Genomic DNA, 57,671 nt, shown 5'->3' on the forward strand with positions numbered 1-57,671 from the left:
GAATAAGTATGTGTCAATCAACTGCCTGTAAAGGTCCGATTCTGTTCAACTAACATTCAGCGGGAAAGACGCTCGCTGAATGAAGTTTCACTTTACTGGTTCTCTTTCGGTACTCCTGGTTTAGCGTCATAACCTGCTGTAAAGCAAGAAACTATAAAGGTCACAGCAACGCCTAAGATCAGAGCAAGTTTCATGATATTTCCTCCTTGTATCGTATATGTATACCTTGTTAATTTTATTATACCACTATTATACCGAATAATGACCCCGATGTGAACTGTGGTTTCATTACCCCTTGTATTACACGAATTATTTTATTTTTCGAACAGTGCGATCCTTTATTGTATCGATTGACAAAATAGAGTATATTAGTTGATGAAGTGAATGCTAAAGCTCTATAATGAAAACAGAGTGTGAAAAGCCGTTATCGTACATGTCAAAAAGAGGCGAATTCACGAACGACCTCTTGTATAACGGGATATAGTTAACGACTAATGGGGGTATAAGACGTGGCACAAAATGAAGAATCTCACGAAAGATTCTGGGGCAGTTTTCATGGACCAAACATGGGGTATATTGAAGAGCAATACGAATTATACAAGAAAAACCATGAAGCAGTTGATCCTTCTTTAAAAGAACTGTTTGATCAGCATGGAGCCCCCGACTGGTTCCGTCCTTCAAAAGGCACCCGCCAGGAACCGGCATCTTCCATAGGTGATGTTAAAAAATTAACCTCAGCAATGAAACTTGTTGAGGCTATTCGTCGTTTTGGTCATCTTGAGGCAGACATTTATCCGGTTGGGCATGGTAAACGCAATACAAATCTTGTCGACCCGGAAACATATGATTTGTCTGAACAGGATTTGAGAAATATACCTGCCTCATGGTTGTGGGAGCAGGCACCTAGTGGTGTGGATGATGGACTTGACGTGATCAGTGAATTGAAAAAGTTATATTCCGGAACGATTACGTTTGAATATGACCATGTCAATAATGAAGATGAACGGGAATGGTTACTGGAATATATTGAATCCGGCAAGTATGATGCAGCATGTTCTAATGAAAATAAAAAGAATCTGCTTGAACGTCTTGCTCAAGTCGAGGGGTTTGAAGAGTTCCTCCAAAAAACATTTGTCGGGCAAAAACGATTTTCCATTGAAGGTTTGGAATCGATGGTCCCCATGCTCGACCGCATTGTTAAAAATTCCATTGAGGACCGGATTGAACATATTATGATGGGAATGGCTCACCGCGGGCGTCTCAGTGTACTGGCACATGTTCTGGGGAAACCATTTGATAAAATATTCTCCGAGTTTCATCACTCGCCTGATAAAGAATTGATTCCTTCTGAAGGATCAACAGGCATTAACTATGGATGGACTGGGGATGTGAAGTATCACTTTGGTGCAACGAAAGATGTTCGAGAAGGCGATGAAACGGCAACACGTATTACACTTGCCAACAACCCATCTCACCTGGAATTTGTTAATCCGGTTGTAGAAGGATTTGCGCGTGCAGGGCAGGATGATCGCTCGCAAAAAGGCTATCCTGAGCAGGATTTCAGTAAGGCACTGCCTGTGCTCATTCATGGTGATGCAGCATTTATTGGAGAAGGTGTTGTTGCGGAAACATTGAATTTTAAAGGGCTGCCCGGCTATCAGACAGGTGGGACACTCCACATAATCGCCAATAATCTGCTCGGTTATACGACCAACCAGGAAGACGGAAGATCAACACGCTATGCCAGTGATCTGGCAAAAGGTTTCGAAATTCCAATCATTCATGTGAACGCAGATGACCCTGTCGCATGTGTCGTTGCGATCAAAATGGCTTATGAATATCGCCAAAAATTCCATAAGGACTTTTTGATTGATATGGTTGGTTATCGTCGCTACGGTCATAATGAAATGGATGAACCACGGGCAACACAGCCTTATTTGTACAAAGATATTGACAATCATCCTACAATTGCAAGTGTTTATGCTAAACGTTTGCAAAAAGAAGGTATTGTAGAACAGGATGAGTTGGAAAATTTAAAGAAGCAAACTGAGTCCAGCTTGCGGGAAATTTATGAAAACATGAAAGAGAATGAATCCGGTGAAGTGGAAGCCAGACAAATGCCTAAAGCTTTAACAAACGGCCTTGATAATTTTGAAACCGCAGTACCGTTTGAAACACTGGAAACTTTGAATAGAGGTCTGCAATCACGTCCGGAAGGGTTTACCGTTTTCCGGAAATTACAGCGAATTCTCAGTCGCCGTGAGAATGTTCTGGAAGAAGGAAATAAAGCTGACTGGGGTGCAGGCGAGGCTCTGACATATGCATCTATTTTAAATGATGGTATCCCTATTCGTTTAACAGGTCAGGACACAGAGCGCGGAACGTTTGCACACCGGCATTTGGTTTTGCATGATGCAGAAACTGGTGAAACGTATTGTCCAATGCACGGTCTTGATGGCGTGGAAGCATCTTTTGACATCCGGAACAGCCCACTTTCAGAGGCTGGTGTATTAGGTTTTGAATATGGTTATAGTGTGCAGGCACCGAATACACTTGTTATCTGGGAAGCTCAATTTGGTGATTTTGCCAATGCGGCGCAAGTTATTTTTGATCAATTCATTTCGGCGGCACGCGCAAAATGGGGCGATAAGTCGAACATGGTATTCCTCTTGCCGCATGGCTATGAAGGTCAGGGTCCGGAACATTCCAGTGCCCGTCTTGAACGCTTTTTGCAATTGGCAGCGGAAAATAATTGGATTGTTGCCAATGTCACGTCGTCAGCGCAATATTTCCATCTGATGCGACGGCAGGCTGCGATGCGCAATAAAGAAGAAGCACGGCCATTGATTCTGATGTCACCAAAAAGTTTATTGCGAAATCAGCGGGTTGCCTCAAGTGCGGAAGAATTTACAGATGGTAAATTCGAGCCATTAAGACAGCAGCCTAATTTGAAAGTGAGCAAAAAGAACGCAACAAGGTTATTGATTGGAAGCGGTAAGATAATGGTAGACATTGAAGAAGCCATTGTGGATTCAGATGAAAAGTTTGATTGGCTGCGAGCTTTCAGACTGGAACAAATTTACCCATTCCCTGCAAAACAACTGGAAAAAGAATTAAGAGATTTACCGAACCTGAAAGAAATTGTCTGGGTACAGGAAGAACCGCAGAATATGGGTAGCTGGGACTTCGTAGATGATTACTTAAGAGAATTATTAACAGAGAATCAGGCATTGAGGTATATAGGACGTCCACATCGTGCGTCACCAGCTGTAGGAGAACCAAACGTAGACAAAACAGAACAGCGGCAAATCATTGAGCAAGCGATAAACCCGTCAGAAGGAGGAGATTCCAGTGAGTGAAATTAAAATTCCGGAACTTGCAGAATCGATTACAGAAGGCACCATTTCCGAATGGCTTGTCAAAAAAGGTGACAAAGTTGAAAAAGGCGATCCGGTTGTTGAATTGGAAACCGATAAGGTCAATGTCGAAGTAAACACTGATTATGCAGGGGTTATTACCGAGATTATACATGGGGAAGGCGACGATGTTGAAGTCGGTGATGTTATTGCCAAAGTTGATGAAAGTGGTGAAGCAGGAGGCAGTGACTCCGAGGAAGGGAGTAAAGAGAAACCTGCCGGCGATGCTGCTGCAAAAGAAGAAAAAACACCGGATCCTTCCACAGAAGAAGTAAAAGATCATCAGCAAGAATCACAGGATGATTCCTCCGACAGCAGTCAGGACGTTATAGCATCTCCTGCCGCCCGTAAGCGTGCCCGTGAACTAGGCATTGACTTGAGCGATGTGCAGACACGTGATCCATTGGGCCGTGTACGTCCGGAAGATGTTGAGTCAACTGCAAAAGGCGGCAGTAAGAATGCAGAATCGAAGCCAACTAAGCAAGAAGAAACGAAGCAGTCAGAAGAAACGGAATTCGATAAGCCTGTTGAGCGTATTAAAATGTCCCGACGCCGTCAGACGATTGCTAACCGCCTTGTTGATGTTCAACAGGAATCGGCCATGTTAACGACATTTAATGAAGTCGATATGTCAGCCATCATGAAACTCCGCAGTGAACGGAAAGAGACCTTTTTGGAAAAACATGATGTAAAGTTAGGATTTATGTCCTTCTTTACAAAAGCTGTCATCGGTGCATTAAAAGACTTCCCGCTCTTGAATGCAGAAATCCAGGGTAAAGAACTTGTCGTGAAAAAGTTCTATGATATCGGCATTGCCGTATCGACTGATGAAGGGCTGGTCGTACCGGTCGTTCGTGATGCAGACAAATTGGATTTTGCCGGTGTTGAAAAAGAAATTGCCAACCTCGGAAAGAAAGCAATGAATAAGGAATTGTCATTGAAAGACTTGCAGGGCGGAACATTCACCATTACCAACGGTGGTACTTTTGGATCGATGTTGTCTACACCTATCCTGAATGCTCCTCAGGTAGGGATCCTTGGTATGCATAACATTCAAAAACGTCCAGTGGTCATGCCTGACGATTCGATAGAAGTACGTCCAATGATGTATCTGGCTGTATCGTATGACCATCGGATTGTCGACGGTAAAGAAGCCGTACAGTTCCTTGTCCGGATTAAAGAATTGCTGGAAGATCCATATGACTTATTACTGGAAGGCTGAGGGATAGAGTGAAGCTCCATTCAGCGGGGCTATTCCCGCTGACGATAAGGAACTCAGGCGTCCACGAAAAAGAAAAGCACTTTTTCTTCATGTGATGCATTGCTGCCGAAAGTTTTCCTTATCCTGTGCTTGCGATGACTTGGCACAAAATTGTAGGGAAACAAATTCAAGTAGATATCTTGTTGCAATGCCTTTATGACCTGCATCTTGCAGGCCCTGACAAAATCGGTCATTTACTGCCCGTTAAATGCGGGATAAGCTAAAAACCCTCGCTTTGGTGTGTTTACGTGGCGGGGGTTTTTTGGGAAATAATATGGAAAGAAGTTATTAACTGCGCGTTTCAACGTGTTGTTCAATTGATAACTGCTCTCTTTAACAGTTTGATATCCGACTCCATTTCTACAATCTTGTCGTTGAATGTAGAATTCATGATCGTCTGAAACTCATAATTTTTAGCGGTTTGTTCTCTTACAATACTCGACATTTGCGAGTCTGCCATTCATTTCAGTGAACCTGTCATCAAGCTTATCAAATCTGTTGTCAATGGCCGAGAATCTGGTACCAATGTCATTAAATCTGTCGTTAACGGCGGTGAATCTGTCATCAATTTGGTCGAATCTGTCATTAAAGTCAGTGAATCTGTCTTCAATCTCATCGAATCTGTTGTCAATGGCCGAGAATCTGGTACCAACGTCATTAAATCTGTCGTCAACGGCGGTGAATCTGTCATTAATCTGATCGAACCTGTCATTAAATTCAGTGAATCTGTCTTCAATCTCATCGAATCTGTTGTCAATGGTTGAGAATCTGGTACCAATGTCATTAAATTTGTCGTCAACGGCGGTGAATCTGTCATTAATCTGATCGAACCTGTCATTAAAATCTTCCCGTATTGTGTCGAACTGACTGTTTAGTTTTTGCATTTCCGTTAATATAAGTTTCATATCATCACTCATCTTTTAAAACCCCCTCCCCCTTATAAAAAGTATATCATGTTTCAAAAAAAAGCATCTGTTGAAAAAGTAAAATTGATGTAAAAAAGATGTCCAAAATTTAAAAAAATCCCTGTCTAAAGGCTTGATTTACCGCATATTTTGATTTCCCATATTCATTTTTGACAAATATTAGATTCATTAGTGCGCTGGATTTTCATGTTAAAACTTGTGTCTCCAGGGAATGAATATAATAGCTGAATAAAAAAGTATTTGCCAGACGTCTGACAACCTGTTACAATCACATTTGGAAAAAGCGATTGTGTAAGCGGTTATTCGTTTATGAATTCGCTTTAACATTATAAGGGAGGCTTCATCAGTGGACATTCTGCTTGGGATTTTGGCTATTATAATTGTACTTGGTCTGGCATATTTCATGTCAAATGATAAGAAAAATATTAACTATAAAGGTATCGGTATTATGCTGATTGCCCAACTTATCATTACATGGTTCATGTTTAATACGGGTGTTGGGCGCACCGTTATTAATGGCATTTCAGCCGCTTTTAATAAATTGATTGAGTTTGGCAAAGAAGGCGTTAATTTTGTTGTCGGTGGTATAGAAGTAGCAGAAGGTGGAGATGTTTTCTTCTTTAATGTACTGCTGTTGATTATCTTTTTCTCGACGTTGCTTTCTGTCCTGACGTATTTGCGAATTTTGCCGCCGATTATTAAATATATGGGCGGTCTTTTGTCGAAAATTACCGGGCTGCCAAAAGTAGAATCTTTTAATGCCGTGAACAGTATTTTCTTTGGACAGTCGGAAGCGTTACTGGCAATCAAAACTCAATTCCATCATTTGAACAATAACCGATTATATATTGTCAGCGCATCGGCTATGGGGTCGGTATCAGCGTCCATTGTGGGTGCATACCTGCAAATTTTGCCGCCTGAATATGTATTGGCAGCATTACCGCTCAACATGTTCAGTGCACTGACACTTGCTTCTGTCATTGCACCGGTAAATGTGCCCAAGGAAGCAGATAAAGTAGATGTGAAAGAGGTTTCGCAGGATAAAAGTATTTTCGAAGCGATGAGTAATGGTGCATTGGACGGTGGGAAAATTGCCCTTATTGTTGCTGCCATGCTGATTGCATTCATTGCTGCGCTGGAATTGGTTAATTGGCTGATTCAGTTCGTCTTTGCAGGTGTCACCCTGCAGCAAATACTGGGTTATATCATAGCACCAATTGGCATTCTGATGGGTATTTCACCGGGCGAAGTAATTGAAGCTGGCGGTGTGATGGGAACGAAAATTGTAACCAACGAATTTGTAGCGATGCTGGAATTTGAGCAAATGCTTGGGTCTATATCCGAGAAAACGATTGGTATTGTTTCGGTATTCCTGACAAGCTTTGCCAATTTCTCATCGATTGGTATTATTGCAGGAACTGTACAGGGGATTGACAGCAAAAAAGCTGTACAAGTTTCCGGATTTGGTATGAAACTGCTTGTCGGGGCAACACTGGCGTCTATTTTGTCCGCAACGATTGCAGGCCTGTTTTTATAGTGAAAAAAGAAAAACCGCCTTTAGGGGCGGCTTTTCTCGCTTAATGAGACCTGGCCAGTTTTGAATATTTTTTCTGCAGACAGAGTAATCGCAATGACAAAGTAAAAGCACCGGCGCTTAATCCGATAATAATACCAACCCAATAGCCGAATGGTTCCAGTGCCGTAAAATTAGCTAAAAGCCAGCCGCTTGGCAGTCCGATAACCCAATAGGAGATAAGGGCCATCACCAGTGTCATATTAACGTCCTTGTAGCCGCGTAATGCTCCCTGAACTGGCGCACCAAATCCGTCGGCGAACTGATAGACAATCGCAAAATAGATAAATTGTTTCGTCAGCTCAACGACTTGCGGGTTGGAATTATAAAGTTGTGCAACGGGATCATTGAATACATAAAGCACTATCCCTGCAAAAAGAGCGATGATCAATCCTCCGCTGATTCCAATGAAACTATATGTCTTGGCGTGATCAAACCGTTTAGCACCTGATTCAAAGCCGATTGCAATCGTAAGCGCCATCCCGACACTTAGCGGAATCATATATAACATCGTGGCAAAATTCATGGCTGCCTGATGCGCGGCAATCGTATACGTGCTGTAGACGCTCATTAATAATGTAACAGCGGAGAAAATGCTCGTCTCAAAAAAGATGGCAAACCCAATCGGTATACCAATTTTTAGCTGTTCCCACCATGCCTTTACTGACGGATGAGTCCAGCCTGATAAAATGGTATATTGACGGAATGGATAAATGTTATGAATAAAACCAACAGCAATACCACATGAAAGCCAATAGGTTAACGCTGTGGCAATTCCGGCACCAATACCGCCTAATGCCGGCAAACCGAGTTTTCCAAAAATAAAAATATAGTTAAAAAAGAGATTTAATGGTAATGTCGTTAATATAATGATCATGGAAATTCTCGTTTGCCCAAGTGCATCAATAAAGCTGCGTAATGTATTAAACATAAATAACGGGATGATACCGGAACTTAATGTAATGAGATAGTACTTTGCAATGTGACGTACATCATGTTCAAGATCCATCAAATTTAAAGCAGGATTGAGTACAAAAGCTCCAATCGTTATAGTAACTATGGCCAAACCAATGGCCAGATAAATTCCTTGCTGTATTTTTTCCGGTACTTTATCGTCAGCTTTAGCACCGATTAAATGGGCTATAATTGGTGTGATGGCTAAAAATATTCCATTAACACCTGTGAAGATCGGTACCCAAAGGCTTGATCCAATCGCAACACCGGCCAGATCCTCAGCCCCCGCACGACCTGACATAACGGTGTCGAAAAAATTCATGAGGTACAGGCCAACCTGTGTTATCAGGATGGGTACTAATATGACAGCAAATAATTTTAGTTTGTCTTTTAATGTTGATGTCTCGTACATATTACGCTTCCTTTTTGTCTTTTTTTCGAGTAGGATGGAGTAAACTGTTAGAATACAACAGCTATTATACCGCTTTACTTCAACATCAGAAAAGTGTCAATTGTGGTTAACCTTATAGGAAAAACTTCGGTACTCGCAATAAGACTAGGGCGAGCCTTGAGTTTTTTCTAATAAGATAAAAAAGTATATCATTTACCAGTATATATCTTTATTACAAAAAAGCTACGTCCGGCTTTGACGTATAGGAACTACAAGTACGGCGCTGGCATAGGACGTCAAGTTTTTAACCTGTAATGGTGTTTACGTCTTTATTTCATGTTGCAATAGAAGGAGTGCTGCGTTTATGAGTGCAGAAAGAATTTTATTTACAGGCGGTGGTACTGCCGGTCATGTGATCGTTAACCTTGCTCTTATTCCAGTTTTTCAGAAAGAAGGATGGGAAATTGATTATATCGGATCCAAAAATGGGATTGAACGCAGGCTGGTTGAATCGCTTGATGGGGTCACGTATCATCCGATTTCTACTGGTAAATTGCGTCGCTATATGTCAAAAGAAAATATGAAAGACCCATTTAAGGTGTTCAAAGGAATTATGCAAGCGTGGCGCATTATTGGCAAACGAAAGCCATCTGTCATATTTTCAAAAGGAGGGTTTGTTTCCGTACCGGTTATAATGGCAGCTAAGTTGCGCCGTGTGCCAGCAGTTATCCATGAATCGGACTACACACCAGGTCTTGCTAACAGACTCTCTATTCCGTTTGCCCAAAAAGTACTGGCAACCTTTCCGGAGACAATGGACTATCTTCCGGAAAAGAAAGCAGAATATGTTGGGGCAGTCATAAGAGATGAACTTTTCGAGGGCGATAAAGAAATAGGACTGAAACTATGCGGTTTTACTAAAGAAAAACCTGTATTACTCATTATGGGCGGAAGCGGCGGATCTGAAAAAATAAATCAAACGGTGCGGGCACGTCTTGATCAGCTTTTGTTCGAATTTCAGATTGCTCATATTTGTGGTCAGGGGAAAACCGATCCGTCTATTGATCAAAAGGGTTATGCTCAATTTGAATATGTTAAAGACGAATTGAAGGATTTATTTGCTGTATCGGACCTTGTATTGTCACGTGCAGGGGCAAATGCCATTTTTGAATTTCTGGCACTCCGCAAGCCGATGCTGCTGATTCCGCTGTCAAAATCCGCGAGCAGGGGAGACCAGATCATCAACGCCAATTCATTTAAGGAAAAAAACTATGCGCGCGTAATGGAAGAGGAAGCCTTAACGGAGGAATCATTGGTGCAGGAACTGTTTAAGCTGAAAGAACAGGCACCGGTCATCATCGATCATATGAAACATTACGAGAGTGAAAAAGCGCGCGGGCGGGTGATCGATATTATTAAAAATACAGGTGGAACTCCCGAATAAATGTAAAAGTGGACGGATAGAGACAAATAGTGGCTGAATATTCCCTGATCTAAATCATGCCGGTATTATACTATTGTGTTTCATAAGCCGGATAAAGTAACTCAATTACCGGCAGAATCAAAAAATTGTCTCCTAACAAGGGAGACAATTTTTTGATTAATGCTTGAAGAGACTCCCCAGATTGCTCTGCCAAAATGAACAGTGGAGAGCATGTCAAAGTAAAAGCGTACTTCCCCGCAATGATAGTAATCTGAACAATATTAAAATGGCGATTCTTGAATATTGAAAAGGGTTTTTTGTCGATATACGGAGTATTTTGGAATATAAGTCCAGTTTTAGTATGTTATTAAAAAGTAATATTGCCAAATCTATTTTTATAGCGTTATATCAATCTATATGCAATTTGATATAAACTGTATTGTTTATTAAGATAAAAAGTGTTTGCAAGCGATCTAATCCGCATTATGCTTCTTTTACGTCCATGTTATTTTCAATTCTTCCGGAACATCGATTTCATTTTATCGCTTAGGACAGTACTTAATTTTTCAACCATTTATTAAATAAAACCTAGAAAAAAGGAGTAATCAAATGAAAAAACTATTTATATTGGTATCTGCTGTTCTTTTAATGATACTTGCTGCATGTGGCGGATCTGATTCAGGAGATGATGAATCAGGTTCAGAGGCGAGTGTTGATAAGCTAGTTTTCGCTGATGCAGGCTGGAACAGCATCAGAGTTCATAATTCGATCGCCCAGAAAATTATTGAAGAAGGGTATGGTATTGATACCGAGGTTACACCAGGTTCAACTGCAGCAACTGTTCAAGGGCTGCGGGAAGGCGATATTGATATTTACATGGAATTGTGGACAGATAACATCAAAGACGTATACAATGAAGCGATTGAAGCAGGCGATTTTGAAAAAGTTTCCACAAACTTTGATGACAATGTACAAGGCATCTATGTTCCGACATATGTTATTGAAGGTGACGAAGAACGGGGAATTGAACCAATGGCGCCTGACTTACAAACAGTTGAAGATTTGAAAAACTATCCGGAACTGTTTGAGGATCCAGCCGAGCCTGGTAAAGGCCGTTTAATTAACGCACCAAGCGGTTGGGCAGTAGAAGAAAGCATTACGCAAAAGATGGAAACATATGGTTTAAATGATACATTCGAAAACTTTAAGCCAGGCTCAGATGCTGCCATTGTTGCATCTTTGGCTGACGCATATGAAGCCGGAGAAGCATGGGTTGGTTATTATTGGTCACCGACCGCTGTGACGGCAAAGTATGACTTGACATTGCTGGAGGAGCCGGCGTTTGATCAGGAGACATGGGATGAAACAAAAGGGACAGAATTTCCTCCAAATGATGTTGTTATAGGTGTTCATAAAGATGTACCCGAGGCAGCACCGGAAGTTGTTGAGTTCTTGCAAAACTATGAAACAAGCAGTGCTTTAACTGAAGAAGCGCTGGACTACATGAATGAAAATGAGGATGCTTCAGCTGAAGAAGCAGCTATATGGTGGATGAACGAACATGAAGATGAATGGACCAGTTGGGTTCCTGAAGATGTGGCCGACAAAGTCAAGGATTCAATGGAATAAACCATAAAGCAGCTGGCCTGCCGGTTGGCTGCTTTTCTAATTTTAACAGAAAAAGAGGTGTTATATGATGGGCATATTCCCGGATATAACGTTTAAACTGGGTGATTATGTCGAAACGTTTATTAATTTTTTGGATCGATCGCTGGAAAGCTTTTTTGATTTCATTTATTTATTTTCGTCTGAGATTATAAATGGCATTGAAGGGATTTTGCTTTGGCTGCCCTGGTGGCTGTTTATTTTACTTATCGTGTTGCTGGGATGGTATTTTAAATCCATCTTTGCTGGTGTTCTTTATGGTGTCTTTATATTCCTGATTGGCACGTTTGGCTTATGGGAAGATTTGATGACGACCATTGCCATTGTTATGACCGCTGTTATTATTTCATTGGCACTGGGTATTCCGCTTGGTGTATGGATGGCATTCAGTAAGGGGTTTTCAACGGTTATGCGGCCAATCCTTGACGCAATGCAGACAATGCCTAGTTTTGTCTATTTAATACCTGCTATTTTCTTCTTCGGGCTGGGAAACGTATCCGCTATTTTTGCTACACTTATTTATGCAATACCTCCCGTCATAAGGCTTACAGAGCTAGCAATTCGCGGTGTGGATAAAGAAGTGATTGAATCAGCACAATCCTTTGGTTCGTCCAAAATGCAGATGCTGTTCAAAATACAGCTGCCCCAAGCACTCCCGACCATTATGGCAGGTGTGAACCAGACGACCATGATGGCGCTGGCAATGGTAGTCATTGCATCAATGGTTGGCGCTCAAGGTCTTGGAGAGCAAGTGCTGGTGTCGATTAACCAGATTGATATTGCATTAGGGTTTGAAGCGGGAATCAGTATCGTGTTCCTGGCTATCATTATTGATCGTATTACCGGCGGTGTAGCAAATAAATTTCAGAAGCACAGGAGGATAGCGTAATGAGTGCAAAGATAAAAGTGGATCATGTATCGAAAATTTTTGGACCAAGACCTAAGTCCATCATCCCCAAAATTAAAAGCGGTATGAGCAAAGGTGAAATATTGACTGAGACGGGCCATACGGTTGGTGTCTATGATGCATCAATGGAGATTGAACAGGGCGAAATTTTTGTCATCATGGGTCTTTCCGGAAGTGGCAAATCAACCCTCATACGCTGTTTTAATTTACTGAATAAGCCCACAGATGGTTCGATATTCATCGACGGTGAAGATATCGTTCAGTATAACAATGCTCAGCTAAAGCAAGTACGTCAGGAAAAAGTTGCGATGGTGTTTCAGCATTTTGGTCTTTTCAATCATCGGACCATTATGGCGAACGTCGAATATGGGTTGGAGATTCGTAATATTTCCAAAGAAGGGCGGCGCGAAATCGCACAAAAAAATATTGATATTGTCGGATTGAAAGGTTATGAGGATAAATATCCGGATGAACTTTCCGGCGGTATGCAGCAGCGTGTCGGTTTGGCGCGAGCGCTTGCCAATGATCCGGATATTCTATTGATGGACGAGCCTTTCAGTGCGTTGGATCCGCTCATCCGGCGTGAGATGCAGCTTGAACTGCTGGATATTCAGGAACGATTGCAGAAAACGATTATTTTCATTACACATGATGTCAATGAGGCGTTCAAACTGGGTGATCGGGTTGCTGTTATGAAAGATGGCAAAGTCAATCAGATCGGGACACCGGAAGCAATCATTGAAAAGCCTGCAAACGACTATATTTCTGAATTCATTAAAGATATTGATCGGTCGAAAGTTTTTCAGGCTGAAAACATTATGATTAAGCCAAACGCACATGTTTCCATGAAAGATGGTTTAAATGTTGCCCGGAAAGAAATGGAAGAGAATGGGATATCCAGTGTGTTTGTCGTCGACCGCAGCCGCCATGTCAAAGGAATCGTCACAATTGATGACGCTATAAAAGGTCTGAAGAAGCAAAAATCGCTTGCAGATATGATGCGTACTGATATCACCATTGTTCAGCAGGACGAGTATGTAAATGATTTGATCGCCAAAGCGCTTGAATCGAGTTTTCCATTGGCGGTTGTCAATGAAGAAGAGAAATTAGCCGGTTTTATTTTACGTGTGCATGTGTTGTCAGGATTGGCAACTGAGGACGTGGAAGAGAGCAATGAATATCATGTTTGAAGATATACAGAAAAACTGGCCCCCCTTTGAGGGAGGCCAGTTATTTTAGTTAATGAGGAACTTGTTTCAGTATCTATTTTGATAAATTTTTTAGTATATCGGTAATCTATGGTTGCCCAGGAGATCCCTTCGTAACTAGGTCTACTTTTCCCGTTTTCGGATCGATGACCAGTCCATGAACACGTACATATGAAGGCAATAAAGGGTGACTGCGGACGATGGAAACACTTTCCCTGACTGATTCCTCTACAGAATCAAATCCGCGGAATTCCCCTTCCAGGTTAATCCCAGCGTTTTTCAGTGTATCAATCGAATCCCCTGAGATGCCTTTTTCCAGCATAGCTTGCTCAAATGCTGCCGGTTCCATATGTGACATGCCGCAATCATGATGACCAATCACCATAACTTGTTCTGCCTTTAATGCGTATATCGCAACAAGAATACTTTTCATGGCGCTGTCAAATGGATGACGGAGAATCGCACCAGCATTTTTGACCATTTTGACGTCACCATTTTGGATGTTTAATGATTTCGGTAACAATTCGACCAATCGTGCGTCCATACATGTAAAGATGACGGTTCGCTTGTTAGGAACGCTGTCTGTCTGATATGGTTTATAATTTTTGTTTGTTACAAATTGTTCATTGTACGAAAGCATGTCGTCAAGATTCATTTCAATCCCTTCCTTTCTACTGAGCAGTATGATGAATGATTAATTTTTCCTGGTATAATGCTGTTACTCTTGCTTTCATAAAGATGGCAATTTCCCAAATGATGGCGATCAGGACGACCCAGGCCCAATAGTCCAAAAATGTCCGTTGCAGGTTATTGAGCGGTTCGGCAACTGGATAAAAGGGGTTTGCTTGCATGATTAATGTGAACGTATAAAACATGCCAAATGTAAAGTTTCGGGACCATTGGGTTACATGATAAGTAAAAATCCCTTGTTCCCAGCCGTATTGTTTGATCCGCTTAATGGCCCGTACTAATTCAACTGCTTCCACAATGATTAATAAGCCGAACACCAATAGCCAAAAATAAGTGGCAAACATTGGCGTAAATGTGTTCGTCGTTACAATTGCCAGACCTGTAATCGATAGAGCACCATGAATGATGCAGTTCGTATTTGCCCAATCGTCGGCGAGGGTCCAGTTATGATGTCTGATATACCTGTTAAATAGCAATGCAATTCCGGCAAGGTAAAAAAGTATACCTAATATAATGATTGCTTCAGAAAAATAAACTGGAAATTGGAAAAATACATTATTCAATAAAATTATAATCGATTGAGTTCCGACAGTTGAAAGTAATACAGCTCCGTGAACGGGAAAGTTCCTATGATCAAATAATAATTGTTTAAAATTATAAAAGCAATTGGCTAAAAAGAAAAACCATAAAAACGTATTGAAAACGGCCATTGCCTGGGTTAGCAATAAAATCTCAGGGAAATATTTCAGGAATACATTACATAAAACTGATACACCGGCAATCCATGTTCCAATAACAAACGAATTAACCGGATTTTGAAGAAAAGGAATCAGGAAATCCCGGTGAAAAAACTGTATCGACAAATCCTTATAAATAATAACCCACGCAACAAGCAGAAAGAACGCTAAATACTTTCCATACGAAACATCAAGAACTGGAAATGCTTCAACAGCTCCAATCAGATAAATCCCGCACGCCATAATGATAGCACCGGATGCAGGTTCAATTTTTTTGTAGTGCCCTTTAAGTAACATCATCATCCACATCCATACCAAATGATTTCATTTAGCATTATATCATGTTTCATTTGTTTCTCATTCATTTTCATATAAAACTTGTGAGATATATCACAAAAAATATGGCGGTTTTGTGGACCGTTTGATTGTTGACCGTTTTAGCTGCTGATTCAATCTTTGTTGAAGTAAATGGTATAATGAAATTGATAACTTTTAAACAACGAAGCCAATGCGTTTTTACGAGTTGTCCTTATAAGAAAGGCAGTAGCGTCTTGCAAGGTGGTGTCTTATGAATAACAATAATAGAAATCGCGACGTTATTGATGATGATTTATATGAGGAGCTTGATGAGGAAAAACTGTATGAACTTGTTGAGCAGGAGCGGCAAAAAGCACTTACAAGAGCGCAGAATAAAAAAACACCTAAACCACGGCGCCGGTTCCCCAAATGGCTGTTCTGGCTGATTGCGGCTGTGATGGTATTAAATGTTGTTTCACTTATCCCAAGAACCTTTTCTATTCCGGCGATCGATTTTTTAATCACATCCGCTAAACTTTCGACCCAGGAAAACATTCAGCATTACAAGGAGGCTGTCGTTGTTATCGAGACGGATGATGGAAGGGGAACCGGTTTTTCGATATCGGCTGATGGTACTATTATTACGAATCACCATGTTGTTGAAGGCGAGGATTCGGTTACCGTGGCATTTCCGGAAAAAGGGTTGTTTGCCGGGGATGTTGTGGAGACATATCCGTCCGTAGATTTGGCTGTTTTGAATGTCAGCGGAGATACGTTGCCTCATCTGAAACTTGCAGATGAAGCCACGTTTGAACCAGGGAGTGAACAGGTTTATTTTATCGGTAATCCGACTAATTTTAACGGTATAGCAAATGAAGGCAGGATTATTGGTGATATAAGGCTGAATGGCTGGGACAAACCGGTTATCATGATGGAAGCACCGGTTTTTCGGGGGAACAGCGGAAGTCCAGTTATCAATGAAGACGGCAGCGTTATAGGTATCGTGTTTGCGACGCTTCACCATGATACACATGGACGTGTCGGGTTGTTTATACCGATTGACTATTATTACAGCCACTAAGATGAGTGCCTTTGTGATAACGTTCAGCCATCCGATTGGTTAGCAGATGATATTTATTCTGATATGGCTCTGAAGGAACGCCATAAACATCTACACTGTACTGCTTTAATCACAAGTAATGTATTTTTAAAATAAACGTAATGAATCTGTGATCGTAACCACAGGACTTGGTGCGTTACGATTGGTAATATCAGACAGATTATCAGATAAAGATGGTGGATGTATGCTGAACATGAATGATTTACGCATAAAAGCAATTTGTGATGATCAAATGAAAAACACACCCAAAAAATACACTCATAAACCGTATTTTATAATGGCTGGGGGTGCCGTATGTTGATGAGCAATCAGCCTTTAACGGAAATCCCTCTTGAAGACATGATTACCTCGGTACAGGAAGGTGATCATATCACACAAAATTATCTTCTGAAATGTTATCAGCCATTTATCGCTAAATGCGTTTCAGAAGTGTGCAAGCATTACATTGATCCGAAAACAGACGACGAATTCAGTATTGGATTAAATGCTTTTAATGAAGCTATTATGACCTATTGTCCTGAAAAAGGCAGTTCTTTCCTATCATTCTCAAAACTGGTCATAAAGCGGAAAGTCATTGATTATATTCGTTATGTTCAAAAAACACCAGTTGCATTATCATTGGATGAAAGCTATGATGAGGAACAGATGGAAAATCCGATCGAGGTTTTGGCAGTTAGGGAATTTTACCGTGAAGAGCAGAATAGCCGGTACCTCAAAGAAGAAATTGTTGACTTCAAAGAAAAACTGCACAGCTATAAACTGTCGTTGATCCAGCTGACAGACGTGTCACCGAAGCACAAAGATGCCCGGGAAACTGCTATTTCGGTTGCCAGGATCCTGTATAATGATACGGAATTGAGGGCCTATGTTCAAAAAAAGAAAAAATTACCGCTTAAAGACTTGGCGAATAAGGTGAACGTCAGTAAGAAAACGCTGGAACGGAACAGGAAATTTATCCTAGCGATTTTTATTATCCTGGAAGAGAATTACACATATCTTAAGGAGTACCTTAAGGGGGTGGGTTAGTGAAAAAAGGAATTGTGATGGAAAAGCATCGCAACTACATCATCGTTATGCGAAAAGATGGTGCGTTCCAAAAAGCAATACCGCTGGATAATGCAGCTGTTGGCATGGAAGTCAGTTATCAGCCGATCAACGGAAAACACCGTCCCCTGTCTCATTACATAACCGGAAAGAAATATTTTTGGTTTCAAGCGACTGCATTTGCATGCATATTACTATTATTGATACCAATTTATTTTATGATGGACGGAGATGAAACATATGCATATGTCAATATCACCATTAATCCAAGCCTGGAATTGGAAATTGATGATCATTTAAAGGTACAATCGATTGCACCTTTAAATGAGGATGCTGAACAACTTCTTCATCAGATGACAGATTATGAAGGTAATCAGTTAGAATATGTCATTGAACAAATTATAACAGAAAGTGAAGAAGCGAAACTGCTGCAGAATGGAAAAAATATGCTGATAGGCGTAAGTTATATGCCGGAAACACATGAGGTTTCAGTTACCAATGTGATTGATCAATATTTCCTTGATACAGATTGGGCGGTTACAGCATTTCAAGTCCCAAGCAAAATACGGAAACAGGCACATGAGAACAAGCAATCCATGAACGAGCTAATGGCTACAAACCTTATTGAATCAGAAACTGCCAGCGACAAAGAGGTAGAACATGAAGCTGAATCTCCTGTTGATGATGAAGATAGAGAAATTATTCATTCATTTTATAACGATCATGACAATCATTCAGGATCAGCTTCTGAGAAAGAAGAGGCAGATATAAGTGAGGACAAAGAACCATCAGACGAAACAGGGGCCTACAAAAATGATCAAACGGAACAATCGGCAAAACCCGCCAGTCAAAATGAAACGACAGATCCAAGTGAATTAAAGGCTGAAAATGGTAAGAAAAACGGTCACGAGAACCAAAACGCTTCTATACATAATAATACCGATCATGAAGAAGAGGATCATGATCATGGCAAGGTTAAAGGACATGACAAGTCACAGCATCATAGTGGAAAAGCGAAAGAAAGCAATGAAAAGGCAAAAGGACATGAGAAAGCCAAGGAAAATAACGGGAAAGCCAAAGGGCACCAACAAGGGAATTCCGAAAAAGGACACCCCGGACATAACGGAAAAGGTCCAAAATAACTTCATCATCATAAACGAAAAATGCACCGAAAATGGTGCATTTTTCGTTGTTTAAACCGCCTGGAAAAGTGCGCTTCCGCTATTCTTGCAGCGTCTGAAGTATAGTTGGTTGGTCTTAAATGATCTCTGTTCGACTAGGGCGAGCCTCGAGTTGTCTGACCTATACTTCCATCGCAACAGGTGGTGTGTACTTCATGGCATGGTCTATATAATACAGTAACTCATCATGTGATTCGATAATTTTAGCTTGTTCAGATGAATAATGGTAAGCATGCAGGAAGAGCTGGATTTTTTTGGACAGCATATCATCGTTTGTGCGGACCATCAGCACAAGCAATTCATCCCACTGCCCCCATAACGTATAATACAACGCTTTGTCGTAATCAGGAATTTCCATCTTTTGCCCTCCTTCATGTTGAAAAGGATCAGTCATAGTCTCCCCGAATTATATATATATTGTCTGCAACAAAAATGGTGTTTCTGCCAATTTCTGTTAACGCATAAATCCATATTACTGTTACATACTAAAATCAAAACAGTAAGGAGGATTTCAGAATCATGAAATGGAAAATTTTTAGTATAATGATGGTAGTAACACTTGTTCTTGGAGCATGTAATGGAAACAACAATAATGGGGAAAACAACGGCGGTACTGAAGAAGGTCAAAATAATAATGACAATGTTGAACAGACCCGTTTTGGTGATGACCCGGGAACAGATAACGTGAATGACCGGAACAATAATGGCAATGGCACACAAAACAATGGCGATCGGAACTTTAATGAAGACCAATATGAACTGGCAGATCAAGCTGCAAACAGAATCGCCGATGAAGTTGACAGTATCGACAATGCATATGTTGTCAAAACGGATAATAATGCATATGTAGCTGCAGAATTGGATCGGGACAACAATAATGGAAACAATACAGACAACAATGGTAACAACGCGAATAATGATGGCAACAACGCTAACAACAATGGTAACAATGCGAATAATGATGGCAACAACGCTAACAACAATGGTAACAATGCGAATAATAATGGCAACAACGCTAACAACAATGGAAACAATGCGAATAATAATGGCAACAATGCTAACAATGAAAACATGAACAATAATGGTAATAATAACGAGGGTGGAGAGGTAACCGACGAAGTAAAAGCGGAAATCACCGAAATCGTGAAGTCGGTTGATTCGGATGTGGATAATGTATTTGTTTCAACAAATCCTGACTTTTTTGACTTGGCAAACAACTATGCTGATGATGCCGGTAATGGTGAACCTGTTGAAGGGTTATTTGATCAAATGGGTAATATGATTGAGCGCATTTTCCCGCAACAGGGAAACAATAATTAATGAAGGAAAATCATTCTAAATGGGTGCCACAAAAATGTGGGCCCATTTTTTTTGCGATTAAAAGCAACATTTGCTATTGTATACATATAATCCTTATTAAACAAAGAGAAATACTATGCTTTTTAATAAATGGAGCTGATGAAGATGGGACGTGAATTTTTAGCGATCTTTGATGAATGGGCCGACTCATATGACGATAGTGTTGCAGGGATTGATGTGCAATATAGGAGTGTTTTCGAAAATTATGATGTGATTTTAAATGAAGTGACGAAATGTGCCTTTGGAAATATATTGGAATTCGGTGTCGGTACAGGGAATTTATCAAAAAAGCTGATGAAGTCAGGGTATCACGTGACAGGAATAGAGCCATCTGCAGCTATGCGGAAAAAAGCTGCTGCCAAACTTCCAACTTTATCCTTGTTTGAAGGTGATTTCATTCACTTTCCGGAGCCTTCTGAGCCTGTTCATACGATTGTCAGTTCGTTGGCTTTTCATCATTTGACGGATTCAGAAAAGGAAACGGCAATCAAACAGTATGCTGAGTTATTGCAGCCAATGGGTAAGATAGTTTTTGCCGATACAGTGTTTGAAACTGACCACCATAAAGAAAAGATGATCAGCAAAGCCGAGGAGCTGGAATTTACGGATTTAGCACAGGATTTGCGGCGCGAGTATTATACAACGTTAGTGGAATTGGAGCGCATTTTTACAACGAATGGGTTTCATGTTACGTTTGAACAAATGAACGACTTTGTGTGGTTAATGGCCGCAGTAAAAAATAAAGCTGTTTTCTAAAAGGTTGTTGCTTTTCACATACTCTTTTTGGGATGACCTCAGCAGCTGACATACACGCAAACTCCCGTGGTCTAAGAGAGCCCGCGGACAGCGACGAACTGCATACTCACCAAGTAAGTTCGAGTTGCGAGGAACGCTGTTTCACCGAAAAAACTTACAATGCAACGAGCACTAGTGTATGTCAACGCGGTGAAGAAAAAACAACAATGGATACGAAAACAGCCAAAATAAATAGGGAGCGATTTATCATGGCAGAAAAAATGAACGTAGAAAGTTTCAACCTTGATCATACGAAGGTAAAAGCACCGTATGTACGGCTTGTTGGTGTGACATCCGGTTCCAATGGTGACAAAGTGTATAAGTATGATATTCGGTTTAAACAGCCGAATCAAGAGCATATGGATATGCCCGGGCTGCATTCGATTGAACACTTGATGGCAGAAAACATCCGCAACCATATGGATAATGTACTGGATATCGGGCCGATGGGATGCCAGACGGGGTTTTATTTGTCCATCCTCAATAATGACAGCTACGACGATGTAATTGAAGCACTTGAAAATACGTTTCAGGATGTACTGAATGCAGATGAAGTACCGGCATGCAATGAAGTGCAATGTGGCTGGGCTGCTAATCACAGTCTTGAAGGTGCAAAAACCATTGCCAAGGACATGCTGGGTAAAAAAGATGAGTGGCAGCAAGTCTTTGCAGAGTAAGAGGCGACGAAACGATGGCAATATACCATTCCATTCATGCGTTAATTGGCGAAACACCATTACTGGAGATAACCGGATTCTCTCTTCCAGAGGGTGTTCGTTTATATGCGAAATTGGAATTTTATAATCCGGGCGGCAGTGTGAAGGATCGATTAGGGGCTAAATTAATACATGATGCATTATCAAACGGGAAAATCAGGCCTGGTGGAACGGTCATTGAACCCACTGCCGGAAACACCGGGATTGGTCTGGCTTTGGCCGCACTTAATCAAGATTTATCGGTGATTTTTTGCGTTCCTGAGCAATTCAGTATGGAGAAACAGCAATTAATGCAAGCATTAGGGGCAACCATTGTTCATACACCAAGTGATCAGGGTATGGCCGGTGCGATTAAGAAGACAGAGTTGCTGCTGGATGAAATTCCTAACAGTTTTTCACCACAGCAATTTTCCAACCCGGCAAATCCAGCCACTTATTATAAAACACTCGCACCAGAATTGTGGCATGACCTTGATGGCAGTATTGATGTTTTCGTAGCTGGTGCGGGATCAAGTGGCACATTTATGGGCGTGTCCAGGTATTTGAAGGAAAAAAAACCGGATGTCCGGTCCGTGATCGTGGAACCCGAGGGATCGATTATCGCAGGCGGGGAACCTGGTCCGCATAAAACAGAGGGAATAGGCATGGAATTTTTGCCTGACTTTTTTGATCAATCATTGGTTGATGATATTTATACGGTAGCTGATAGAGATGCATTTTGGCTGACGAAACAATTGGCTGAAAAAGAAGGACTGCTTATCGGCAGTTCATCGGGATCAGCTATGTTTGCGGGACTAAAGGAAGCCCGGAACGCTACACCTGGAACAACCATTGTCACGATTTTTCCTGACGGAAGCGACCGTTACTTGAGCAAGGGTATTTATCCAGGATGAATGAAGGGAGAATGGAATGATGCGAGCGAAAACGAAAATGATACATGGCGGTGTAACAGGGGATGAACAAACCGGTGCTGTGTCTGTCCCAATATACCAAGTTAGCACTTATCAGCAAGATTCAGCAGGCAATCCCCGGGGTTACGAATATTCCCGGACCGGTAATCCGACTCGTCATGCGCTGGAAACCGTTGTTGCTGAATTGGAAAATGGAAAAACGGGCTTTGCATTCAGTTCCGGCATGGCTGCAATCACCTCTGTTATGATGTTATTTGACGCAGGTGATCATATTGTTATGACCGATGATGTCTATGGCGGCACCTACCGTTTAATGACAAACGTCCTGAATCGGTTTAATCTGGATCATTCTTACGTGGATACAAGTTATCCGGATCAAGTCGAGTCAGCCATTCGCGACAATACGACGGCACTGTATATCGAAACACCGACAAATCCACTGTTAAAAATCACCGATATTGCTAAAATGGCAGAGATCGCGAAGAGGCATAACCTGCTGTTAATTGTTGATAATACGTTTGCAACACCGTATTGGCAGCAACCGCTGGATTTGGGGGCTGATATTGTCCTGCATAGTGCAACGAAATATATTGGCGGGCACAGTGATGTTGTGGCAGGACTTTTGGCTGTTAATGCCGAGGATTTGGCCGAAAGAATTCATTTCATTCAAAATTCGGCCGGAGGAGTGCTTGGCCCACAGGATTCATGGCTCTTAATGCGTGGTATTAAAACGCTCGGCATTCGGATGGAAGCCATTGAACGGAATACCGTAAAATTAGCGGAATTTCTTGAGAATCATGAAAAAGTACGTACAATCTATTACCCTGGGCTTACATCTCACCGCGGACATGACATCGCCAAACGCCAGGCAGTCGGTTTTGGGGGAATGATCTCATTTGATGCAGGCAGTGCAGAGGAAGCCGAAAAAGTCTTAAGCCGGGTACAGTATTATACACTTGCTGAAAGCCTGGGAGCAGTGGAAAGTCTTATCTCGGTACCGGCCAAAATGACACATGCATCAATTCCGGCAGACCGGCGGGATGAACTAGGTATCACGGACGGACTGATCAGACTATCAGTCGGTATTGAAGATGCGCACGATTTGATTGAAGATCTGGCACAAGCATTGAAATAGTTTTTTAAGGAGGCAGTCTTTTATGAAGGCTGTCTTTTTTTGAGCCGATCCAGGGATGAGCAGAAATATCTTCAGAAGAGCGAGAGTATTAACAGAAGGCACCCCATCTGATCGCCCGGTTCGTCTTTCTGCCGTATTATATGCTAAAATAAAACAAAATGAATGGGAGGAATGGGTGATGAGTGAGCAGGCATTACGTTATTTATCAGAAAATCGCACGTCTCTACTGGAAAAGTTAAATGAATTTTTATCGATTCCGAGTGTCAGCACGGATAGTGTACATAAAAAAGATATTCAAGAAGCTGCGAATTTCTTGAAAGATTATTTAAATGATATTGGGTTTGATCATGCAGAGCAGCACGATACCGGCGGACACCCATTGGTTTATGCTGAATATAATCAAGCCGGATCTGATGCGCCGACTGTTTTATTTTATGGCCATTATGACGTGCAGCCTGTCGATCCGATCGATCAATGGAAGAGCGATCCGTTTAAACCAGAAGTGCGGGACGGCCGTATTTATGCCCGTGGTTCGAGTGATGATAAAGGTCAGGTATTCATGCATTTGGCAGTGTTTGAAGCATATATGAAGACAGAAGGAAAACTACCATTAAATGTTAAAATTTGTATTGAGGGTGAAGAGGAAATCGGCAGTGAGCATCTCTATGATGTCCTGCAAGACAAAAAGGATCAGTTTAATGCCGATTTTGCCGTTATTTCGGATTCAGGGATGGTTGCCCAAAACCAGCCAACCATTTTATACGGACTGAAAGGATTCACCGGCATTGAAATAAATGTGACCGGACCTGACCATGATCTTCATTCAGGAATGTACGGTGGAGCAGTCCGAAATCCAATCATGAAGTTAAACCATATTTTGGCATCGATGAAGAATGAAGATGAAGTTATTACGGTTGATGGATTTTACGATGGTGTTGAGCCGCTGTCCGATAAAGAACGCGAATTAATTGAGAATGTGCAGGGTGAAAATTACGAAAAAGCAACCGGTGTTAAGGAGACTGCATCTGAAAAAGGCTACACCGCTAAAGAACATACAATGGGGAGACCGACGTTTGAAATCAATGGTATGTACGGCGGTTACCAGGGCGAAGGAACCAAAACGATTATTCCATCAACTGCCACAGCGAAAATTACTTGCCGTCTTGTACCAGGCCAGGAACCGGAGCAAATACAAAAAATACTTGAGCAGCATGTTCATAAGACCGCTCCTTCAGGTGTAACGGTTGATGTTAAAAAGGAAAAACTATCAGCTAAAGCATACAAGGTAGAACCAAATCATCCACTCATCAAAAAAGCTGCCAAAAGTTATACGAAAGCATTTGGCAAAGACACGGTTTATGTGCGGATGGGCGGATCCATTCCGGTTGTTGAATGGATTGAAGATATTTATAACATTCCAATTGTTTTACTCGGCTTTGGTACACCGGATGATCGTCTTCATTCACCGAATGAAAGTTTCCCATTGGATAGTTTTGATAAAGGAATGGAAACGCTGGTTCGTTACTGGGCAGAAGTAAACGCATAATGTGTTTGACCTGACTGCAGTCGTGGACAAATTATTATCATTACAAATCAAAGTTGTTTTCAACAAAATGAACTCGGGTAACATAGAATAAAATACGAATGAATAGGGGGGGCATTTTATGCGACATGCAGTTATAACCGGTGTATCTAAAGGATTAGGGGAATCAATCGCCAAAATTTTAATGGAATCGGGAATTCATGTGACAGGCATTTCCCGGAGTAAAAATGATAAACTTGGCGATACTGCAGCAGAGAATAATGTTATGTATCAGCATTATTCCTGTGATCTAGGTAATCTGGAAAAAACGGAAGAGACATTTTATCAGATCAGCAATGATATATTTTCACAACACCCGGAAACTGTTTATTTAATCAACAATGCGGCGGTGCTGGAACCGATTGATCAATCCATGCATACGAAAAGTGCTGATGTGGCACATCATATCCAAGTGAATACAACAACGCCAATGGTACTGACGAATTTATTTCTGAAAAAAGCTGCTGAACAGGATATTCGGTTTATCAGTACAACGATCACTTCGGGTGCTGCAGAACGCCCCGTTTACGGCTGGAGTGCCTATTGTACGTCCAAGGCAAGTATGAATATGTACACGAAAACAGCCGCATTGGAACAGGATGAATTGCAAACGCAAAGTAAAGTCATCGCATTCAGTCCGGGAATTATGGATACTGAAATGCAGGAAAGAATTCGGGAAAGCGATCAGGAAGCATTTATGGAGGTTGAACAATTCCAGGAGTACAAGCAGCATAACATGCTCGAAAGTACTGATGCAGTCGGCGGTGTTTTGGTTGATATTTTGACGGATGAGACGAATGTCGTGAATGGAAAAATTTATCGCGTGACTGATTACCTTTAAATCATATATCTGCGCCCACCCTAACCGGATAAAAAAGCATAGGTTATAGTACTTGACCGTGATAATGCTGGTGGCAGGTTAATATAGTAGTGCAGGGGACACTTTCGCTCCTCTGCATTTTTCTGGCGTGATGGTGAATGATTGTCAGCAAATTATGATACAATTGCTGAGACGAAACTGATATGAATGTGCAATGTTTGCATATCCATTAAAGATTTTGCAGAAGGGAAGAAACATATGATTACACGCAAAAGTATACGCGAAATTGAAAAAATGCAGAAGGCGGGTGATCTGCTTGTCGCATGTCATAAAGAAATAGCAAGGATGATTAAACCGGGAATTACAACAAAGGAAATTGATAGCTTTGTGGAAAAATTCCTCGCTGAACACGGTGCAACACCTGAGCAAAAAGGTTTCAACGATTATCCATATGCAACTTGTGCCTCGGTCAATGATGAGATATGTCATGGCTTTCCAAGAGAAGAAAAGCTTATCGATGGTGATATTGTCACGATCGATATGGTGGTCAATTTGAATGGTGGATTGGCCGATTCTGCATGGACATATAAGGTTGGCACACTTGATGAGGAAGGTGAAAAGCTTCTGGAGGTTTCGAAAACATCGCTTTATAAAGGGATTGAACAGGCGCGTGTCGGTAATCGAATTGGAGATATCGGTCATGCAATTCAAACATATGCTGAAGGGGAAGGTTTTTCAGTCGTACGTGACTTTACTGGTCACGGCATTGGTCCAACCATTCATGAGGATCCGCACATCCCGCATTTCGGTTTACCGAACAAAGGAACGCGGCTTAAAGACGGAATGGTGATTACGATTGAACCAATGATCAACGAAGGCAGCTGGCAAAGCAAGATGGATACCAACAACTGGACTGCACGAACAGTCGATAAAGGCCGCTCAGCACAATATGAGCATACAGTGGTGATTACAAAAGACGGCCCGTTGCTGATAACTGATCAGGATAGGTAAAGATTGAGATTTTGAATATGTAAAAGACTCGAATGCAGGTGAAATGTTATTTGCTGCTTTCCAGTTCTTGTCTCTGGGGAGTAATAAGCCGACGCTGTTTTCTGAAAGGGGAAGCTATTCATGCGTGTCGTTTCAATTTGTCCCAGCAACACGGAAATTGTTGAATATCTTGGTAAAACTAACTTGATGGTTGGTGTTGACAATTATTCTGATTGGCCATCAGAAGTACAGCAACTGCCGGCAGTAGGTCCGGACCTTTCGATTGATATGGACAAGGTGGAGGAATTACACCCTGATTTGGTACTTGCCTCGCTGAGTGTTCCCGGTATGGGAAAAAATATTGAAGCACTGGATGATCGGGGATTGCCTTACATCATATTGAACCCCAACTCGCTGGAAGAAATTGCAAATGATATTGAGACAGTTGGATCTGTACTGGGTGATAAGTCGCTTGGCGCAAAAAAGGCGACTGCTTTTCGTAAAGAAGTGGAATCTTTTCGTGAGCAGGCTGCTGAAAAGGTATATCAACCGCGCTTATACTGGGAATGGTGGCCAAAGCCGATTTTTACTCCGGGAGGCCGCAATTGGCTGACTGAAATCAGTCGTCTCGCCGGAGCGTCAAATATTTTTGCGACAGAAAATGTGGCAAGTGTTCAAACAAATTGGGACGATGTAAAAGAACGTGATCCTGATCATATTTGTATGGTGTGGGTAGGCGTAAAGGAGTCCAAAATGAGACCAGATCTTGTTCGGAGGAGACCTGGCTGGCACGAGATGAAAGCCATCCAGGAAGATAATATTCATATTCTCGAAGAATCCCTTTTTTGCAGGCCATCACCAAGACTTCTTGAAGGATTGCGTAAATTGACATCTATACTGGAGTGAAAAAAATCCCCTGATCTGAGGGGATTCTTCATACCCGGAATAAAGATGGAAAATTCATGCTGCGTAAGTTTAATCTAACAAGAACTTCCGCCAAAGGTCGGGAACTTCGGCCTGAAACGAACAGCATCCGGTCTATCCTTTCAAGGCCCTTCCACCAAAAAATATCGTGATGAGCGGGCTTAACAAGCAGAAGAATGCGAATGGCAAGTAAGTCAGCACAGGAACCCCAAGGACATCAGCGATAAACACACCACATACACTCCAAGGAACGAGCGGATTAATGACTGTTCCGGCGTCTTCCAATGTTCGGGAAAGTGCCTTGTTGGATAACCCAGCCTTTTGGTAAACGCCTTTAAACGTTTCACCGGTCAACATGACAGAAAGATATTGTTCACCAATCAGTACATTGACACCAATCGCTGTTCCAGCTGTAGAAATGATGATAGCCCGAATTTTTTGCAGTTTTTCCTGGAATGACGACAAAATGGATGGGATAATGCCGGTAACAAACAATAATCCGCCAAATCCAAGTGCCAGAATGACGAGTGAAATAGTAAATAGCATGCTGTTGATGCCACCCTTTGTCAATAAACTGTCTACAGGCTCAAAACCGGTTGAAGCTGTATACCCGTTGAACCATATCTCCCATATATCAGACCATGAGAGCTCACTGGTTATACCGGCGAGTAATGTTGCAATCACACTGCTGACAGCCAGTGAAATAAATGCTGGCACTCTAAAAATAGTTGCCAAAATCAGGATGATGAGCGGAATCCATGAAGTCCAATGCATTAATCCTGTTGCATCAAGACTTGCTTTGTACGTATCAAGGTTTTCAACAGTAATGGCTTCGTTTGGTGACAGAATCGCAAAGAAAATAAATGAGATAAGAAATGCCGGGATTGTCGTCAGGCCCATATGTTTTATATGATCAAATAAATCGACTTCAACAATGGTGGAAGCCAGATTGGTCGTGTCAGACAAAGGCGACATTTTATCACCGAAAAATGCACCGGAAACAATTGCACCAGCTGTAATTGCCATGGAAGCATCCACTGCACTGCCCATCCCGATAAAGGCTACACCTATCGTTGCTGTTGTTGTCAGTGAGCTTCCGAGTGATACACCAATAATCGCTGTAACGGCGAATACAATTGCATAAAACCATGTCCCGCCAATGAACGTAAAACCGCTGCTGATTAATACGGGAATCGTACCACTGATCATCAAACTACTGATCAAAATTCCAATTAACAAAAACAGGAAAATAGCTGCCATGCCGGATTTGGCACCAGCAATCATTCCTTTTTCAAGATCTTTAAACGAGATCCGTCTAATGAGGCCATACGTAACAGTTAGCATCACTGCAATCAATATCGGAATGTGTGGTGCGGTTCCCAGTCCGATCAGAAAATAGCTAATGAGACCTACTGTTAAAATGAAAAATAAAATCGACTCACTGAGATTGGGATGATATTTTGGCTGAACCGAAAACATGTTGAATCACTCCTTCTTCTAATATCGTACTTCCACTCAGCGGGAAAGGTTGCACAGAACGAGTCAGTGCAGCCATGGGCGATTGTCGTCTTAATTCTGAGTCTGTTTCAACCCCGCTGATAGTTACCAGAACTTATCGGACCTTTCATGACAGCTTCCCCCATTATAAACCATTGAATGGGGTATGTGCTTCCAGTCAAGGCGGGATAAAAATAAAAAAGCCCCATCCCTAGATAGGGACGAAGCAATACTCCGCGTTACCACCCTGATTGATGCGTACGACTAAAATGAACTTCAAACGTCACTAGCAGTCACCCTTTGAATCAACATTTCAGGAACCCATCCACTCAAAAAAAACATCCGTCAAACCTGAATGTGTAATTCGAGTCTTATTCTGCCGGGACTTCCACCAGCCGTCCCATCTCTGATTGCTGCCGGGAAAAAGATTCTACTGCGCATTCACGGATTATCCTATTCAGCTAAAATTTTATATTGACTATACATGGTATGTTCATTATTTGTCAATGTGAAAATTTTTTCTGAGATCAATTGCTTTTTATTGATGATGAATTAAGTTATAATAATCTTAATTTTCGTTTTGGAAAGGGGGACGGGAATGAATACAGGGGCATGGGATAAACAGCATTCATCCATGGCAATACAAATGGTTCGAAAAGGGATTGCAGTGGGCTTTCCCATCATGCTTGGTTATTTGCCGATTGCAATCACATACGGTGTACTGGCAAAACAGGCAGGAATGACCATAACGGAATTAACGTTAATGAGTGTCATGGTGTTTGCCGGTGCCAGCCAATTTATGGGTGCGAACATGATTGCGGTTGGTGCGGGGGCTGTCGAAATTATTGTAGCTACTTTTGTGCTCAATTTCCGTCATTTTGTCATGAGTCTGTCGTTTATGAACCGTTTGCGAGATATCGGGCTAAAATGGAAACTGCCTTTATCACTTGGATTGACGGATGAAACGTTTGCCGTATCGTCTTTACATAAAAAAGAAGCAAAAATGGAAAAAGGTGCTTATTTTTATACCGCTTTGATCCTGATAGCTTATACAGCCTGGATTATAGGCTCTTTTCTGGGCGGAGTGCTTGGAGAAATTATTCCTGAACAACTGAGTCAGAGTATGGGAATCGCACTTTATGCCATGTTTATCGGCCTGCTTGTTCCATCTGTAAAAAAAGAGTGGCGCGTTGGTCTTGTTGCACTTATCGCAATGCTTATTAATCTCATATGCAGCCAATTCATGAGTGAGGGCTGGGCCATTGTGTTCGGGACGGTGCTGGGCGGATTAAGCGGTGTATTTCTGCTCAAGGGGGAAGAATAATGATCATTGCAATTATTGTTGGAATGGCACTTGTTACCATGATTCCGAGGATCATTCCGGCATTCATCGTTGACAGGCTGCAGTTTCGTGATTGGGTAAATCGCTGGCTGAACGCAATTCCGTTTGCGGCATTGGGTGCGCTTATTTTTCCGGGCATTTTAAATGTTATCCCTGATCAGCCGCTGTTTGGTCTGTTGGGCGGCTTGGCAGCTGCTGGCCTTGCGTACCTGGGTTTGAATATTATTTTAGTTGTCATAGGGGCTATTGTGACGGTTTTTCTGCTGACAATGTAACAAGCGTATTACGAACGTTCAAAGTATATACTCATTTCCAAGAGGCTGGTAAAGTAAAGGGGCTTAAAAGACGACCAATAGTCCGTTTTAGTGGCGTATATTTCCGCAGCAGAGTATATCTTGCTTTGTTTGTTCGGATTTTTGTTTTATAAACGTCCCCAGCCTCTCTCATTCATAAGGTTCGATATGAATATGTGCATACGGAATATTATGTTTCTCCCGGAGTAATTTCTCAATTCTTTCTGTTATGGCATGACTTTCCTTCACGTTTAAATTCGGATTAACGAGAATCGTGATGTCGATAAATGCCTGGCTCCCATGTATTCTTCCTTTTACATCCACTACTTTTTTAACTTCCGGTACTTTCGCAATGCTTTCTTTTATGTTCCGGATTTGTTGTTCATCAAATCCGTCCGTTAATGTATGTGTTGCTTCCCTGAAAATATCCCATGCTGTTTTGCAGATGATGATACCAACAATCAATCCGGCCAGCGGGTCAAGCCAGTAAAGGCCAAATTGTGCACCGATTATCCCTGCAAAAGCTCCGATGCTGACCAAAGCATCGGAACGGTTATCCTGCGCAGCAGCATAGAGTGAACTGCTGCCAATTTTTTTGGCAAGAGAGACATTATACAAGTACACGAAAAACAACACAGCAGCGGCTGCCAGTGCAGTCCAGGCTGTGAGCATACCCGGCTGGGTATTTCCTTCAGCGAATAATTGTCCGAATGTATCGATAATAACTTGTATACCGACTGTAACAATAATGAATGCTGCGAATAAGGATGCGACCGTTTCTGCTCTGTAATGGCCATAATGGTGATCTTCATCAGGGGGCTTCCTTGAAATTTTCAGACCAATTAATACCGCTACCGAGGCGATCACATCGGTTGTGTTGTTTAAACCGTCTGCCCATAGGCTTTGAGAATTCCCAATCGAAGCAATGATCAGTTTGGCTGCTGCTAAAACAATGTATGCACAAATACTGATCCAGGCACCTTTTTCTCCCTTTTTTAAGTGATCTGCTTGATCCATGAAATAGCCTCCATTTGAACAACCATTTTACTGTTAAGTCAAGCTATAGCTATAACAGTCTATCAGAGTTCCATCCGGTGAGTCCAGAGAAACATCAGGTTCCATTGCTATCTATTTTGTATTCAACGAAGTGTGTTTCCACAAGTAAAAAATCACCGGGAATAAATCTTACTTGCAAGTAAATAGTAATTTTAGTGATTATATAAAGAAGAAGGAGAAAGATCATGGTAGATCATCAAAAAGAACAGGAAAAACGCTGGGCAGTTATATCATTGGCATCGATCCCGCTGATTATGACTTTGGGGAATTCAATGCTTATTCCAATCCTGCCAGTTATGGAGCAAGAACTGGGTATTTCTAAGCTGCAATCCAGCTATATCATTACGGTCTATTCCGTTGTCGCTATTTTTTTAATTCCTGTAGCAGGGTTTTTATCGGATCGGTTTGGCCGAAAAAGGGTGATTATTCCTTCATTAATCATTACTGGGGCAGGTGGGTTGGTTGCCGGCCTGGCATCCCAGCTGATGAGTGATCCATTTTTAATCATTTTGGCGGGAAGAATATTGCAGGGGATCGGGTCATCAGGGGCTTTTCCAATTGTCCTTCCGCTTGTTGGAGATATGTTTAAAGATGACAAGGAAGCTAGTACCACACTCGGTATTATTGAAACGTCCAATACTGTCGGAAAAGTGTTAAGTCCGATTTTGGGAGCTGCTCTTGCTGCGATCGCATGGTATCTTCCATTTTATTCGATTCCTGTTTTTTGTGCTGTGTCTGTTTTAATGGTTACGTTCCTGATTAAAAATAAGGGAGAAGAGGAAAAGCAGACACGGTTTAAAGAATATATCGGTTTTGCAAAAGACGTTCTGACAGAGCACGGCAGGTGGCTGATGGCCGTATTTATAATCGGTGCCATCTTAATGTTTGTATTGTTTGGCTTTTTGTTTTATTTATCCAGTATTCTTGAAGAGAAGTATGATTACAAAGGTATCTGGAAAGGGATACTGCTTGCGGTTCCATTATTAGCACTATCTGTTGCTTCGTTTATAACGGGCAAAAAAATAAAGGATCAATTAAATGTCATGAAGTGGGTTACATTTATCGGCATTATTCTGACTGGAGCATCTGTTGCAGTTATTCCATTTATGGATCATCCTGTATACTTGTTAACAATCTTTCTTGTATGCGGAACAGGTATCGGTATGGCACTGCCTTGCCTCGATGCACTCATTACAGAAAGTCTGGAAAAAAGTGTACGGGGAGTCATTACATCAATTTATAGTGCGATGCGCTTTATCGGTGTTGCAGCAGGACCGCCGGTAATTGCGGTTTTGATGAAAGGTAACATTAGCTGGATGGCAAGTGTATTGGCTATTTTTGCGTTAGTAGCTGGTTTTTTGGGATACCGGAATATAAAACCATAGCTGTGGCGTTCTATGCAGATTTTTATTTCTCCCATGAATTTATACTTGCAAATATTTTTATTATTTAGGATAATAAGAAAAAGGAACGAGGGGGAATGTTCCATTGAAGAAGCAAAAAGTGGTTTATCAGCTTTACCGCTATGCTGGAAATGCCATTGTAGCCAAAAAAGATGTCCCGTTCGAACTGAAACTATCAGCACAATTAGTATTGGATGAAATATGCTTTAATTGGAATAAATGGAAACTCGAATCTGGTATTAATCATGCCATTGATACAGGGGATAAGGAAAAATTCGAACAATTAAGTGAGGAATACAGACGCTATATCTGGGAATGACCTGGAATCTACAAGAAAGCCTTGCCTTTGTTTGGTAAGGTTTTTTTAATCGGAAATTACCTTGTTGAGATCCACAATCTGATTACTACCAAAAACGGATTGTAATTGGCAAAGGTGGTATAACAATCGTTATATTGATGTTTAAAATAGAATATTTACGATGTTCCTCCCTATTTGGCCGTTTTAGACTGACATTTTTACATAAAATTAATCCTGATTGATGATTTATCTGGTATGCTGGAATAAAGGGGGTTGGGGAATTTATGAAACGAAAAACGGCCTTTAGCTGGATGTTATATGACTTTGGGAATTCCGCGTTTGCCACGACGATTATGGCAGCAGTTCTTCCGGTTTTTTATTATGATGTTGCTGCTGCAGGTCTGGAGGAAAGTTTAGCAGAAAGCTATTGGGGGTATTCCCAATCGATTGCAGTTTTAATTGTTGCCATTTTAGCACCGATACTGGGGGCGATCAGTGATTTTTCGGCGTCAAAGAAGAAATTTTTGCGTTTTTTTGCTTATATGGGGATGATTGCCAGTATCCTGCTGGCATTTGTTGGAGAAGGAGATTACATATTTGCCTCGATTTTACTGATTGTCGGCAATATTGGTTTTTCAGGTGCGAATGTGTTTTATGATGCTTTTTTGCCGGAGATTGCCAAGAATGAAGATGAGCTGGATCGGCTTTCAGCAGGTGGTTTTGCATGGGGATATGTAGGAGGCGGCATATTATTGGCTATCAATATTTTGATAATTACACAATATTCCTGGTTTGGTATTCCAGATGTTACTACGGCCAGCCAGCTTTCGTTCGCTTCTGTCGGTTTATGGTGGTTTATCTTTTCAATCCCGCTTTTTAAAAATATACAGGAAGAGAAAAAAACAAAGGTAAAGCGAGACAGGTCCTATGCTGCAATCGGGTTTTCCAGGGTTGTCAGCACATTTAAAGAGATAAAGCAGTTCAAGTATTTGCTGATCTTCCTTTTGGCTTTTTGGTTGTATAATGATGGAGTCTCAACTATTATCAGAATGGCGACAATTTATGGCCGCGGAATTGGGATTGATTCCAATTCATTGATTATCGCACTTTTGATCACACAATTTGTCGGTATTCCATTCACGTTCTTCTTCGGCTGGCTAGCGACAAAAATAACAGCCAAAAGAGCACTTTATATGACGTTGTATACTTATATAGCTGTTGTCATTTTTGGTTACTTCATGGCATCTGCCCTGCATTTTTATCTGCTTGCTATATGCGTTGGCATGGTCCAGGGTGGGGCACAATCGCTCAGTAGATCTATTTACGGAAGGATGGTTCCAGCCAATAAAAAAGCTGAATTTTTTGGTTTTTACGGCATTTCATCAAAATTTGCAGCTGTTTTTGGTCCGTTTTTGTTTGGACTGGTCGGTCAACTGACTGGATCAAGCCGAATGGGTATGATATCGCTTATTGTATTTTTTATAGCCGGTATCATTTTATTAAGGTTTGTGAATATCGAAAAAGGCGTTCAACAGGCGAAACAGTATGCTAAATGATAAGGGCAGAATGAAAATATACGTGCGGGAGGGTGACTGTTATGCGGATTAATAATGTTCGAAAGTTGCTATATTCAATTGCTAAAATACTAGGTGATGTCAATGCGGTCAAAAAAGGGAATGTCGGTAAACGAATTGGACGCAGAACAGCTGGTAAAGGCACAGGTAAAATGCTGCGAAAGCTTTTTAAATAGCTATAATGAGTGGGCACGGCTATTCGTGTCCTTTCATTTTACGTTATAATATCTTAATAATGGCCGCCCTTATAAAAAACGGAAGGCTTTCAATTATAAAGAAGCCTTCGTTTTTTCCAATACCTAAACAATCGGTTCACTATGTCTATTTTCGAGATTTAATGACAGTGGTTTACCTGTATCATAGGAAATGCTCCCAATCAGTTTACGCAGCCGTTTTTGACTGGTGATATCACCTGTATTCCAGTACGCAATCACTTCTGTCATGATTTCAATTCCTTCCGTCCAGGCATGATTGTACAAATCGATAAAGCTTTTTGTACTCGGTTCATTTGTTGCCGGATCGTGCCAGGGTGTGTGCTCCAAATTCAAATAATCCGCATCATTGTTGACGGGCTGATGTGAAAAGGGAGAAATCAGCGGCTTGAACAGTGTGTTTTTCCAGCCATATGGATCGGCTAATAGTTTCAAGGCTAATTTCATATCTCGGTATGCCTTTTGTATATAGACCGCTGATTCCTGATTGGTTTCGGGGTAATGTGCTCTAATGGCTGTATGCAGCATTTCGGATATGGTTTGATCGATTTTGAATCCCACATCGATTTCGTTATACACATGTGCCTTCCACGTTTTTAAATGATGGTATTTTTCCATCATCAAGGTATCAATGATGATTTCTAGTTTTTGGTGTTTATTTCCTTCATATCCGGCGCGGTAGTAAATATAAGGGTGTGCATTGCGATCCAGAATGTGATGTGTTATAAAACCGAACACGTACGCTTTGGCTTGATTACCCATATGCTTTGCTCTTTCAATGATGTCCATTAGAAATGCCCCGCATCTTTCCTGATGCATCTTCTGCCCGATTTCGTTTACGGGGTCATTTTTCATCCATCGCCAGAAATGATAATAAAAAAAGGGATCCGGTCCCTGAGCTCCCAGTTTCATATATGCTTCGTCATGCAAAAATGAATGAGGATTTTCAATTGCATCCATCACATTTTCACAAAAAAGAATATGTGTCCAAATATTCGGCATAATAGGATCCCCCCTAATATAAAGAAATACGATGCTTCATTTTACCGGACTTATTAATACAATCCTCGTTTATATAGTATAAAAGAAATTGGTTCAAAAACATATCAAAATCATTACTATTTTGTGACTAAAATGAATCATTTAAGTTAACACACATTGATGATCTCATTTATACTGCTGTACCTTGTCCTGATGATTTTTTAGAGAAACTAATTAAATGAGCAAATTTCATACTTAATCCTTATGTCGCAAAGGTTCGTAAACGTAAAAAAGGAAGTACCTCCCCCAATCTTGTATAATGGTAGTTGACCAAAACGTCCCAAAAAGACTGGAGGAGTACTTCCAATGACCACTATACGACAAACTGGCTTATTTGATATTCAAGAATTATATAAGATGGAACCCACCCAAAGGATTTTTTCAGCTAGGTAATGTTCGTAGTCGTACAGCCAAACGCGCCATAGTTCATTTTGATATCGTTACCATTTGATAAGAAGCATGCGCTAAGCAGTCCGAATACACGTAGACTCCTGCGGTAAGTAAGAGATAAGCAAGACCCCACAGGGCGTATGTCTGAGGAGGCTTGCCACTCGCCCGTGAAAAGCGAAGTGTATTCGGACTGTGGCTGGATTACCAACAATCATTACAGCTTTAAAAAAATCCTGTTAAATATTTTGCAGGTATTTGTATTTTTTAAAAGAGCCATTATGAAATTGATTCAAGTGTTATAATGATACCAAAGTACAGTATGAAATGAGGGTTGATCGTGGAGAAAATCATGATTGTGGAAGATGATCCGAAAATAGCCGGACATTTGCACACCTTTATAGAAAAATATGGCTATGATGTTTTGAATGCTGATGATTTTGAAAACCTGATGGACTCGTTTCGTCGGTTTCGGCCTGATTTGGTCCTGCTTGATATCAACTTGCCCCGTTTTGATGGGTTTTATTGGTGCAGGCAAATCCGCCTTGAATCGATCTGTCCGGTCATTTTCATTTCCGCCCGGACCGGGGAGATGGACCAGGTGATGGCGCTGGAAAATGGGGGAGATGACTTTATTACCAAACCATTCCACTCGGACGTCGTGATGGCTAAAATCCGCAGCCAATTACGCCGGGCATACGGGGAATATGCCGCGGGTAACAAAGAGCGCATCTTACAGAAAGATGGACTGAAGCTGCTGCCTGAACGACTTGAGCTCAGGTTTGGGACGGCTGAGGTAACCCTAACCAAAAAAGAGGCGGATATTATTGAAAGTTTGATGGACAGGCATCCCCGGGTCGCCGGTCGTGAAGATTTATTGGAAAAACTGTGGGATGATCAAATGTATGTGGATGAAAACACGCTTAATGTGAATATGACACGGGTCCGCAAAAAGTTTCAGGAGCTTGGAATCACCGGTGCAGTTGAAACCGTCCGGGGCGCGGGATACCGGCTGCATGTGACATGGAACGGGGCAGAGGAGTTATGAAGCTGTTCATCAAGGATCATCGATTATTAATCGGACTGCAGATTGTGCAGTTCGGACTTATTTTTCTTATTCTTTGGCTGGACGGCTACCGGAACATCAGAACGGTTCTCTATGCGATTTTTCTGGGATTCATTTTATTCAGTAGTTATCTTCTCTACTATTATATAACACGACGCGCGTTTTACAAAAGACTCGAACAGCCAATCGAATCGCTTGATGAATCATTGCAGGAAACGGATCAGGCGCCGATTGCTGAAGCACTTGATCAATTGTTGAAGTCACAGTACAGGATGTATGAGCGGCGAATTGGTGAAACCGAGGCGCAGAAAGAAGAACATTTGACGTTCATTGATCGCTGGGTTCATCAAATGAAAACACCGCTTTCGGTCATTGAACTGACAGCCCAAAATCTTGACGAGCCGGAATCATCGAACATTCGTGAAGAAACTGATCGCATTAAAACGGGGCTGAATACCGTACTGTACATGGCACGCCTCCGCACCATCGAACAGGACTTTCGGATTAAGCCGGTCGTACTGGAAAAGCTGGTTCAAGAAGTCAACCAGGAAAACAAGCGTTTTTTCATCCGCAACGAGGTCTACCCTAAACTGGAAAAAGAACGTTCCGGAATCACTGTTGAAACAGATGAGAAATGGCTGTTGTTCATCATGACACAGTTCATTCAAAATGCGGTGAAATATTCAGCGGGAAAAAGCGGACAAATGGTTATTTCACTGTATGAACGTGCCGGGTCGGTGATCTTTGAAGTGACAGATTTCGGTGTCGGCATTCCTGAAGAAGACAGAAAGCGGATTTTCAATGCGTTTTATACTGGAAAAAATGGACGCAAGTTCCGGGAGTCCACCGGCATGGGGCTGTTTCTCGCAAAAGAGGTAGCCGATTATTTGGGACACAGGATTGAAATGGAAAGTATTGTGGACAAAGGGACAACAATCCGCATTGTTTTTTCACCTGCGCAAAACATTACAAAAATGTAAGGATACTGAAAGGATGATCGATCGTTTGCCAGGACAAAGGGCGGTACACTGTTGACTGATGATACTTTTCGTGTGTGATCACACACGCCGATGAAAGGAGTACAGACATGCTTCAAGTCCAGAATGTAAGTAAAGTGTATGAAGGCAAAATCGCCTATCGAGCCTTGTCAAATATCGATCTCGAAATCGAAAAAGGGGAATTTGTCGGTGTCATGGGTCCATCGGGGAGCGGGAAGACGACACTACTCAATATGGTTGCCACTATCGATGAACCGACAACAGGGGATGTGCTGATTGAAGGGAAAAATCCGCATGCACTCAGTCGAAATGAACTGGCTAGATTTCGGCGCCGCGAGCTGGGATTTGTCTTTCAGGAGTTCAATCTGCTGCACACATTGACAGTGGAGGAGAATATGGTACTGCCACTGACATTGGACGGCAAACGTGTCAAGGAGATGAAACAGCAGGCTAATGCCATTGCTGAAAAACTTGGCATCGCTGACATCATGACCAAGCGAACCCATGAAATTTCCGGTGGCCAGGCACAACGAGCAGCAATTGCCAGAGCGATGATCCATCAGCCTAAACTGCTTCTAGCCGATGAACCGACAGGAAACCTTGATTCCAAAGCATCCAAAGATGTCATGGGGATGCTTTCGTCACTTAATAAACAAGAAAAAGCAACAATGATGCTCGTCACGCATGATCCGCAGGCCGCAAGCTATGCGGACAGGGTAGTGTTCATCCGGGACGGGAAGTTTTATTCAGAAATCCATCACGGTAAAAGCCGGCAGACGTTTTTCCAAAGCATTATTGACACGCTTTCCTTAATGGGAGGGGATGACAGTGACTTTTCGCCAGTTCGCGGTTAATAATGTCATCCGCAACAAGCGTCTGTATGTTGCTTATTTTTTGAGCAGCCTGTTTACGGTAATGATCTTTTTTACATTTGCTATATTTGCATTTCACCCGACTTTTATGGACGGATCAGTTCGGGGGGAAGTGCTGTACGGCATGGCCATTGCCGGCGGCATTATTTATGTGTTTTCCTTTTTCTTTGTGCTGTATTCGATGAGTTCATTCTTGCAATCGCGTAAGAGGGAATTCGGCCTTTTGATGATGCATGGGATGACAACAAGACAAATCAGGCTGATGATTTTTATGGAGAACATGCTGATTGGCTTTTTTGCGACATTGGGCGGGATTTTACTCGGGCTTGTTTTTGCAAAGGCCATTCTTCTGCTCGCCGAAAATGTACTGGTCATTGATGAAACGCTTCATTTTTATTTTCCACTGTTGGCCATCATCCTAACGTTTGTGTCATTTATTGTGCTTTTTTTGTTAATCTCGCTATTCGTATCATTTATTCTACGCACTCGCAGACTCGTTGACTTGATCAAGGCAGACAAACAGTCAAAAGGCGAGCCGAAAGCGTCTGTCGTTTTGACAGTCATTGCTGTAATCCTACTTGCTTCAGGTTATATGACGGCTTTATATGTGAAAGGAATGCAGGTAGTCATGGCCATGCTTCCGGTGATTATTGTGGTCACGATTGGGACGTATTTGTTGTTTACACAGTTAAGCGTTTATGTGATCCGGCGATTGAAGGGCAGCAAGGGGATCTTTTGGCGGAAAACGAACATGGTGCTCTTCTCGGATCTATCTTTCCGGATGAAGGACAACGCGCGGTCGTTTTTCATGGTGGCAATTATTTCGACTGTTGCATTTAGTGCAATCGGGTCATTATATGGTGCTCAATCGTACCTTACAAGGGGTATGACAGAGGCGAATCCATTTTCATTTTTATATACATCGTCTCCGGAAAATGATGAAGACGCTATACGGGAGGATGTTCAAGTTATTGAGGAGACCATGGATAAGTATGATATAGATGCTGATTCGAGTATTATCGACATGACCTATTTCAGCCGTGATGACGGTGAAGTATTGATTACGAATGAATCCCAATATAACCTTTTTGCGCATCTGCTTGGCGAAAAAACAGTACAAATTGAGGATAATGAGGCAGTTGTCGTATCAGACAGCAGTAGAGTGCTTGAACCTGACAGTGAAACGGACAGGTTGATGGATGACCCGGTTGAATTGACGGATGGTACAGCCATACAACCTGATCGAATGATGGAATCGTCAGTTTTACCTGAGATGTATTCATACTATATCATCAGTGATGCAATGTATGAACAGTTGCCGCAGCCAGATACTGTAGAAACGTCGGTTGCCTGGATGGCTGATAAAGGGCAGGAGGATGCACTGATTCAGGCAGGTGAAGCGATATTCGACCAAATTGACAGCTATAACCTCGTGGCTATAGACTTTTCGCTCTATCAAATCAATAAAGTGTACGGGCCGATTTTGTTCATTGGGTTGTTCATTGGCATTGTCTTCTTTGTTTCTGCCGGAAGTTTCTTATATTTTCGTCTGTATACCGACCTTGATGATGATAAGGAAAAATTCAGGACGATTGCAAAAATGGGCTTAACGGATAAGGAATTGAAGAAAGTCATCAACCGTCAGACAGCACTCCTGTTTTTTGCTCCAATTGTTGTCGCTTTGATTCACGGAGCTGTCGCCCTGACTGCTCTGTCACATTTATTTGACTTCTCACTTGTCAATGAATCGGCATTGGTACTTGGTGCGTTTGCCTTCATCCAGATCATCTACTTTGTTGTTGTGAGATATTTTTATACAAAGCAGATCAGGCGTGCCATTTTTTAAAAGTACAGGTACACATTGTTTGCTGATGACATCAGTACCGGCTTCCGGTTCTTCGCTTGAAAGGTGAAGTGGAAGCCGTTTTTTCCATTTGATTTGTCAATTCGGTTAACACTCGTCACGTTTAATTTGTTACAATAAAATAAGATACCAATTTTTTGTTCACGAGGAGGCAATACATATGGACTACCGGATTGAAACAGACACTTTAGGTGAAATAAAAGTCCCTGCTGACAAATATTGGGGAGCACAGACACAGCGAAGTAAACAAAATTTTCCCATCGGCCGTGAAAAAATGCCAACTGAAGTGATTCAAGCATTTGCGATTTTGAAAAAAAGTGCTGCCAAAGCAAACAGAGACCTTGGTCTTTTGGATAGACAAAAAGCTGAAGCCATCGGCTATGCTGCAGATCAGATTTTGGATCATAAGCTTGATGATCACTTTCCACTGGTTGTCTGGCAAACTGGAAGCGGCACACAGTCGAATATGAATGTGAATGAAGTCATCGCATATGTCGGAACGGAATGGCTGAAGCAGCAAGGAAGCGACTTAACGCTCCACCCGAATGATGATGTCAATAAATCTCAAAGCTCTAATGATACGTATCCGACTGCCATGCATATTGCATTTGTTTTAAAACTGGAAGAAGCGGTTCTGCCTGCATTAAAAACGTTAAAAAATACGATGAAGGAAAAGATGGATGCGTTTCAGGATATTGTCAAAATTGGCCGCACTCATCTGCAGGACGCCACGCCATTAACGTTGGGACAGGAAATCAGTGGCTGGCATCGCATGCTGGAAAAGTCAGCAAACATGATTAACGAAAGTCTAAATTATGTAAAAGAGCTGGCTATCGGCGGGACGGCCGTCGGGACAGGTCTCAATGCACACCCTGATTTTTCAGAAGCTGTCTCCCAGGCGATTAGTGAAGAGACCGGGAGAAAGTTTCTGTCTGCGCCGAATAAATTTCATGCATTGACAAGCCATGATGAAACAGTCCATGCTCATGGCGCATTAAAAGGTTTGGCAGCAGACTTGATGAAAATTGCTAACGATGTTCGCTGGCTGGCAAGCGGACCACGTTCAGGAATCGGTGAGATCACTATTCCGGCAAACGAACCGGGAAGCTCAATCATGCCAGGGAAAGTCAACCCGACACAAAGTGAGGCTGTCACTATGGTTGCAACACAGGTCATGGGCAATGACGCAGCGATCGGATTTGCAGCAAGCCAGGGCAACTTTGAGCTGAATGTATTCAAACCGGTCATCGCCTATAATTTTCTGCAGTCATGCCAGCTGCTGGCGGACAGCATGCTGTCATTTGATGAGCGTTGTGTTAAAGGCATCGAACCAAATGATGAACAGATTGAAAAGTATTTGCGTGATTCGTTAATGCTGGTAACAGCTCTGAATCCGCACATCGGATATGAGAATGCAGCAAAAATTGCCAAAAAAGCGTTTTCCGATAATTCTACACTTAAAGAAGCTGCAGTCGATCTCGAGTTATTGACAGAAGAAGAGTTTGAAAAATATGTTAATCCAAAAGAAATGACATATCCAAAATAAAGAGACAAATGATGAAAGCTCACTATCTTACAAGGTAGTGAGTTTTTGCATTTTGAATCCTTTAAGCAACAATTACCAACAATAATCCATGATAAGTTTATCAGATCTGTTAACAATAATGCTTACAGGAGGTGATAAACATGGCAAACAACAATAGCAGAAACTCAAACCAGTTGGTTGTTCCTGGTGCAGAACAGGCTCTAAACCAAATGAAAACTGAAATTGCACAAGAGTTTGGTGTTAACCTGGGAGCTGATACGACTTCCCGTGCAAACGGTTCTGTTGGTGGTGAGATTACTAAACGATTGGTTCAATCAGCTCAATCTCAATTCAGTGGACAACAACAATAATAAAAAATGGCCTCACAAGGGGTAATTCCCCATTGGAAAAGGGGAAGTCTTCCAAGGCTTCCCCTATTTATATATGCGATTTATTGGTACTTTTTACTTTAAACGGAATTTCATACATATATTTGCTCACTGTATTACGACGCACAGGACGTGCTAATGCAGGCGGTGCGACAGGACGTCGCGCATCTAGGCTGCGGACGCACAGGACGTGCTAATGCAGGCGGCGACATGGCAAAGAACGCAGCGGCAGCATTACATCGCACGAAGAAAAATGTATTTCGTCACGGATATACCTGCCACCCTTCTATCACCGTATCCGCTGCTCCGTTTGTGCATCAAAGAAAAGCGCTTTATTCATATCAAAAGCAAGCTCAACTTGCTCATTTCCAGTAATTTCTGAACGGGAGTCGACCCGGGCAATGAAGTCCTGTTCATTAAACTTTGAATAAAGATAGGACTCAGCCCCCATCAGTTCTGCAACATCGATAGTTGCCGTTATTTTTGTCTCTGGTGTTGCTTCGATGAAGGCCGGTTCATCATGGATATCCTCCGGGCGAATCCCCAAAACAATTTCTTTGCCTACGTATTCCTGTTCACGCAGTGTTTTCATTTTGCCTTCAGGAACTTCGATTTTCGATTCCCTGTTTACGAAGTAGCCCTCTTGCAGTGTTCCGGTGATAAAATTCATCGATGGGGAACCGATAAACCCGCCTACGAAAATATTTTCCGGCAGATCATAGACTTCTTTCGGAGCACCCACCTGCTGAATAATGCCATCTTTCATGACGACCAGGCGTGTCGCCATTGTCATCGCCTCTGTCTGGTCGTGTGTAACGTAAATCGTCGTTGTCTGCAGCCGCTGATGCAGTTTTTGAATTTCGGCACGCATTTGTACACGGAGTTTCGCATCAAGGTTTGATAACGGTTCGTCCATTAAGAATACTTTTGCATCACGAACAATGGCCCGTCCCAATGCAACACGCTGCCGCTGACCACCGGATAACGCCTTTGGTTTGCGGTCCAAATAGCTTTCCAATCCCAAAATATTTGCTGCATTTTTAACACGTTGTTCAATCTCGTCTTTTTTGAACTTACGGAGCTTTAATCCGAAAGCCATGTTATCATAAACATTCATGTGCGGGTATAAGGCATAGTTTTGGAAAACCATGGCGATATCACGGTCTTTAGGCGCGATGTCATTCATTTTTTTATCATCTATGTACAATTCGCCTCCGGTTATTTCTTCCAGCCCTGCAATCATTCGTAAAGTTGTTGATTTGCCGCAGCCGGATGGTCCGACAAAAACAATAAATTCCTTGTCATGGATATTTAGGTTAAAATCATCAACAGCAAGCACGTTTTTGTCATAAGTCTTTTTGATATTATCCATTCGCAGTTCAGCCATTTTTCTCCTCCCAATATGTAAGCGTTTTATACTTTCATTTTAACGAATCAAAGGATGTTCCGTAAATGGCCATTATGCACAAAGAAAACATGTCCTTTTTGTGCATGTTGTTATTTCATTGCCAGTAATGCCAGGTAAACGGATACTGCGTGATGAAAATGTCGAATATCGATGCCAGATTTTTCGCTGAATTTGTCCAGTCGATATTGCAGACTGTTCCGGTGCATATATAATTCTTTGGCGGTAACAGATACATTTAAATTACAGGCTATAAAAGTTTCGACTGTTTTGAGAAGATCATCATCATTCGCAGATTCAGCTAACACGGAACGTATAAGGTCAGCACGTAAATGGTTTTCTAATTGATCAATCAGTATATATGGGAAGGCTTCAATGTATGTGATGACAGCCTTTTCGGAATACTTGCACACAATATTGGCACTTTCTAAGAGTGTTTGGTAACCTCTTTTGGCCTCTGTCAGTGAATGCATGAAGGGTCCAACGAAAAAGTGGATGTTTACAGACATATCACTCATCAAAACGTCAATAATTGTTTCATACGAAATGGGCTCGTCCAGATCCTCCTCAATGATGATTCCTTCATGATCATTTTCCCATAATATTGGAACCTGTCCTGCGAAAAATTCATTTACTGCATCTTTAAATGATGTGGGATCCATTTGCTCCCGCTGAAAGGAAAAATAAATGAAACGGTATGTAACTGATCTGGAATGACGTTTGTGTTCATTGTTGATTTGAGCATGCCATGATCTCTCTTCCGGTGTCATCTTCGGAACAGAAATCGTATGCGGTATTAAAAATGTGTCTAGCAATTGACGATCTTTATCTGTCAGTTCTTGTTTATGGATGCCAATCAGCCTGTTTTCAGCTGTCATAAACCATTGGTACTCATCTTCGTTATCCTCTGTTATATCCTGATAGAAAATTAGTGACGAAAAAATTTTGCGCAATTGTTCGATCATCAAAACACCACTTTCCCGGGTTCTTTTTTCATTATAGCAATATATATAGGGTTGAAAAATCAATTTTTCATTTCTTGGCCTTTCACGAAATGCTATACAGTGGTTCAAACGTTTGTTATAGTAAATTTAGATGAAAATGAAGGAGGATATATTGTGCCTAATATTTATGATAGTGCATATGATTTGGAAAAAGCAATTCGCGACAGTGATGAATTCAAACGCTTAAAAGAAGCATATGATGCTGTAATGGCTGATGAATCTGCGAAAAGAATGTTTGATAATTTCCGGAATACACAAATGGACTTGCAGGAAAAACAAATGCAGGGGCAGGAGATTTCTGAGGAAGAAGTTGAAGAAGCCCGTAAAGTTGTTGAATTAGTACAGCAGCATGAAGATATCTCCAAATTAATGGAAGAAGAGCAGCGCCTGAATGTTGTCATCAATGACGTTAGCCGCATTATTACCCAACCGCTGGAAGAGCTGTACGGCAATCCGGAAGAAGACGCAAACGAATAAATCTCCAATACAATTCCGCGGTACCGTTACTGCGGGATTTTTTTGAGTAACAACGAATAGCATTACATTGGCCGAACATAGGGAGGATTTCTTGCAAAGGAAACGAATTTATAGCATACAAAACTTTTGGAAGAGGTTGGTAAAATGAAAACTGTATTGCTTGAAAGCATGGATGGTATCTCTCATGTTTATCTGAATCGTCCAGAAAGGTATAACGCCATGGACAAGGAAATGCTGACAGAATTGGAAAATGTCCTGGATCAGGTCGAGCAAAATGACGATAAAGTTGTTATTTTAAGCGGAAAAGGAAAAGCGTTTTCCGCAGGCGGTGATATCGGTATGATGACTGATTTGGCCAGTGAGAAGTACTATCAGGAAGTGATGGAGAAAATTGAAGCGATTGTCCTGACACTGTACAGTATGCCTAAGATCATTATCTCAGCCATTCATGGGTCTGCTGCTGGTTTGGGGCTTAGTCTTGCGTTAACAGCAGACTATGTTGCAGCTCACCAGGAAGCAAAGCTTGGTATGCTGTTCATCGGCATCGGTCTGGCCCCTGATGGCGGTGGACATTTCTGGCTGCGGGAGCGCATCGGTACACAGCGGGCAAAGCAATTTATCTGGGACAGACAGCAAGTTTGGGGTACCGAGGCCAAAACGATGGGTCTTGTCGATGTATTGGCCGAAAATGAGGTAACAGAACAGGCGTCACAAATGGCTGGACAAATACTGGATTCTCCGATTACATCCATGCTGAAAACAAAAATGATTTATCATGATAGCAAAATCGAAAAACTCAAATATTATTTGCAGCGGGAAAGACAAACTCAGTGGGAACTGCTGAAGACGAAAGATCATTGGGAAGGTGTGCAGGCATTTCAGGAAAAGCGTCAGCCAGTGTTTAAAGGGGAGTAACTATCTCCTCTATGATTTATGTCATATGTTGTGAATTTAAAAAAGTAGCAAAAATTGGCAGGCAGGAGTCCGGTTCAATACCGAATTCACACCAACCAATTAACTGCTTAATAAAAACTCTAATTTTTGGGGTTTACCTCATTTTGAAGCCATCATTTTTTGCTTGATCCTGTATTCAAGGAAGGGTTTGTTTTTACCGATGAAACAATACCAGCTTTGCTTCCGGGGAAACACAGCGGTGGGTGTACTCACTGTATCCCTCTTCATCGATCCGTTTTCTGCCGATTTCTTTTGCTTCATCGTTATTGGATGCTTCAAAGGTTTCATCAAGTAATTTTTCTCCAAATTTATCAAAAACAGTTAAGAAGTAATGTTTCATATGAGAACCCCCTTAATTTTACATCTATTGCGTTAAACATATCATAAATTGCGAAGTTAGAGAAGGATTTTTGCATTATCGAACGTGCATTCGTCCCGAGGATTTGCTACAATAACAACAGGAAGGAGCGTGACCGTACGGGATGTCAGATATCTCTTTTATTCATGCGGCAGACCTGCATTTGGACAGTCCATTCAAAGGTCTTTCACATATACCGGAGTCAATTTTTCAGAAAGTGAAAGAAAGTACATTCGAGGCACTTGATCTGCTGGTGGAACAAGCGATCGAGAAACAGGTTGATTTTGTCTTGCTCGTCGGGGATTTATTTGATCATGAAAAACAAAGCCTGAAAGCACAGGTGCATCTGCGCAATGCGTTCGAGAAACTTAAACATCACTACATTTATGTTTATGTATCCTATGGGAATCATGATTTTATTCGCGGGAACCTTCATCCGGTTACATATCCAGATAACGTATTTATTTTTCCGGATGAAAGTGTTAACCATTTTATTTATCAAAAAAATGGGGAAATGAAAGCTGCCATTTATGGGTTCAGCTTTGAAAATCGCGCTGTAACAGCAAATAAAGCCGCAGAATATGAAACGATAGTAGGAGATATCCCTTATCACATTGCCATGCTTCATGGGAGTTTGCACAGCAATACAGAACATGATGTCTATGCACCTTTTCACATATCAGATTTAACCGAAAAGGATTTTGATTATTGGGCACTTGGTCATATCCACCAGCGTGAAATGATCAGGCACGATCCTCCTGTTGTGTATCCCGGCAACATACAAGGGAGAAACAAGAAAGAAGCCGGTGAAAAAGGCTGCTATCATGTTGTGTTATCCGGAGATGCCGCATCGATGACCTTTCTGCCACTGCAGTCGATTAAATTTAATCAGCGGTCAGCAGATATCTCTGATTGCCAAGAATTGCATCAGCTGGAGTCGGTCATTTCACAGACGGTAACGGATGGCGGAAATAGCATGAGCCCCGAATTATTGCGGCTGACATTGACAGGTGATCAGGAAAGCCTGGAGAAATGGGAACCATCTCTTGATGAAGTGATACAGCTTGTCAATGAAACATTCATCCCCCGTACAGGCTGGAAATATATTTATCAATATTCAGTTGAACAGACGTCCCCTGATAATTACGATGAATTGGCCCAGGGAGAGCACTTTATCGGGGAATTGCTGCGCCATATTGATGACGTATCCATTCAGCCGTATTTAAGTGAATTATATCAGCACAAACAGGCAAGGAAATTTCTCGACCCCATATCGGGGGAAAGAGAAATGCGCATTAAACAGAAAGCAAAGCAGCTTCTGGTTCATCAACTATTCAATGGAGGTGAATAACATGCACATACGGCAGGCGATCATCTACGGTTTTGGGAAATGGGTTGATTATACCATAGACTTTTCAGCTGAAAACTTCCTTTGCATCTACGGAGATAATGAAGCCGGTAAATCATCCATCCAGCATTTTATCACCTTCATGCTATTTGGCCTGCCCCCAAAAAAACGTGCCTATTATCGTCCGAAAACAAGCGGAAAAATGGGCGGACGACTGACGGTGTTCGAACCTGATATAGGTGAGTTTGTGATTGAGCGGATTGATGAAGTCGAAAATGGAGCTGCTTCATGTTACACTCCAGATGGCAAAACGTATCATGAAACATGGCTGCAGGAACGTTTAAAGGGAATGACACAAGCGGTATATCAATCCATTTTTTCATTTTCCGCCCTTGATTTGGTCGATATCAGGAAGATGAAAGAAGCGGAACTTGGTGAAGTTTTGCTCGGCATCGGCTTAACCGGTTCAAAAAACATGTATGACATTGAGAAATGGCTTGATACTAAAATCGGGGAATTGTTTAAGCCGTCTGGGAAAAAGCCGGAACTGAATCAGCAGCTGGCGTCACTGGATGATTTATTCACTTCATTGCAGCATTATCGTAAACAAGAGGCCGCATACAAGGACAAAAAAGCAGCCATGTTTGCTTTGACAGATGACAACAGGCAATTGCAAGCCGAGTTGGAGCATATGAACGGCATCGCTTTTCGTATTGAAAAGAAGCAGCAGGCATTGCCGGTCTTCAAAGCATATCAGCATGAGCTGGAGCAGCTGGACAACTATCCGGAACATATTCCTTTTCCGGAAAACGGCATCGATCGGCTGGAAAAATTGAATGAACAGCTGCTTCCGTTAAAAAGTGAACTGGCTGTATTGCAGCATAATGGAAATACATATGCAGAGAAACGTGATGCGATACGAAGTGAGTTGTATGATGCTGCGGTTTATGAGCGGGCAGAAGCCATTATGGAACAAAAACAGGCGTATATGGAAGCACAAAAAGAAATAGACAGACTCCGTGACTCCATTCGAAAACTGGAACTTCAAATCAATACAGAATTGGAGCAATTAAATAGCGGAATCAGCAGCGAGGATTTGGAAACACTTCATCTGCCATTTCATGTTGAAAAAACATGGAATCAACTCAAAATCGATATGGAACAATTAACATTAACACGGAATCAATTGCAGGAAGAGCTCCAGCAATTAACAAAAAACAGAGATTATTTAAAAGCTGAGCAATCCAAGCTCAGTAGTTCCTTATTGAATGAATCACAGGAGAACATGCTTGAGGAAAGCATAAGCCATTATGAACAGCAGAAATATATGGAACAGGAAGCCGTTGAACAGACAGTAAAATGGCAACGGATGAAACAAAAGAAGGAAAAAAGTAACATATTATGGCTGGGCGGTAGTTTTGCTGCAGCAACTCTTTTAGGATTATTTTCTGTTGTGCTGAATCAAAATTTTCTTTTAGCTTTGGCTGTAGTAAGTTTAGTGATTGGAGCTGGTCAGTGGTTATCAAGTAAACGTAATTTACAGGATATTGAAAAAATGCTGCAAACCAATGAAACTGCGCCCAATCAGGTGAGTATAAATGACAAACTGGAAGCAGAACGGACCATTGAGGCAAATCATAATAAGAAGCGTGAGCTGTCGTCAATCAATGAACAGATACGATTGAATGATACAGAATTCATCAAATGCGAGGAAAAGCAACATGGTCTCCAAGTAAGGGAAAATCGTTTAAATGAGCAAATCAGATGTCAGCATAAACGGTATCCTTTTTTAATGCAAATTGATATCATGTATTGGTCGGAGCTTTTCCATTCATTAAAACAAATGGTAAAGCTTTATCGCGACAAGGCTGAAATGAAAAACCAATGTGAATCCTTACTTGAAAACACGGATCAATATGCAGAAATGGCAAATAAGTTTTTTCATGAGATGAACTGGGAATCGTCGAACAGGTCAATGGAAGATAAACTTTTAGCAATAGAGAAGCTGCTTGAAAATCGGCGCGATAGAACTGCTTTGATTCAGCAGTATGAGAATTGGTGTGAAGATAATGAACACCAACAGCACAATATGAAACAAAAAATGCTAGTTTATGAACAGGAGCTTGCGCATTTATTAGCGATCGCTGAAACAGAGACAGAAGAGGATTTTTTACAAAAGGGCAAGCAGCTTTCAGATAAACAGAAGCATATGAACAAAATGTCCGAACTGAGCGAACAACTGTCACAAATGTTACGGAATGAAGAATATGATGCACTGCTGTCCGGTGAGAATATTGAAGAAAGCCAATTAAAGCATGAATATGAACAAGCTGCTGCAAAGATTAAAGAACTGGGGCAGGATATTGACACGAAGCGGCAGCAAAAGGCCGATGTGAGTGCGGAATTAGGAATGATGGAGTCATCGGAATCTTACTCGGAAGCATTGCACAGGTTCACAGTCGAGCGTGAGAAATTGAATGAATTAGCTGGGGAATGGGCTGTTTATAAAACGGCAAAAGAAATGCTGGCAGAGACAAAACGTAATTATCGGGACAAATATTTAGGAAAAGTGATCGAAAAAACATCACGTTATTTTCAAGTACTGACAGGTGGTGTTTATCCATTTATTTATCCGCCTTCAAGCGATAAGCCGTTCAGGGCTGAGGCATATGATGGCATCCGTTACAGCGTTGATGAACTTTCTCAAGGAACGGTTGACCAATTATACGTTTCACTTAGAATGGGTATTAGTGAAGCGATGAGTGAAAAACATCGGTTACCGTTCATTATCGATGATGCATTTGTTCATTTCGATCCAACCCGCACAAAACGAATGATCAAATTATTATCTAAACTGTCTGCTAATCAGCAAATTATTCTGTTTACATGCAAGGAGGATGTCAGGGAAAGTGCCGGTAATGTCATTTCCATTCCGCATGTAACCGGAAGCAATATCTCCACTTCAAACTTTAAGGCAAAACAGGGGTAGATCAGTTCAAAATTCTGTTCGCATTCATTAGTCATTAATGATAAACTATTTTCAGATAACTTGATCATCGATAGTCTCTTATAAAAGCATATGGAGGGATTCCATTGCCAAAAGAAAAACATACGTCAATAGAAGAAGAAAAATATGAAGAAACCATCGAAAAATTTATTCAGGTAATCGCTAAAAATATGAATTTGTATGGAATTACTTCATCAGTAGGACGATTATATGGTGTCCTTTATTTTTCAGATGAACCGATGACACTGGATGATATGCGTGATGCCCTGGAGATGAGCAAGACAAGTATGTCGACAGGTGTCCGCTCATTATCAGATATGAAAATGGTGGAATCAACGTTTAAAAAAGGTATCCGAAAAGATTTGTATCAATCAGAAGAAGACTGGTATAAATCATTTACGTCATTATTTGCAAATCGCTGGCGCCACCACACCGAAACAAATATTGAAGAAGCAGATGAGACGATTGCAGAGCTGAAAAAATTAGCACAAGCAACCAGTGACCTAACATTGAAAGGTAAAATTGAACGGGACATCGAACGACTCAGGTATGCGCAGGATTACTACAAGTGGCTGATGAAATTTATTCAGGTCGTGGAATCAGGCAAAATATTTGAATACATACCGAAAAACACTGCAGGAACTGATAAAGAAAGCGATTGAATGGATGATGTCCCATCAATCTTTTCGCGACATGAAGGGGAGGAATCGAGTTGAAAAAGGGGATAGGACACTATAGCATAGGCGATTCATTTGATAGTTTTATTTTGATCAAAACAGCATCACGAGGAGTTGCTAGCAACGGAAAGCCGTTTTTGACATTAATACTGCGTGATGCCACAGGCGAAATTGAAGCAAAACTTTGGGATATTACAAAAGAAGATGAAGAAGTATTTGTACCGGAACAGATAGTAAAATTATCCGGGGAAGTCAATCAATTCAGAGGTAAACCGCAGCTCAAAATTTTTTCCATCAGGCCGTCACAGGCAACAGATGGTGTACAAGTATCCGACTTTATTGAGAAGGCTCCTGTTAATAAGGAAACACTGATGGAAAAATTAACTGAAGCTATTTTCGAGATGAAAAATCCGTCATTGCAACGAATTGTACGTGCATTAATCAAAAAGTATCAGGAAGCCTTGCTGACATATCCTGCAGCGGCGAAAAATCACCATGAATATGTGTCAGGTCTGGCGCACCATGTTGTTAGTATGCTTGCGCTGGCGAAGGAACTGCATACATTGTATCCGCAGACGAATAAGGATTTATTGTATGCAGGTGTGATTTTGCATGACCTTGGGAAGGTAAAAGAGCTATCAGGTGCTGTGACAACTTCATATACATTGGAAGGAAAATTGGTCGGGCATATCCCAATCATGGTTGAAGAGGTTGGCATTACGGCTAAAGAACTGCAAATTGACGGGGAAGAAGTGCTAATTTTGCAGCATTTGATACTTTCCCATCACGGTAAAGCAGAATGGGGAAGTCCTAAGGCACCATTAATCAGGGAAGGTGAGTTACTGCATTTAATTGATTTGATTGATGCTAGAATGAATACTTTGAATCGCGCATTGGATAAAGTGGGCCCCGGGGAGTTTACTGAACGGTTATTTGCACTGGATAACCGGGCATTTTATAAGCCGTTGTTTGAAGAAAAATAAGAAAAAGGGTTTTATAAGGTCATGTTTTCACTTGTTTGTCCATATAAATGAAATAGATCCGTGGACAAGGAGGGCATAGCATGATTCTCGGAGTGCCTTGGTGGGTATTTATGATAATCCTTTTCATTTTTGTGAGCGGTTATATGGCTTTTAGAGCAATGAGAGCAGAACGCAGGCTTGAACAGCAATATATCGAACAAGAAGGTAAAGTGTACATTGATCGGATGGAGAAGGAACGCACCCAAAAACGGGAGCGCAAACAACAACCGTCCCAATAAAAAACTGCTGTCCCTATTTTTACGGGATCAGCAGTTTTTTATACTAGCAGCCGGGTGCTCACTTTACCTATCCTTAACCTTGGCCTTGTCCTTGTCCTTGGCCTTGTTCGGAATTGTCTTGTTCGAATATATCTTCCAGACCTTCTGCCTCAACGTTGATGTCAGCATCTTCAATGAGACCATTTATTTTTTCCTGAAGTGCCTGTACATCAACACGCTGGTTTATAATATTTCGGCGAATTGTATCTTTATTGTCTTCAAACGAGCCGATATCTTCTTCTGTTTCACGCTTGTCCGTTACTTTAATAATATGAAAACCGTTTTCTGATTCAACGGGGTCACTTATTTCATCAACGTCCATGCTGTATGCCGCATCTTCAAATTCAGGGACCATATCACCGACAGAGAAATAGTCTAATTCGCCGCCGTTTTCGGCAGAACCAGGGTCATTGGAATACTCCTCTGCAAGCTTGGCAAAATCCTCACCTTCATCAAGTTTGCTTTTTACTTCTTTTGCAGTTTCTTCATCATCTACTAAAATATGCTGAGCTTTAATCTCTGTTTGCATACGGTCATATCTTTGCTGCAAATCTTCTTCTGTAATTTCCATATCCTCGGATGCTGCTTCCAGTTGAAGCAGACTAAGGCGAATCGTACTGCGGTAGGCTTCTTCATCCTGGAATCCTTGCTGCTGCAGGAACATGTCAAATTGATCGCCTAATTGATCTTTTGTATTTTGTACTTCCTGATCTACCTCTTCGTCACTTACATCATATTGTTCGCTTAACACCTTAACCGTAACTAGCTCACGAAGGACATCCGAGCCGAAACGGTCTTTCATCTCCTGATAAAATTCTTCCTTAGTAACATCGCCTGCATTTGTTTCAACAACAGCCTCTGAGTCGCCCTCATCTGAATTACAGGCTGCAAGTGTAAAAACGCTTGCTGTTAATGTTACAGCAATTGCCCATTTTTTCATTTGTGCACACTCCCAATTCATTTTGTTACAATTAATCGCTATTTAATAAATATAACACATATTTATTAAAAAAAAATAGAATAAAATTTTTAAACGGTTGCATTTAATACTTTAACATAAGAGGATACGAGTAAAACCAGGATCATAATATTAATAACCCGAAACATGGAAGATTGTTTTTTCTCTTTCATTTCCATTTTTGTGCAAAATTGAAGTGTTAATGAATTAAAGATGAACAGCACAAAGATTGCATAAAACGGAAAAATTAACATCATAACAAAACCCCCCTAAAAGGATACCACATCATCCATATTTAATACTGTATCAAAAGATGCTTATGATGAACAGTATAAAATTATATTTCTCGATACTGGAAAACCTTGTTGCACTTAGACAAAAAAATAAATCGGCTAACCGGCCGATTTATTGTCACTGCTTACGAGGATTGTAATTTCATTCGTGCTGTTTTCAATATAAGATCGTTTAGGAGCTTTCGAAATATAAATGATATACAAAAAATCTGTAAACGTCATAGCGGCATGAGCTGATGTGAATATCAGAAAATATATATAGTATTCACTAAACAAATAGATAGCCATTATGCCAGGTATCGTAATCAATAAAGTTGGAGCAATTGCCGCAAGTAATGAAGCTTTTTTAGACAAGTGTTTTTTTGTATAATAGTTAATAATAGGAAACCATATTGCATTCCTTCTATAAATCAATCGTGCCCGCTTATTCATGATGATTAATGGTAAAATGTGCATGAACGAATGAATGATTGGCAGCAAGAATAACGCAATCATTAAAGGAATGATTCCGGACTCTTCCAGATCAGTCGTGCCATGTTTAACGGAAAATGGTATATATAGAAGGATAAACATCAACAGGCCGATCAAAAATGACTGCAGATACAACCTGTTTATTCCAAACTCTTTATTAAAATTGATATTTTGCCAGCAATTCATTTTTGATCCCTCCTGTAAAAATTGCATGATGACCATGTGATTTTCCCAAAAGCATCATAGTACTTTCCAGCGTGAAAATCAATAGGTTTTACAGAAAAAAATTATGTTTATTGAAATTGTTTTCGAAACCCGCCAAACAGCGGGTTTCGAAGGTGTTTAAATGATTCGGTCTGGAGGTCTTCGTGTTGAGGAATAAAGAACAGAATAAAACAACGGACTTTCATCTTCAATTATTGTCCAAAACAATCGATATGAATCAGTATCCGTTAACCAAAATGATTATTGAAAACAATGTAACCAGGAAGGAATATGAGGAACTTCTGCAGCTGACAGAAAGACTGCATCATCATTATATGAAACAAAAAGAAGAAGGATTTTTGGATTTTTCGTCACTTTTAGTACAGTTTGCCGGTTTGCTGAACGAAAAACTCGATCCAAATACTACTGTCTATGCATTAAAAAAAGAAGGATACTATCCTTCTTTGATGGAGGAGTTTATCCCGCATATAACTGGCAGTAATCCCCCAACTTCAAGACTAAGGGATAGAGCTAAGTAGAATAAGTGGGGTTAACTGCCTGGGAAGCTAAGTTCGTCACGTCCTGTGACAACGCCTGCACTAGTAAGTTCTGTGCGTCGTAACACACCCCATTGAATGAAGTTTCGCTTTATCAAGATTCTGGAAAAATGAACATCAGGTTATTGCCGCGGTAGAAATGCTGCCTGAACGTGCCTCGCACCTCATTTCAGTTTTGCTGCAGACGATGAAAAGCGGATTCAATTTGTTTGTGGAAATCAATAATTTTATTTAAGTTGTTCAATATATCCGGAGATTGTTCTTTGTCACGATTTTTAAGTTGTTTCCGTATTTTTCCAAGCGCATCTTTTTGATGATTGGATGCGTCAATCCATTTATTTACATAATTGTTCATAAATGTTTTGAATAATTGATCGTTCGCTGCATATAAATCTTTCCGCACGCCTTTTTTCCATACGAGTGTGACCAGGCTGTAATCGGACAAACTCCGTATACTTGTACTCATCGACGTTTTGCTTTTACCCAATGCTTCACTCATTTCATCCAATGTCTTTGGCTGATCCTGCAAATATAGATAAACAAATAATCGTGCTTCCAATGGGCTTAAGCCAAACATTTCAATTGTTTTGGCAAACTCTGAAATGACTTGATATGTGATGTTTTCTGAAGTTGTATCGTACATAGAATCCCCCTAAAAGACCTGCTAAATTAAGATTACACCAAAATAAAACGGATTCAAAATATGGAAGTAATCAGAAAATCAGCGAAAAAAAGAGCAATTAAAAGAATAAGCTAATACAATTTTATACAGAACAAACTGTACAAAAAATACATACAAAATTAATGGTATTTAAT

The 57,671-nt window shown here is 41.2% G+C and carries 54 protein-coding genes; 39 read left to right on the forward strand and 15 right to left on the reverse strand.

The features are described 5' to 3' along the window. Positions 1 to 509 precede the first annotated feature (509 nt). The gene (locus BM195_RS02725) at positions 510 to 3,359 is read left to right on the forward strand and encodes a 2-oxoglutarate dehydrogenase E1 component (RefSeq protein ID WP_090233248.1); all 2,850 of its coding nucleotides are present in this window, start codon (positions 510 to 512) and stop codon (positions 3,357 to 3,359) included. Further along, the gene (gene odhB, locus BM195_RS02730; RefSeq protein ID WP_090233251.1) at positions 3,352 to 4,638 is read left to right on the forward strand and encodes a 2-oxoglutarate dehydrogenase complex dihydrolipoyllysine-residue succinyltransferase; all 1,287 of its coding nucleotides are present in this window, start codon (positions 3,352 to 3,354) and stop codon (positions 4,636 to 4,638) included. Before BM195_RS02725 ends, odhB begins: the two co-directional genes overlap by 8 nt. A gap of 452 nt (positions 4,639 to 5,090) precedes the next feature. Here the strand turns inward: odhB and BM195_RS02735 are convergent, their stop codons facing one another. After that, the gene (locus tag BM195_RS02735; protein ID WP_090233254.1) at positions 5,091 to 5,594 is read right to left on the reverse strand and encodes a hypothetical protein; all 504 of its coding nucleotides are present in this window, start codon (positions 5,592 to 5,594) and stop codon (positions 5,091 to 5,093) included. Between the two features lie 355 nt (positions 5,595 to 5,949). On the opposite strand from BM195_RS02735, the gene BM195_RS02740 reads away from it, so the two are divergent. Continuing rightward, on the forward strand, positions 5,950 to 7,140 hold the full coding sequence (locus BM195_RS02740) for a NupC/NupG family nucleoside CNT transporter (RefSeq protein ID WP_090233257.1): 1,191 nt from the start codon (positions 5,950 to 5,952) through the stop codon (positions 7,138 to 7,140). A 40-nt stretch (positions 7,141 to 7,180) separates the two neighbouring features. On the opposite strand, the gene BM195_RS02745 is transcribed toward BM195_RS02740, so the two are convergent. Then, complete coding sequence (locus BM195_RS02745; protein ID WP_090233259.1) at positions 7,181 to 8,542, reverse strand: MATE family efflux transporter; 1,362 nt, start codon at positions 8,540 to 8,542, stop codon at positions 7,181 to 7,183. Between the two features lie 343 nt (positions 8,543 to 8,885). Here BM195_RS02745 and BM195_RS02750 point away from each other — a divergent pair, with 343 nt between their 5' ends. The 4 genes from BM195_RS02750 to BM195_RS02765 all read left to right on the forward strand — a co-directional run bounded on the left by BM195_RS02750 (position 8,886) and on the right by BM195_RS02765 (position 13,706). Beyond that, positions 8,886 to 9,965 carry an undecaprenyldiphospho-muramoylpentapeptide beta-N-acetylglucosaminyltransferase gene (locus BM195_RS02750; RefSeq protein WP_090233261.1) on the forward strand — a complete coding sequence of 360 codons (1,080 nt, stop codon included), beginning with the start codon at positions 8,886 to 8,888 and terminating at the stop codon, positions 9,963 to 9,965. A 588-nt stretch (positions 9,966 to 10,553) separates the two neighbouring features. Next, positions 10,554 to 11,573: an ABC transporter substrate-binding protein gene (locus BM195_RS02755; RefSeq protein WP_090233264.1), complete on the forward strand. Its 1,020-nt coding sequence runs from the start codon at positions 10,554 to 10,556 to the stop codon at positions 11,571 to 11,573. A 67-nt stretch (positions 11,574 to 11,640) separates the two neighbouring features. Next, positions 11,641 to 12,498, forward strand: coding sequence for an ABC transporter permease (locus tag BM195_RS02760; RefSeq protein ID WP_090234159.1), 858 nt, complete (start codon positions 11,641 to 11,643; stop codon positions 12,496 to 12,498). Continuing rightward, a complete protein-coding gene (locus BM195_RS02765; protein WP_090233267.1) occupies positions 12,498 to 13,706 on the forward strand; it encodes a quaternary amine ABC transporter ATP-binding protein in 1,209 nt (402 codons plus the stop codon). The genes BM195_RS02760 and BM195_RS02765 overlap by 1 nt, the downstream gene beginning before the upstream one ends. A 106-nt stretch (positions 13,707 to 13,812) precedes the next feature. Here BM195_RS02765 and BM195_RS02770 read toward each other — a convergent pair whose 3' ends face one another. Together BM195_RS02770 and BM195_RS02775 are read right to left on the reverse strand one after the other, a co-directional pair. Next, a complete protein-coding gene (locus BM195_RS02770; protein WP_090233271.1) occupies positions 13,813 to 14,379 on the reverse strand; it encodes a beta-class carbonic anhydrase in 567 nt (188 codons plus the stop codon). A 16-nt stretch (positions 14,380 to 14,395) separates the two neighbouring features. Next, positions 14,396 to 15,451 carry a TDT family transporter gene (locus tag BM195_RS02775; RefSeq protein ID WP_090233275.1) on the reverse strand — a complete coding sequence of 352 codons (1,056 nt, stop codon included), beginning with the start codon at positions 15,449 to 15,451 and terminating at the stop codon, positions 14,396 to 14,398. A gap of 268 nt (positions 15,452 to 15,719) precedes the next feature. Between BM195_RS02775 and BM195_RS02780 the strand changes: the two genes are divergently transcribed. The 3 genes from BM195_RS02780 to BM195_RS02790 all read left to right on the forward strand — a co-directional run bounded on the left by BM195_RS02780 (position 15,720) and on the right by BM195_RS02790 (position 18,754). Then, positions 15,720 to 16,529, forward strand: coding sequence for a S1C family serine protease (locus tag BM195_RS02780; RefSeq protein ID WP_090233277.1), 810 nt, complete (start codon positions 15,720 to 15,722; stop codon positions 16,527 to 16,529). Between the two features lie 333 nt (positions 16,530 to 16,862). Next, on the forward strand, positions 16,863 to 17,594 hold the full coding sequence (gene sigI, locus BM195_RS02785) for an RNA polymerase sigma-I factor (RefSeq protein WP_090233280.1): 732 nt from the start codon (positions 16,863 to 16,865) through the stop codon (positions 17,592 to 17,594). Then, a complete protein-coding gene (locus BM195_RS02790) occupies positions 17,594 to 18,754 on the forward strand; it encodes an anti-sigma-I factor RsgI family protein (RefSeq protein WP_090233283.1) in 1,161 nt (386 codons plus the stop codon). Before sigI ends, BM195_RS02790 begins: the two co-directional genes overlap by 1 nt. 160 nt (positions 18,755 to 18,914) lie before the next feature. Here BM195_RS02790 and BM195_RS02795 read toward each other — a convergent pair whose 3' ends face one another. Further along, positions 18,915 to 19,151 carry a YhdB family protein gene (locus tag BM195_RS02795; RefSeq protein ID WP_090233286.1) on the reverse strand — a complete coding sequence of 79 codons (237 nt, stop codon included), beginning with the start codon at positions 19,149 to 19,151 and terminating at the stop codon, positions 18,915 to 18,917. Positions 19,152 to 19,312: 161 nt separating this feature from the next. Between BM195_RS02795 and BM195_RS02800 the strand changes: the two genes are divergently transcribed. From BM195_RS02800 to BM195_RS02840, 9 genes are all read left to right on the forward strand, one after another. After that, positions 19,313 to 20,113, forward strand: a complete 801-nt coding sequence (locus BM195_RS02800; protein WP_090233289.1) for a YhcN/YlaJ family sporulation lipoprotein — start codon at positions 19,313 to 19,315, stop codon at positions 20,111 to 20,113. 144 nt (positions 20,114 to 20,257) lie between these two features. Then, positions 20,258 to 20,908, forward strand: a complete 651-nt coding sequence (locus tag BM195_RS02805; protein WP_090233291.1) for a class I SAM-dependent DNA methyltransferase — start codon at positions 20,258 to 20,260, stop codon at positions 20,906 to 20,908. Positions 20,909 to 21,156: 248 nt separating this feature from the next. Further along, a complete protein-coding gene (locus BM195_RS02810) occupies positions 21,157 to 21,624 on the forward strand; it encodes an S-ribosylhomocysteine lyase (RefSeq protein ID WP_090233295.1) in 468 nt (155 codons plus the stop codon). 14 nt (positions 21,625 to 21,638) lie between these two features. Then, positions 21,639 to 22,556, forward strand: coding sequence for a PLP-dependent cysteine synthase family protein (locus tag BM195_RS02815; protein WP_090233299.1), 918 nt, complete (start codon positions 21,639 to 21,641; stop codon positions 22,554 to 22,556). Between the two features lie 19 nt (positions 22,557 to 22,575). Further along, positions 22,576 to 23,709 (forward strand): bifunctional cystathionine gamma-lyase/homocysteine desulfhydrase, encoded by a 1,134-nt coding sequence (locus BM195_RS02820; protein ID WP_090233303.1) that lies wholly within the window; start codon positions 22,576 to 22,578, stop codon positions 23,707 to 23,709. A 178-nt stretch (positions 23,710 to 23,887) separates the two neighbouring features. Then, positions 23,888 to 25,255 carry a dipeptidase gene (locus BM195_RS02825; protein WP_090233306.1) on the forward strand — a complete coding sequence of 456 codons (1,368 nt, stop codon included), beginning with the start codon at positions 23,888 to 23,890 and terminating at the stop codon, positions 25,253 to 25,255. 118 nt (positions 25,256 to 25,373) lie between these two features. Beyond that, on the forward strand, positions 25,374 to 26,132 hold the full coding sequence (locus BM195_RS02830; RefSeq protein ID WP_090233307.1) for a (S)-benzoin forming benzil reductase: 759 nt from the start codon (positions 25,374 to 25,376) through the stop codon (positions 26,130 to 26,132). 237 nt (positions 26,133 to 26,369) lie between these two features. Continuing rightward, entirely contained in the window at positions 26,370 to 27,122 is a 753-nt protein-coding gene (gene map, locus BM195_RS02835) for a type I methionyl aminopeptidase (RefSeq protein ID WP_090233309.1), read from the forward strand. A 120-nt stretch (positions 27,123 to 27,242) separates the two neighbouring features. Next, on the forward strand, positions 27,243 to 28,007 hold the full coding sequence (locus BM195_RS02840) for a cobalamin-binding protein (protein ID WP_090233311.1): 765 nt from the start codon (positions 27,243 to 27,245) through the stop codon (positions 28,005 to 28,007). A gap of 132 nt (positions 28,008 to 28,139) precedes the next feature. Here BM195_RS02840 and nhaC read toward each other — a convergent pair whose 3' ends face one another. Continuing rightward, a complete protein-coding gene (gene nhaC / locus BM195_RS02845) occupies positions 28,140 to 29,504 on the reverse strand; it encodes a Na+/H+ antiporter NhaC (protein ID WP_090233316.1) in 1,365 nt (454 codons plus the stop codon). 616 nt (positions 29,505 to 30,120) lie between these two features. Between nhaC and BM195_RS02850 the strand changes: the two genes are divergently transcribed. Together BM195_RS02850 and BM195_RS02855 are read left to right on the forward strand one after the other, a co-directional pair. Beyond that, positions 30,121 to 30,846 carry an AzlC family ABC transporter permease gene (locus BM195_RS02850; RefSeq protein ID WP_090233320.1) on the forward strand — a complete coding sequence of 242 codons (726 nt, stop codon included), beginning with the start codon at positions 30,121 to 30,123 and terminating at the stop codon, positions 30,844 to 30,846. Next, positions 30,846 to 31,139 carry an AzlD domain-containing protein gene (locus BM195_RS02855; protein WP_090233326.1) on the forward strand — a complete coding sequence of 98 codons (294 nt, stop codon included), beginning with the start codon at positions 30,846 to 30,848 and terminating at the stop codon, positions 31,137 to 31,139. The genes BM195_RS02850 and BM195_RS02855 overlap by 1 nt, the downstream gene beginning before the upstream one ends. Positions 31,140 to 31,307: 168 nt before the next feature. Here BM195_RS02855 and BM195_RS02860 read toward each other — a convergent pair whose 3' ends face one another. Then, positions 31,308 to 32,174 (reverse strand): cation diffusion facilitator family transporter, encoded by an 867-nt coding sequence (locus BM195_RS02860; RefSeq protein WP_090233328.1) that lies wholly within the window; start codon positions 32,172 to 32,174, stop codon positions 31,308 to 31,310. 224 nt (positions 32,175 to 32,398) lie between these two features. On the opposite strand from BM195_RS02860, the gene BM195_RS02865 reads away from it, so the two are divergent. The 4 genes from BM195_RS02865 to BM195_RS18185 all read left to right on the forward strand — a co-directional run bounded on the left by BM195_RS02865 (position 32,399) and on the right by BM195_RS18185 (position 35,664). Beyond that, on the forward strand, positions 32,399 to 33,598 hold the full coding sequence (locus tag BM195_RS02865) for an MFS transporter (protein WP_090233331.1): 1,200 nt from the start codon (positions 32,399 to 32,401) through the stop codon (positions 33,596 to 33,598). A 103-nt stretch (positions 33,599 to 33,701) separates the two neighbouring features. Continuing rightward, positions 33,702 to 33,935 (forward strand): IDEAL domain-containing protein, encoded by a 234-nt coding sequence (locus BM195_RS02870; RefSeq protein ID WP_090233334.1) that lies wholly within the window; start codon positions 33,702 to 33,704, stop codon positions 33,933 to 33,935. Positions 33,936 to 34,198: 263 nt separating this feature from the next. After that, complete coding sequence (locus BM195_RS02875) at positions 34,199 to 35,470, forward strand: MFS transporter (RefSeq protein WP_090233337.1); 1,272 nt, start codon at positions 34,199 to 34,201, stop codon at positions 35,468 to 35,470. 41 nt (positions 35,471 to 35,511) lie between these two features. Beyond that, complete coding sequence (locus tag BM195_RS18185) at positions 35,512 to 35,664, forward strand: hypothetical protein (RefSeq protein WP_170848128.1); 153 nt, start codon at positions 35,512 to 35,514, stop codon at positions 35,662 to 35,664. 123 nt (positions 35,665 to 35,787) lie between these two features. Here the strand turns inward: BM195_RS18185 and BM195_RS02880 are convergent, their stop codons facing one another. Beyond that, the gene (locus tag BM195_RS02880; RefSeq protein WP_090233339.1) at positions 35,788 to 36,702 is read right to left on the reverse strand and encodes a zinc dependent phospholipase C family protein; all 915 of its coding nucleotides are present in this window, start codon (positions 36,700 to 36,702) and stop codon (positions 35,788 to 35,790) included. 766 nt (positions 36,703 to 37,468) lie between these two features. On the opposite strand from BM195_RS02880, the gene BM195_RS02885 reads away from it, so the two are divergent. The 6 genes from BM195_RS02885 (at position 37,469) to BM195_RS02910 (ending at position 43,824) form a co-directional block, all read left to right on the forward strand. Next, on the forward strand, positions 37,469 to 38,176 hold the full coding sequence (locus BM195_RS02885) for a response regulator transcription factor (protein WP_090233341.1): 708 nt from the start codon (positions 37,469 to 37,471) through the stop codon (positions 38,174 to 38,176). Then, positions 38,173 to 39,174: a sensor histidine kinase gene (locus BM195_RS02890; protein ID WP_090233344.1), complete on the forward strand. Its 1,002-nt coding sequence runs from the start codon at positions 38,173 to 38,175 to the stop codon at positions 39,172 to 39,174. The genes BM195_RS02885 and BM195_RS02890 overlap by 4 nt, the downstream gene beginning before the upstream one ends. Before the next feature lie 107 nt (positions 39,175 to 39,281). Then, on the forward strand, positions 39,282 to 40,046 hold the full coding sequence (locus BM195_RS02895; protein WP_090233348.1) for an ABC transporter ATP-binding protein: 765 nt from the start codon (positions 39,282 to 39,284) through the stop codon (positions 40,044 to 40,046). After that, the gene (locus BM195_RS02900) at positions 40,021 to 41,910 is read left to right on the forward strand and encodes an ABC transporter permease (RefSeq protein ID WP_090233352.1); all 1,890 of its coding nucleotides are present in this window, start codon (positions 40,021 to 40,023) and stop codon (positions 41,908 to 41,910) included. Before BM195_RS02895 ends, BM195_RS02900 begins: the two co-directional genes overlap by 26 nt. A gap of 178 nt (positions 41,911 to 42,088) precedes the next feature. Further along, entirely contained in the window at positions 42,089 to 43,474 is a 1,386-nt protein-coding gene (fumC, locus tag BM195_RS02905; RefSeq protein ID WP_090233356.1) for a class II fumarate hydratase, read from the forward strand. Positions 43,475 to 43,614: 140 nt separating this feature from the next. Then, positions 43,615 to 43,824, forward strand: coding sequence for an alpha/beta-type small acid-soluble spore protein (locus tag BM195_RS02910; RefSeq protein ID WP_090233360.1), 210 nt, complete (start codon positions 43,615 to 43,617; stop codon positions 43,822 to 43,824). 307 nt (positions 43,825 to 44,131) lie between these two features. On the opposite strand, the gene BM195_RS02915 is transcribed toward BM195_RS02910, so the two are convergent. Together BM195_RS02915 and BM195_RS02920 are read right to left on the reverse strand one after the other, a co-directional pair. Then, a complete protein-coding gene (locus BM195_RS02915; RefSeq protein ID WP_090233364.1) occupies positions 44,132 to 45,229 on the reverse strand; it encodes an ABC transporter ATP-binding protein in 1,098 nt (365 codons plus the stop codon). 110 nt (positions 45,230 to 45,339) lie between these two features. Beyond that, complete coding sequence (locus tag BM195_RS02920) at positions 45,340 to 46,212, reverse strand: PucR family transcriptional regulator (RefSeq protein ID WP_090233367.1); 873 nt, start codon at positions 46,210 to 46,212, stop codon at positions 45,340 to 45,342. A 153-nt stretch (positions 46,213 to 46,365) separates the two neighbouring features. On the opposite strand from BM195_RS02920, the gene BM195_RS02925 reads away from it, so the two are divergent. After that, positions 46,366 to 46,728 (forward strand): YlbF/YmcA family competence regulator, encoded by a 363-nt coding sequence (locus BM195_RS02925; protein ID WP_090233370.1) that lies wholly within the window; start codon positions 46,366 to 46,368, stop codon positions 46,726 to 46,728. A 144-nt stretch (positions 46,729 to 46,872) separates the two neighbouring features. Beyond that, positions 46,873 to 47,643 (forward strand): enoyl-CoA hydratase, encoded by a 771-nt coding sequence (locus tag BM195_RS02930; RefSeq protein WP_090233373.1) that lies wholly within the window; start codon positions 46,873 to 46,875, stop codon positions 47,641 to 47,643. Between the two features lie 193 nt (positions 47,644 to 47,836). On the opposite strand, the gene BM195_RS02935 is transcribed toward BM195_RS02930, so the two are convergent. Further along, the gene (locus BM195_RS02935; RefSeq protein WP_090233376.1) at positions 47,837 to 48,022 is read right to left on the reverse strand and encodes a YhzD family protein; all 186 of its coding nucleotides are present in this window, start codon (positions 48,020 to 48,022) and stop codon (positions 47,837 to 47,839) included. 142 nt (positions 48,023 to 48,164) lie between these two features. Here BM195_RS02935 and BM195_RS02940 point away from each other — a divergent pair, with 142 nt between their 5' ends. From BM195_RS02940 to BM195_RS02960, 5 genes are all read left to right on the forward strand, one after another. Beyond that, complete coding sequence (locus BM195_RS02940; RefSeq protein ID WP_090233379.1) at positions 48,165 to 49,391, forward strand: metallophosphoesterase family protein; 1,227 nt, start codon at positions 48,165 to 48,167, stop codon at positions 49,389 to 49,391. A 1-nt stretch (position 49,392) separates the two neighbouring features. Continuing rightward, positions 49,393 to 52,377: an ATP-binding protein gene (locus BM195_RS02945; RefSeq protein ID WP_170848129.1), complete on the forward strand. Its 2,985-nt coding sequence runs from the start codon at positions 49,393 to 49,395 to the stop codon at positions 52,375 to 52,377. 104 nt (positions 52,378 to 52,481) lie between these two features. Then, positions 52,482 to 53,057 (forward strand): GbsR/MarR family transcriptional regulator, encoded by a 576-nt coding sequence (locus BM195_RS02950; protein ID WP_090233384.1) that lies wholly within the window; start codon positions 52,482 to 52,484, stop codon positions 53,055 to 53,057. Positions 53,058 to 53,107: 50 nt separating this feature from the next. Further along, positions 53,108 to 54,055 carry a 3'-5' exoribonuclease YhaM gene (gene yhaM / locus BM195_RS02955; RefSeq protein WP_090233387.1) on the forward strand — a complete coding sequence of 316 codons (948 nt, stop codon included), beginning with the start codon at positions 53,108 to 53,110 and terminating at the stop codon, positions 54,053 to 54,055. A gap of 80 nt (positions 54,056 to 54,135) precedes the next feature. Next, positions 54,136 to 54,333, forward strand: a complete 198-nt coding sequence (locus tag BM195_RS02960; protein ID WP_090233389.1) for a sporulation YhaL family protein — start codon at positions 54,136 to 54,138, stop codon at positions 54,331 to 54,333. Positions 54,334 to 54,406: 73 nt separating this feature from the next. Here BM195_RS02960 and BM195_RS02965 read toward each other — a convergent pair whose 3' ends face one another. The 3 genes from BM195_RS02965 to BM195_RS02975 all read right to left on the reverse strand — a co-directional run bounded on the left by BM195_RS02965 (position 54,407) and on the right by BM195_RS02975 (position 56,280). Continuing rightward, positions 54,407 to 55,312, reverse strand: a complete 906-nt coding sequence (locus BM195_RS02965) for a peptidylprolyl isomerase (protein WP_090233392.1) — start codon at positions 55,310 to 55,312, stop codon at positions 54,407 to 54,409. Between the two features lie 89 nt (positions 55,313 to 55,401). Beyond that, complete coding sequence (locus BM195_RS02970) at positions 55,402 to 55,587, reverse strand: hypothetical protein (RefSeq protein WP_090233396.1); 186 nt, start codon at positions 55,585 to 55,587, stop codon at positions 55,402 to 55,404. Positions 55,588 to 55,722: 135 nt separating this feature from the next. After that, complete coding sequence (locus BM195_RS02975; protein ID WP_090233400.1) at positions 55,723 to 56,280, reverse strand: DUF3267 domain-containing protein; 558 nt, start codon at positions 56,278 to 56,280, stop codon at positions 55,723 to 55,725. 182 nt (positions 56,281 to 56,462) lie between these two features. Here BM195_RS02975 and BM195_RS02980 point away from each other — a divergent pair, with 182 nt between their 5' ends. Continuing rightward, positions 56,463 to 56,837, forward strand: a complete 375-nt coding sequence (locus BM195_RS02980) for a DUF1878 family protein (protein ID WP_244535652.1) — start codon at positions 56,463 to 56,465, stop codon at positions 56,835 to 56,837. Positions 56,838 to 57,024: 187 nt separating this feature from the next. On the opposite strand, the gene BM195_RS02985 is transcribed toward BM195_RS02980, so the two are convergent. After that, a complete protein-coding gene (locus BM195_RS02985; RefSeq protein WP_090233402.1) occupies positions 57,025 to 57,498 on the reverse strand; it encodes a GbsR/MarR family transcriptional regulator in 474 nt (157 codons plus the stop codon). Between the last annotated feature and the right edge of the window lie 173 nt (positions 57,499 to 57,671).

Origin of the sequence: Lentibacillus halodurans, from assembly GCF_900112045.1 — a bacterium.
GTDB classification, from domain to species: domain Bacteria; phylum Bacillota; class Bacilli; order Bacillales; family Amphibacillaceae; genus Lentibacillus; species Lentibacillus halodurans.

Excerpts from the sequence above, each read along its gene's own strand:
- BM195_RS02735 (WP_090233254.1), bottom strand. The coding sequence starts at position 5,594 with ATGAGTGATGATATGAAACTTATATTAACGGAAATGCAAAAACTAAAC.
- BM195_RS02745 (WP_090233259.1), bottom strand. The coding sequence starts at position 8,542 with ATGTACGAGACATCAACATTAAAAGACAAACTAAAATTATTTGCTGTC.
- BM195_RS02750 (WP_090233261.1), top strand. The coding sequence starts at position 8,886 with ATGAGTGCAGAAAGAATTTTATTTACAGGCGGTGGTACTGCCGGTCAT.
- BM195_RS02755 (WP_090233264.1), top strand. The coding sequence starts at position 10,554 with ATGAAAAAACTATTTATATTGGTATCTGCTGTTCTTTTAATGATACTT.
- BM195_RS02760 (WP_090234159.1), top strand. The coding sequence starts at position 11,641 with ATGGGCATATTCCCGGATATAACGTTTAAACTGGGTGATTATGTCGAA.
- BM195_RS02765 (WP_090233267.1), top strand. The coding sequence starts at position 12,498 with ATGAGTGCAAAGATAAAAGTGGATCATGTATCGAAAATTTTTGGACCA.
- BM195_RS02770 (WP_090233271.1), bottom strand. The coding sequence starts at position 14,379 with ATGAATCTTGACGACATGCTTTCGTACAATGAACAATTTGTAACAAAC.
- BM195_RS02775 (WP_090233275.1), bottom strand. The coding sequence starts at position 15,451 with ATGATGTTACTTAAAGGGCACTACAAAAAAATTGAACCTGCATCCGGT.
- BM195_RS02780 (WP_090233277.1), top strand. The coding sequence starts at position 15,720 with ATGAATAACAATAATAGAAATCGCGACGTTATTGATGATGATTTATAT.
- sigI (WP_090233280.1), top strand. The coding sequence starts at position 16,863 with ATGTTGATGAGCAATCAGCCTTTAACGGAAATCCCTCTTGAAGACATG.
- BM195_RS02795 (WP_090233286.1), bottom strand. The coding sequence starts at position 19,151 with ATGGAAATTCCTGATTACGACAAAGCGTTGTATTATACGTTATGGGGG.
- BM195_RS02800 (WP_090233289.1), top strand. The coding sequence starts at position 19,313 with ATGAAATGGAAAATTTTTAGTATAATGATGGTAGTAACACTTGTTCTT.
- BM195_RS02805 (WP_090233291.1), top strand. The coding sequence starts at position 20,258 with ATGGGACGTGAATTTTTAGCGATCTTTGATGAATGGGCCGACTCATAT.
- BM195_RS02810 (WP_090233295.1), top strand. The coding sequence starts at position 21,157 with ATGGCAGAAAAAATGAACGTAGAAAGTTTCAACCTTGATCATACGAAG.
- BM195_RS02815 (WP_090233299.1), top strand. The coding sequence starts at position 21,639 with ATGGCAATATACCATTCCATTCATGCGTTAATTGGCGAAACACCATTA.
- BM195_RS02820 (WP_090233303.1), top strand. The coding sequence starts at position 22,576 with ATGCGAGCGAAAACGAAAATGATACATGGCGGTGTAACAGGGGATGAA.
- BM195_RS02825 (WP_090233306.1), top strand. The coding sequence starts at position 23,888 with ATGAGTGAGCAGGCATTACGTTATTTATCAGAAAATCGCACGTCTCTA.
- BM195_RS02830 (WP_090233307.1), top strand. The coding sequence starts at position 25,374 with ATGCGACATGCAGTTATAACCGGTGTATCTAAAGGATTAGGGGAATCA.
- map (WP_090233309.1), top strand. The coding sequence starts at position 26,370 with ATGATTACACGCAAAAGTATACGCGAAATTGAAAAAATGCAGAAGGCG.
- BM195_RS02840 (WP_090233311.1), top strand. The coding sequence starts at position 27,243 with ATGCGTGTCGTTTCAATTTGTCCCAGCAACACGGAAATTGTTGAATAT.
- nhaC (WP_090233316.1), bottom strand. The coding sequence starts at position 29,504 with ATGTTTTCGGTTCAGCCAAAATATCATCCCAATCTCAGTGAGTCGATT.
- BM195_RS02850 (WP_090233320.1), top strand. The coding sequence starts at position 30,121 with ATGAATACAGGGGCATGGGATAAACAGCATTCATCCATGGCAATACAA.
- BM195_RS02855 (WP_090233326.1), top strand. The coding sequence starts at position 30,846 with ATGATCATTGCAATTATTGTTGGAATGGCACTTGTTACCATGATTCCG.
- BM195_RS02860 (WP_090233328.1), bottom strand. The coding sequence starts at position 32,174 with ATGGATCAAGCAGATCACTTAAAAAAGGGAGAAAAAGGTGCCTGGATC.
- BM195_RS02865 (WP_090233331.1), top strand. The coding sequence starts at position 32,399 with ATGGTAGATCATCAAAAAGAACAGGAAAAACGCTGGGCAGTTATATCA.
- BM195_RS02875 (WP_090233337.1), top strand. The coding sequence starts at position 34,199 with ATGAAACGAAAAACGGCCTTTAGCTGGATGTTATATGACTTTGGGAAT.
- BM195_RS18185 (WP_170848128.1), top strand. The coding sequence starts at position 35,512 with ATGCGGATTAATAATGTTCGAAAGTTGCTATATTCAATTGCTAAAATA.
- BM195_RS02880 (WP_090233339.1), bottom strand. The coding sequence starts at position 36,702 with ATGCCGAATATTTGGACACATATTCTTTTTTGTGAAAATGTGATGGAT.
- BM195_RS02890 (WP_090233344.1), top strand. The coding sequence starts at position 38,173 with ATGAAGCTGTTCATCAAGGATCATCGATTATTAATCGGACTGCAGATT.
- BM195_RS02895 (WP_090233348.1), top strand. The coding sequence starts at position 39,282 with ATGCTTCAAGTCCAGAATGTAAGTAAAGTGTATGAAGGCAAAATCGCC.
- fumC (WP_090233356.1), top strand. The coding sequence starts at position 42,089 with ATGGACTACCGGATTGAAACAGACACTTTAGGTGAAATAAAAGTCCCT.
- BM195_RS02910 (WP_090233360.1), top strand. The coding sequence starts at position 43,615 with ATGGCAAACAACAATAGCAGAAACTCAAACCAGTTGGTTGTTCCTGGT.
- BM195_RS02915 (WP_090233364.1), bottom strand. The coding sequence starts at position 45,229 with ATGGCTGAACTGCGAATGGATAATATCAAAAAGACTTATGACAAAAAC.
- BM195_RS02920 (WP_090233367.1), bottom strand. The coding sequence starts at position 46,212 with ATGATCGAACAATTGCGCAAAATTTTTTCGTCACTAATTTTCTATCAG.
- BM195_RS02930 (WP_090233373.1), top strand. The coding sequence starts at position 46,873 with ATGAAAACTGTATTGCTTGAAAGCATGGATGGTATCTCTCATGTTTAT.
- BM195_RS02935 (WP_090233376.1), bottom strand. The coding sequence starts at position 48,022 with ATGAAACATTACTTCTTAACTGTTTTTGATAAATTTGGAGAAAAATTA.
- BM195_RS02940 (WP_090233379.1), top strand. The coding sequence starts at position 48,165 with ATGTCAGATATCTCTTTTATTCATGCGGCAGACCTGCATTTGGACAGT.
- BM195_RS02945 (WP_170848129.1), top strand. The coding sequence starts at position 49,393 with ATGCACATACGGCAGGCGATCATCTACGGTTTTGGGAAATGGGTTGAT.
- BM195_RS02960 (WP_090233389.1), top strand. The coding sequence starts at position 54,136 with ATGATTCTCGGAGTGCCTTGGTGGGTATTTATGATAATCCTTTTCATT.
- BM195_RS02965 (WP_090233392.1), bottom strand. The coding sequence starts at position 55,312 with ATGAAAAAATGGGCAATTGCTGTAACATTAACAGCAAGCGTTTTTACA.
- BM195_RS02970 (WP_090233396.1), bottom strand. The coding sequence starts at position 55,587 with ATGATGTTAATTTTTCCGTTTTATGCAATCTTTGTGCTGTTCATCTTT.
- BM195_RS02975 (WP_090233400.1), bottom strand. The coding sequence starts at position 56,280 with ATGAATTGCTGGCAAAATATCAATTTTAATAAAGAGTTTGGAATAAAC.
- BM195_RS02985 (WP_090233402.1), bottom strand. The coding sequence starts at position 57,498 with ATGTACGATACAACTTCAGAAAACATCACATATCAAGTCATTTCAGAG.